The sequence below is a fragment of the Oceanispirochaeta sp. M1 genome, from assembly GCF_003346715.1.
Classification (GTDB): Bacteria; Spirochaetota; Spirochaetia; order DSM-2461; family DSM-2461; genus Oceanispirochaeta.
In genome coordinates this window covers 173,014-230,293 of record NZ_QQPQ01000002.1, presented here as the reverse complement: position 1 = coordinate 230,293, position 57,280 = coordinate 173,014, and the positions used below count along the sequence as shown (strand labels likewise).

General features: G+C 42.2%; 49 protein-coding genes and 1 pseudogene (1 of these 50 cut by a window edge). 30 read left to right on the top strand and 20 right to left on the bottom strand.

The window, feature by feature from the left end; translation table 11 throughout:
• Window positions 1–186 precede the first annotated feature (186 nt).
• The 6 genes from DV872_RS02180 to DV872_RS02155 all read right to left on the bottom strand — a co-directional run bounded on the left by DV872_RS02180 (window position 187) and on the right by DV872_RS02155 (window position 6,001).
• Window positions 187–540, bottom strand: coding sequence for a hypothetical protein (locus DV872_RS02180; protein ID WP_114628198.1), 354 nt, complete (start codon window positions 538–540; stop codon window positions 187–189).
• A 222-nt stretch (window positions 541–762) separates the two neighbouring features.
• Window positions 763–1,416: a TetR/AcrR family transcriptional regulator gene (locus DV872_RS02175; RefSeq protein ID WP_114628197.1), complete on the bottom strand. Its 654-nt coding sequence runs from the start codon at window positions 1,414–1,416 to the stop codon at window positions 763–765.
• A gap of 17 nt (window positions 1,417–1,433) precedes the next feature.
• Window positions 1,434–2,267, bottom strand: coding sequence for an SDR family NAD(P)-dependent oxidoreductase (locus tag DV872_RS02170; RefSeq protein WP_114628196.1), 834 nt, complete (start codon window positions 2,265–2,267; stop codon window positions 1,434–1,436).
• 239 nt (window positions 2,268–2,506) lie between these two features.
• Window positions 2,507–3,817 carry a class II D-tagatose-bisphosphate aldolase, non-catalytic subunit gene (locus DV872_RS02165; protein WP_114628195.1) on the bottom strand — a complete coding sequence of 437 codons (1,311 nt, stop codon included), beginning with the start codon at window positions 3,815–3,817 and terminating at the stop codon, window positions 2,507–2,509.
• 77 nt (window positions 3,818–3,894) lie between these two features.
• Window positions 3,895–5,076: an SIS domain-containing protein gene (locus tag DV872_RS02160; protein ID WP_114628194.1), complete on the bottom strand. Its 1,182-nt coding sequence runs from the start codon at window positions 5,074–5,076 to the stop codon at window positions 3,895–3,897.
• A complete protein-coding gene (locus DV872_RS02155; protein ID WP_158546786.1) occupies window positions 5,063–6,001 on the bottom strand; it encodes a carbohydrate kinase family protein in 939 nt (312 codons plus the stop codon). Before DV872_RS02155 ends, DV872_RS02160 begins: the two co-directional genes overlap by 14 nt.
• 241 nt (window positions 6,002–6,242) lie before the next feature.
• Between DV872_RS02155 and DV872_RS02150 the strand changes: the two genes are divergently transcribed.
• The 11 genes from DV872_RS02150 to DV872_RS02095 all read left to right on the top strand — a co-directional run bounded on the left by DV872_RS02150 (window position 6,243) and on the right by DV872_RS02095 (window position 20,175).
• Window positions 6,243–7,010: a DeoR/GlpR family DNA-binding transcription regulator gene (locus DV872_RS02150; protein ID WP_114628192.1), complete on the top strand. Its 768-nt coding sequence runs from the start codon at window positions 6,243–6,245 to the stop codon at window positions 7,008–7,010.
• A 306-nt stretch (window positions 7,011–7,316) separates the two neighbouring features.
• The gene (locus tag DV872_RS02145; RefSeq protein WP_114628191.1) at window positions 7,317–8,621 is read left to right on the top strand and encodes an ABC transporter substrate-binding protein; all 1,305 of its coding nucleotides are present in this window, start codon (window positions 7,317–7,319) and stop codon (window positions 8,619–8,621) included.
• A 62-nt stretch (window positions 8,622–8,683) separates the two neighbouring features.
• Window positions 8,684–9,589: a carbohydrate ABC transporter permease gene (locus DV872_RS02140; protein WP_114628190.1), complete on the top strand. Its 906-nt coding sequence runs from the start codon at window positions 8,684–8,686 to the stop codon at window positions 9,587–9,589.
• Between the two features lies 1 nt (window position 9,590).
• Window positions 9,591–10,481, top strand: a complete 891-nt coding sequence (locus tag DV872_RS02135) for a carbohydrate ABC transporter permease (RefSeq protein ID WP_114628189.1) — start codon at window positions 9,591–9,593, stop codon at window positions 10,479–10,481.
• Window positions 10,482–10,990: 509 nt separating this feature from the next.
• Window positions 10,991–11,842 (top strand): AraC family transcriptional regulator, encoded by an 852-nt coding sequence (locus DV872_RS02125; protein ID WP_114628187.1) that lies wholly within the window; start codon window positions 10,991–10,993, stop codon window positions 11,840–11,842.
• On the top strand, window positions 11,843–13,966 hold the full coding sequence (locus tag DV872_RS02120) for an ATP-binding protein (RefSeq protein ID WP_114628186.1): 2,124 nt from the start codon (window positions 11,843–11,845) through the stop codon (window positions 13,964–13,966).
• Window positions 13,963–15,375, top strand: coding sequence for a sigma-54 dependent transcriptional regulator (locus tag DV872_RS02115; protein WP_114628185.1), 1,413 nt, complete (start codon window positions 13,963–13,965; stop codon window positions 15,373–15,375). Before DV872_RS02120 ends, DV872_RS02115 begins: the two co-directional genes overlap by 4 nt.
• Window positions 15,376–15,599: 224 nt before the next feature.
• Window positions 15,600–16,568 carry a substrate-binding domain-containing protein gene (locus DV872_RS02110; protein ID WP_114628184.1) on the top strand — a complete coding sequence of 323 codons (969 nt, stop codon included), beginning with the start codon at window positions 15,600–15,602 and terminating at the stop codon, window positions 16,566–16,568.
• A gap of 24 nt (window positions 16,569–16,592) precedes the next feature.
• Complete coding sequence (locus DV872_RS02105) at window positions 16,593–18,089, top strand: sugar ABC transporter ATP-binding protein (protein WP_114628183.1); 1,497 nt, start codon at window positions 16,593–16,595, stop codon at window positions 18,087–18,089.
• 1 nt (window position 18,090) lies between these two features.
• Entirely contained in the window at window positions 18,091–19,116 is a 1,026-nt protein-coding gene (locus DV872_RS02100; protein WP_114628182.1) for an ABC transporter permease, read from the top strand.
• A 177-nt stretch (window positions 19,117–19,293) separates the two neighbouring features.
• Window positions 19,294–20,175, top strand: a complete 882-nt coding sequence (locus DV872_RS02095) for an AraC family transcriptional regulator (protein ID WP_114628181.1) — start codon at window positions 19,294–19,296, stop codon at window positions 20,173–20,175.
• 73 nt (window positions 20,176–20,248) lie between these two features.
• Here DV872_RS02095 and DV872_RS02090 read toward each other — a convergent pair whose 3' ends face one another.
• The gene (locus tag DV872_RS02090) at window positions 20,249–21,295 is read right to left on the bottom strand and encodes a uroporphyrinogen decarboxylase family protein (protein ID WP_114628180.1); all 1,047 of its coding nucleotides are present in this window, start codon (window positions 21,293–21,295) and stop codon (window positions 20,249–20,251) included.
• Window positions 21,296–21,572: 277 nt separating this feature from the next.
• Between DV872_RS02090 and DV872_RS02085 the strand changes: the two genes are divergently transcribed.
• The gene (locus DV872_RS02085) at window positions 21,573–22,553 is read left to right on the top strand and encodes a fatty acid desaturase (RefSeq protein ID WP_158546785.1); all 981 of its coding nucleotides are present in this window, start codon (window positions 21,573–21,575) and stop codon (window positions 22,551–22,553) included.
• 12 nt (window positions 22,554–22,565) lie between these two features.
• The gene (locus DV872_RS02080) at window positions 22,566–23,615 is read left to right on the top strand and encodes a uroporphyrinogen decarboxylase family protein (protein ID WP_114628178.1); all 1,050 of its coding nucleotides are present in this window, start codon (window positions 22,566–22,568) and stop codon (window positions 23,613–23,615) included.
• Between the two features lie 10 nt (window positions 23,616–23,625).
• Here DV872_RS02080 and DV872_RS02075 read toward each other — a convergent pair whose 3' ends face one another.
• Both DV872_RS02075 and DV872_RS02070 read right to left on the bottom strand, forming a co-directional pair.
• A complete protein-coding gene (locus DV872_RS02075; protein ID WP_114628177.1) occupies window positions 23,626–24,315 on the bottom strand; it encodes a glycerophosphodiester phosphodiesterase family protein in 690 nt (229 codons plus the stop codon).
• A 22-nt stretch (window positions 24,316–24,337) separates the two neighbouring features.
• Window positions 24,338–25,342 carry a LacI family DNA-binding transcriptional regulator gene (locus tag DV872_RS02070; protein ID WP_114628176.1) on the bottom strand — a complete coding sequence of 335 codons (1,005 nt, stop codon included), beginning with the start codon at window positions 25,340–25,342 and terminating at the stop codon, window positions 24,338–24,340.
• A 103-nt stretch (window positions 25,343–25,445) separates the two neighbouring features.
• Here DV872_RS02070 and DV872_RS02065 point away from each other — a divergent pair, with 103 nt between their 5' ends.
• The 4 genes from DV872_RS02065 (at window position 25,446) to DV872_RS02050 (ending at window position 29,830) form a co-directional block, all read left to right on the top strand.
• Complete coding sequence (locus DV872_RS02065; protein WP_114628175.1) at window positions 25,446–26,831, top strand: ABC transporter substrate-binding protein; 1,386 nt, start codon at window positions 25,446–25,448, stop codon at window positions 26,829–26,831.
• 116 nt (window positions 26,832–26,947) lie between these two features.
• Window positions 26,948–27,862 carry a carbohydrate ABC transporter permease gene (locus tag DV872_RS02060; protein WP_114628174.1) on the top strand — a complete coding sequence of 305 codons (915 nt, stop codon included), beginning with the start codon at window positions 26,948–26,950 and terminating at the stop codon, window positions 27,860–27,862.
• Between the two features lie 9 nt (window positions 27,863–27,871).
• The gene (locus DV872_RS02055) at window positions 27,872–28,741 is read left to right on the top strand and encodes a carbohydrate ABC transporter permease (RefSeq protein WP_114628173.1); all 870 of its coding nucleotides are present in this window, start codon (window positions 27,872–27,874) and stop codon (window positions 28,739–28,741) included.
• Window positions 28,742–28,753: 12 nt separating this feature from the next.
• Window positions 28,754–29,830, top strand: a complete 1,077-nt coding sequence (locus DV872_RS02050) for an ABC transporter ATP-binding protein (protein WP_114628172.1) — start codon at window positions 28,754–28,756, stop codon at window positions 29,828–29,830.
• Between the two features lie 109 nt (window positions 29,831–29,939).
• On the opposite strand, the gene DV872_RS02045 is transcribed toward DV872_RS02050, so the two are convergent.
• The 3 genes from DV872_RS02045 to DV872_RS02035 form a co-directional block, all read right to left on the bottom strand.
• Window positions 29,940–30,938: an ABC transporter permease gene (locus DV872_RS02045; protein WP_114628171.1), complete on the bottom strand. Its 999-nt coding sequence runs from the start codon at window positions 30,936–30,938 to the stop codon at window positions 29,940–29,942.
• Window positions 30,931–32,430, bottom strand: a complete 1,500-nt coding sequence (locus tag DV872_RS02040) for a sugar ABC transporter ATP-binding protein (protein WP_230391397.1) — start codon at window positions 32,428–32,430, stop codon at window positions 30,931–30,933. The genes DV872_RS02045 and DV872_RS02040 overlap by 8 nt, the downstream gene beginning before the upstream one ends.
• A gap of 113 nt (window positions 32,431–32,543) precedes the next feature.
• Window positions 32,544–33,479: a sugar ABC transporter substrate-binding protein gene (locus DV872_RS02035; RefSeq protein WP_114628169.1), complete on the bottom strand. Its 936-nt coding sequence runs from the start codon at window positions 33,477–33,479 to the stop codon at window positions 32,544–32,546.
• 207 nt (window positions 33,480–33,686) lie between these two features.
• Here DV872_RS02035 and DV872_RS02030 point away from each other — a divergent pair, with 207 nt between their 5' ends.
• From DV872_RS02030 to DV872_RS02020, 3 genes are read left to right on the top strand one after another with little or no spacing between them, the layout of a single operon-like run.
• The gene (locus DV872_RS02030; protein ID WP_114628168.1) at window positions 33,687–34,988 is read left to right on the top strand and encodes a sensor histidine kinase; all 1,302 of its coding nucleotides are present in this window, start codon (window positions 33,687–33,689) and stop codon (window positions 34,986–34,988) included.
• Complete coding sequence (locus DV872_RS02025; protein WP_114628167.1) at window positions 34,985–35,659, top strand: response regulator transcription factor; 675 nt, start codon at window positions 34,985–34,987, stop codon at window positions 35,657–35,659. Before DV872_RS02030 ends, DV872_RS02025 begins: the two co-directional genes overlap by 4 nt.
• Entirely contained in the window at window positions 35,646–36,968 is a 1,323-nt protein-coding gene (locus tag DV872_RS02020; RefSeq protein WP_114628166.1) for an ABC transporter substrate-binding protein, read from the top strand. The genes DV872_RS02025 and DV872_RS02020 overlap by 14 nt, the downstream gene beginning before the upstream one ends.
• Before the next feature lie 29 nt (window positions 36,969–36,997).
• Here DV872_RS02020 and DV872_RS02015 read toward each other — a convergent pair whose 3' ends face one another.
• The 3 genes and pseudogenes from DV872_RS02015 to DV872_RS26900 all read right to left on the bottom strand — a co-directional run.
• Window positions 36,998–38,782, bottom strand: coding sequence for a sensor histidine kinase (locus DV872_RS02015; protein WP_114628165.1), 1,785 nt, complete (start codon window positions 38,780–38,782; stop codon window positions 36,998–37,000).
• Window positions 38,775–39,275, bottom strand: a complete 501-nt coding sequence (locus DV872_RS02010; RefSeq protein ID WP_230391402.1) for a helix-turn-helix transcriptional regulator — start codon at window positions 39,273–39,275, stop codon at window positions 38,775–38,777. Before DV872_RS02010 ends, DV872_RS02015 begins: the two co-directional genes overlap by 8 nt.
• 99 nt (window positions 39,276–39,374) lie before the next feature.
• Window positions 39,375–39,669 (bottom strand): annotated as a pseudogene (locus DV872_RS26900) (response regulator); the annotation flags it as partial.
• 286 nt (window positions 39,670–39,955) lie between these two features.
• On the opposite strand from DV872_RS26900, the gene DV872_RS02000 reads away from it, so the two are divergent.
• From DV872_RS02000 to trxA, 7 genes are all read left to right on the top strand, one after another.
• Entirely contained in the window at window positions 39,956–40,858 is a 903-nt protein-coding gene (locus tag DV872_RS02000; RefSeq protein ID WP_199563411.1) for a sugar ABC transporter permease, read from the top strand.
• A gap of 19 nt (window positions 40,859–40,877) precedes the next feature.
• On the top strand, window positions 40,878–41,768 hold the full coding sequence (locus DV872_RS01995; protein WP_199563410.1) for a carbohydrate ABC transporter permease: 891 nt from the start codon (window positions 40,878–40,880) through the stop codon (window positions 41,766–41,768).
• Window positions 41,769–41,860: 92 nt separating this feature from the next.
• Entirely contained in the window at window positions 41,861–43,342 is a 1,482-nt protein-coding gene (locus DV872_RS01990) for an ABC transporter substrate-binding protein (protein WP_114628161.1), read from the top strand.
• Between the two features lie 124 nt (window positions 43,343–43,466).
• A complete protein-coding gene (locus DV872_RS01985) occupies window positions 43,467–46,598 on the top strand; it encodes a glycoside hydrolase family 2 protein (protein ID WP_114628160.1) in 3,132 nt (1,043 codons plus the stop codon).
• 127 nt (window positions 46,599–46,725) lie between these two features.
• Complete coding sequence (locus tag DV872_RS01980) at window positions 46,726–47,535, top strand: AraC family transcriptional regulator (RefSeq protein WP_158546783.1); 810 nt, start codon at window positions 46,726–46,728, stop codon at window positions 47,533–47,535.
• A 209-nt stretch (window positions 47,536–47,744) separates the two neighbouring features.
• Entirely contained in the window at window positions 47,745–48,503 is a 759-nt protein-coding gene (locus DV872_RS01975) for a hypothetical protein (RefSeq protein ID WP_114628158.1), read from the top strand.
• 104 nt (window positions 48,504–48,607) lie between these two features.
• Window positions 48,608–48,928: a thioredoxin gene (gene trxA, locus DV872_RS01970; protein ID WP_114628157.1), complete on the top strand. Its 321-nt coding sequence runs from the start codon at window positions 48,608–48,610 to the stop codon at window positions 48,926–48,928.
• A 20-nt stretch (window positions 48,929–48,948) separates the two neighbouring features.
• Here the strand turns inward: trxA and DV872_RS01965 are convergent, their stop codons facing one another.
• A complete protein-coding gene (locus tag DV872_RS01965) occupies window positions 48,949–49,989 on the bottom strand; it encodes an Ig-like domain-containing protein (RefSeq protein ID WP_114628156.1) in 1,041 nt (346 codons plus the stop codon).
• Window positions 49,990–50,102: 113 nt separating this feature from the next.
• Between DV872_RS01965 and DV872_RS01960 the strand changes: the two genes are divergently transcribed.
• Entirely contained in the window at window positions 50,103–51,227 is a 1,125-nt protein-coding gene (locus DV872_RS01960; protein WP_114628155.1) for a vWA domain-containing protein, read from the top strand.
• Between the two features lie 9 nt (window positions 51,228–51,236).
• Here the strand turns inward: DV872_RS01960 and DV872_RS01955 are convergent, their stop codons facing one another.
• Both DV872_RS01955 and DV872_RS01950 read right to left on the bottom strand, forming a co-directional pair.
• Complete coding sequence (locus DV872_RS01955) at window positions 51,237–51,701, bottom strand: hypothetical protein (protein WP_114628154.1); 465 nt, start codon at window positions 51,699–51,701, stop codon at window positions 51,237–51,239.
• Between the two features lie 105 nt (window positions 51,702–51,806).
• Window positions 51,807–52,154 carry a hypothetical protein gene (locus DV872_RS01950; RefSeq protein ID WP_230391396.1) on the bottom strand — a complete coding sequence of 116 codons (348 nt, stop codon included), beginning with the start codon at window positions 52,152–52,154 and terminating at the stop codon, window positions 51,807–51,809.
• A 134-nt stretch (window positions 52,155–52,288) separates the two neighbouring features.
• On the opposite strand from DV872_RS01950, the gene DV872_RS01945 reads away from it, so the two are divergent.
• Window positions 52,289–52,993 (top strand): DUF554 domain-containing protein, encoded by a 705-nt coding sequence (locus DV872_RS01945; protein WP_114628153.1) that lies wholly within the window; start codon window positions 52,289–52,291, stop codon window positions 52,991–52,993.
• 29 nt (window positions 52,994–53,022) lie between these two features.
• Here DV872_RS01945 and DV872_RS01940 read toward each other — a convergent pair whose 3' ends face one another.
• Together DV872_RS01940 and DV872_RS01935 are read right to left on the bottom strand one after the other, a co-directional pair.
• Window positions 53,023–55,380, bottom strand: a complete 2,358-nt coding sequence (locus tag DV872_RS01940; protein ID WP_114628152.1) for a glycogen/starch/alpha-glucan phosphorylase — start codon at window positions 55,378–55,380, stop codon at window positions 53,023–53,025.
• 55 nt (window positions 55,381–55,435) lie between these two features.
• Window positions 55,436–56,755, bottom strand: coding sequence for a homoserine dehydrogenase (locus tag DV872_RS01935; RefSeq protein ID WP_114628151.1), 1,320 nt, complete (start codon window positions 56,753–56,755; stop codon window positions 55,436–55,438).
• 246 nt (window positions 56,756–57,001) lie between these two features.
• Here DV872_RS01935 and DV872_RS01930 point away from each other — a divergent pair, with 246 nt between their 5' ends.
• Window positions 57,002–57,280 carry the 5' end (the start) of a penicillin-binding protein activator LpoB gene (locus DV872_RS01930; protein ID WP_114628150.1) on the top strand. Its footprint extends 315 nt past the window's final position, so only the first 279 of its 594 coding nucleotides appear in the window; it begins with the start codon at window positions 57,002–57,004; the stop codon falls past the right edge of the window.

The window sequence follows — 57,280 nt, the reverse complement described above, 5'->3', positions numbered from 1 at the left end:
AATGCAAATATGGATAGCCATGATTTCATTTTTACTTCTAAAATATCTTTCAGATTCATCGTCTTCGGTATGGACTGTAGGCTCATTGATGGCTGTGATTCCAATTCTATTGTTCATGAAAAAAGATATCTGGCTATGGTTGAATAAGCCAAAACCAATGGCAGAATCAATGTTTTTTTCAGATGGTCAAATGGGGCTGTTTTTATGAAGCAATTTTATCTTGGACAGCTGTGAGGCTCCATAATAGAAATTCATTGTCTCGATGAAAGTACGGGGAGCTATAAAGTCTATGAGTAATCTCTTAATCTCCTGGTCTTCTGAAAAACTCCAGTATTTTATATTTTCTGAAAAGTCCTGAATCCCCTTATTTGAGATCGCCATTTTGGAAAAAACAGCTGTTTCATTACAGATAAATTCTATTCGTTGAGAGTACATTTGGGTATTGCTTGTTAGATCTCTTTTTGCTTTCTCGGTGATAAAATTGGTTGTAATTCTGGAGGAGACAACGGTCACACCTATGATTGTAATAACTACCAGCATTGATGTTAATATCCAGAGTTTTGTTCGAATGGAAATATTTTTTATTTGGAAATTCCTCATAGATTACGAGATTGTCGCATGTTGACCACTCCCAGAGATTCGATCACAAACTGAATCAATTTTTCAGCTTCTTTAGATTACTCCCAAATTCTTTAGCTGTCATTCCTTTTAATCTGCAGCTCTTTCAGATAATCATTCAGAGGGTTGAATAGTATAAATCCTTCAGCTCTGCCTATAGCTGTCAATGAAGGAAGATAGGGTTCTGATGTAGAGGTTTTCAACTCTTGATTCATCAATTGGCAGATTTTCCAGCAACATGGCCTCCTTCTGCTTCTCTGTCATATTGAGAAGGGGAAAGAAGCCCATATTGAAGGAGAGAGTCGCTTCCAGGAAATCCTGTACGGCCTGTGATCCCTGGAATACTCCTGTGTGTATGAGAACCCCCCTCAGCTCGGAAATGACCTTGAAGAGACTTCTCTTTATTTTTCTCAGAGCCTCCAGGGATACGTTCTTTTCAAGAGTCGTATATAAGAGATTCAGTATTTCCACCATGGTACGGTAGGTCATGAATTTCTCAAACCAGTATCTTGCAAACTCCAGGGAGTTTTTTATCTCATTCATCTTTCCTGAATTATAATCCTCACAGACACTGGTCGACCAGGATGCAATCTCTCTACTCAGGTATTCCATGAAGATCTCTTCTTTAGTTTCAAAATACTTATAAATATTGGAACGGGCCGAGTTATTTTCTTTGGCAATAAGAGCAAAGGTTATTTTGTCATAATCAATGCTCTTGTATAGATTAAGGGTCGTCTCCAGAATCTCCCGGATTCTGACTTCTTTCTGTTCATCTGTTCGTGCCCGTTCCCAACTCATATTCACCCCTGAACAGATCACTCAGCCGCGGCCTTTCTGTACATTCCCAGCACGAGGCTGTCCATTATTCTATCACTCAGGAGAGTCTTGATTCTCTTGAGTACCTTTGCATCCCGGGTGGTGTCATATGTTGTTTTCGGTTTTTTGACTGTTCCTGCGGTAACCATGGCCCTGACGGTGCTTTCCGGTCCGGGGCTGGTCTCATTGGAATTGACAATATTGTTTCTAAAGCCTTTCATCAGCAGGCGGTAGTCATCGGGGTAATCAATTTTGTCCATTGTCTCAACGGCTATATTGGCAAATTCCGTTTTAACAGCTCCCGGATGGATCATGACCACATCAATTCCCAGGCCCTTCACTTCCTGCCGGAGAGCTGTTCCCATACCGTATAAGGCATGTTTTGTGGATGCATACCAGCCCAGACCCGCCGTGGATAGATGGCTGACCAGAGACGCCGTGAGGATGATCCGGCCATTACGTACTTTCCTCATATGGGGAAGTACTGCCTGAATGATCCGGGCCTGTCCAAATAGATTCACATCATACTGGTACTTGATCTCTTCGAGAGATATATTTTCTATGTTTCCATAAGTACCGTACCCTGCATTGCCATAGACAATATCGATGCGGCCTTCTTCCCTGATAATCTGCTCGACGGCATTCCGTACATCATCATCTTTTGTGACGTCTACCTTGATCAGCCTGGCTCCCAGTTCTTTCAGGTCTGCCATCGGTTCAAGACGCCGGGCCGTGGCGTAAACTTTATAGCCTCTGTGTAATAGTTCTTTTGCCGTATCATGTCCAAAACCGGCTGATGCACCGGTGATAAATACTACTTTTTCTTTGCTCATATAATTAACCTCATCTAATATACTTTAGTTATGCTAATAATATAAGAAACGTCGTGTCTCCAGTCAAGAGACGATGTGTCTTTTAACTGTAAATAATAACCGGATTGTTTGAAGCCTCTCTTCAAAATTCAATTACTAGGAAAATATTACTTTTGTAATCATTATAAAAACAAAGTGAAGGGCAGTACCAGCGCAGAATAATTCATATTCCAAAACATAGAGTAAAAGGGTGTGTTTGATTATTGATACCCACATGCACTGGAGTACATTTTTAGAACATCTCTTATTTTAGAGTGAATAATTTCATCCACTGAGTTCGATATAGCTCCCTTCAGTATTGCCGTGAATTGAGAAGGCATATATTGGCTTAAAATAGATAAAGGAATTCCTTTACTATTCAAATTAACTTTGAGTTTCTCGATAGAGTCATTTATACGGTTATCATTTAAATAATATCTGCTCCTATCACTAAAACTGTAACATCGCTTAAATAGTTGTTCTGTCTCATCACCAGAATAATATTTTTTCCAATACTTTGGCTGTTCTATCATCACTTTTTCAAGAACTTCCTGGAAACATGAGAGTTGATTTTTTTTCGGGTCAATGATTTTTCGTTCTATTTCTTCCAGAGCAAATAAGGCTTCTCTATAGGCAAATGTAAGCCAGGGGCCAACTTTTAAAATACAAAAATGATCTTCCACAAGATGGGTTAGGTTTTCTTTACTTTGATAATCTGTTGAATGGGCTTCAAATATCAAAATACCGAAATCTTGTATGGAGTTACTCAGATCCTTTGCCGCTTCTCTGTTGTATTGAAATATATTCTCATCTCCAAACTCGACACCTGGCTGGACAACCAATGCAACAACTCGCTTCCATGCTTCATTTAGCCCAAGCTTAATAAAGGCTTTCTTTGTAATAGCAAATGTAGACTGTGCATCTAGAGCTTTTGTTGCTGTCACTTCATTTTCTGCTCCGTCTGTTCCTCCGGGAACCGGAACCTCTGTTCCAATGATATAATGCAATTGTGAAGGACCTTCCATGTATTTCTTCCAGGTCTTCTCTGCAACCATGCATAATTCTGAAGCTCTGAGGGCCACTACTTTATCAGATAGAGGATTTTGTCTGTCTCCCTGATCATCCAAGCAGAACATACTTGTATCAAGGTGGATTTTCAGATAACCGGCTTTGACGTAAGCGGAAATGAGGTCTTTGGCATTCATCATTGCCTCTGCTGCTGTAAGGTTCTGCCAGGCATTCGGCCCCAGGTGATCTCCCCCAAATAGTAGCTTATCGGTGGGGAATGCAAGCTCTTCTGCAAGTCCTTTAACATAAGTGATAAACATATCCGGTGTCATACCTGTGTAACCACCAAACTGGTCAACCTGATTCGAGGTCGATTCAATACAAAGTATAGAATTATCATCTGTAGCTTGAATCATTCCGGCTTTAATTACTTCAGGGTGGGAACTGCAGATTGAGTAAATACCGACTTTTTTTCCGGATTTATTTTCTTTTAATATGTGAAGAAATTCTTTAACAGCTGTCACATCAGGTCCTTTGAGTAGATTTTATATTTTCTATTCCTACTCCATTTATGTAAGTGCAGAAGTAGGAACTGATATTATTAGTAGATTGAAACATCCTGGACTACACGATTTATAGTGCCGGAGATGCTGGGAGAGTCTGGTTTATGTCCAATTTGAATACTTTTAAATAAACCATTCAACTGTCCGATTAAAACATAAGGGAGGATATTGAATGCATCGGGAAGGGAGTCTCCTCCTGGAAATACTTCAAGAATCTGACCTTTGAGAGACTGGATTGCTTTGTCTTTTTTATCGCAAACAAAAAGATAATCAGCTCCCTGCTCTTTCTCCTGCATTTCCTTTAGAAGATCTATTTCAAACAAGCGCCTTTTAGGATCAGATGATAAATATGCAATGACAAGTGAAGTTTTATTAGCAAATACCTGCGGACCATGGCGTAAACCCAGATAAGAATTAAAATCTGACAAAATTCTTCCGTCCGTCATTTCCTGAGATTTCAATCTTGACTCCTGGGCACAACCTTTTAGTTCTGCTGTACCTAGGTAGAGAATTCTATCAGTTTCTCGGCATATAAATGTACGTACTGTTTCTGTGTCATTTTCAAGTATCTTTTGAGCAGCCTTTGAAGCCATTTGAGTATACTTCTCAAATTTTGCCACATCATCCAAGAAAGGGAGAGCAAGTAAAGCTAAAGCCATACTGGTATATGAGCTGGTCATAACTAAAGAACTGTCATTGGTTTCTTCTGGGAGGATAATATTTAACGTATTTTCATCTTTCTCTGTTAACCGAAGCATTTCGCTATCTTTATTACAACAAAGGTTGACTTGCATAGCTGAGGGATTATATTCTTTTGTTTTATTGTATGTCGCAACTGATTCAGGAGAATTCCCTGAGCGGCCAATGGACACGACAAGGTTCTTCTTGTTATTCATTAAATAATAGTCGGGTTGGGTAATAAAATCTGTTGTTGGAACAGAAGTAACAGGTCTGTTGAATGCTTTTTGCAGGAAGGGGGCCACCGCATTACCAACAAATTCGGAAGAACCAGCACCTGTCAGATAAATATTCATCTCATTCTCAGAATATACACCACTCTTGCTGAGGAATGCTTTTATCTCCTTTCTATTCTGAATAACAATCTGAGATGTTTTTATCCATATTTCAGGTTGTTGTGCTATTTCATTTGCAGTAAAAATAGTACCCAAGTTTATTTGTTCTTCTTCCGGCAAATTAAGCAACTCTTTAAAACTGTACATTATGACTCTCCAATATATTAATAATATCTGTATATGATGATTTGGCTTCAACACCTCCAGGAAATTGACAACTTCTTGCTGAAGCTGCTGAAGCAAAATGAGCTGATTTAATGAAACTTTTATTTAAGACTTCATGGCTATATATAAATGCTGCAGAGAAAGTATCTCCTGCACCAATAGTATCTATAACTGTCGCCGGATAAATGGGAATAAAATCCTCTCCATTCTCTGTTATTATCAAAGCCCCCTGGGCACCCATTTTAAGAACTGTCATTTTAACCCTGTTTTTGAAAAACAATGTTGCTTCATGAATTGACAGTGAATTAGATATAGAAAGGGCTTCATCTTCATTGATAAACAGGACATCAAGAAGAGGGTAAAGAATCTCCAGATACTCCCACTTCTCTTGAGCATCCCATTGAGTATCCAGTGATATTTTCAAACCCTGTTCCTTCAGGTGCTTGATAACTCTTACAAGATTTGGAAGAAATGAAGTTTGCTGATAAATACCAGTGAAATGGACATGTGAAAATTGACTGTATGAGATACCCAGGTCAGGACCGGTGTATTCTGAGATAGTTCCAGGATAGGTGACCTGAGATCTGCTGCGACCATAATTTAAGTTTACAGTTATTCCAGTTTTCACTGAATCGCTAATTTGGACTAGTCGGGTGTCAATTCCAAATTCTTTCATTTTGGAATCCATAAATAAGCCATTTTCATCATTTCCACGTAAACCTGAGACAACACATTTACCACCTAAAGATGCAAAGGCTGCTGCAGTAATAACTGCAGAGCTACCAACAGTTTTAGAGAATGTCTCAGCTAACACTTCTTTATCATCCTGGACTGGGTGACTGAGATTTCCAAATACAAGGTCAACATTGATGTCACCGCAAAATAAAATGTTATAGTTATTCTTCATAAGCATGTATTATATGATTGAAATCAATATTGGTCAATCATATAATGATTGATATGAGTAAAATATGATTGCCCAAGATAGGGTTTTGTAATTTATATAATAAAAATCTAATTTTCATTTAGTCAAAATCATTTTTAACGCTAAATAAAGTAGATTAGATAATTCAATTGATCAAAATATGCTTGACGTACATATTCACATATTTATATCATAGATGTATAAAACAACACTGAGGTAGATTATGTCCCGAAAAGCATTTATCAGACAGGAAGCTCTTGTTGAATATCTAAATGAACATACAGAACTGAGTGTTGAAGACTTATGTACTTACTTTAAAGTGAGTGAAGCAACAATCAGAAGAGATTTAGCCGAACTTGAAGAGTTGAAAAAAGTTAAACGGATTATCGGTGGAGTACAAGTCTTACCCTCTGCGGCACCCGAACCGCCTATTGAATCAAGAATGGGTGAAGTCTCTTATGAAAAAGAGATCATTGGTGTCGCTGCTGCAAAACTGATACAGGATGGAGATACCGTTTTTATAAGCAGTGGTTCGACGGCCTATCAAACGGCAAGAAATATTACCAAGCATGAACGATTGACTGTTATCACTAATTCTCTTCCTGTAATAGATTTAATAAGCAAATGCCCCAAAATCACTCTGATTGCTTTAGGTGGGATTCTCCGTCAATCAGAGCAGTCCTTTGTCGGCCCCGGAGCAGAACAGGCATTGCAAGGACTACGTGCAGACAAGGCTATATTGGGAGTCCGGGCTATTCATTTAGAACAGGGCCTAACAAATGATGCACTCCCAGAAACGCAGATCGATAGATTGGTTATTAATATTGCCAGTGAAGTAATTGTTGTTTCAGATCATACAAAATTTGATAAGATTGCCCCTCTTTTCCTGGCTCCCTTACAGTCCATTTCTAAAATTGTTACTGATGATATAGAGGACATAAAGGCTCTAGCTTATAAAGAGCAGGGTATCCAGATCATCCGCGCAATATAGTCATTTCATAATTTTATAATTCCTTTCATTTTTCCTGTAGTGTCAATCATTAAATAATCATTAAATGCTTGACAGGTGAGTGATCTGTGATACTATTGATGTATTATTGCAAATATTAGTTGGTCTTTTGACTCTGTTATCTTAATAGGAAATGAAAATGATCGAATTAATCATTTTAAATTCATTTTTTTTGGGTTTTTTGGTTTTTTTGTTCTTGGTCAAATAGAAGCTCTTATTTTTACAATAATTAAGATGGCTGTAAGGGGTCCTATCTCCTTATTCGAGTATTAATAAACGGAGGAATTTATGAAAAAAACTTTTGGGCTTATTGTTCTGTTGTTTACCTTGTTTAGTCTTGTCAGTGCCGGTGCATCAGGAACTCAAGACTCTGCGGATGGTTCTGGTGAGAAGCAGGAAATTAATAATGAGATAACTGTTATATTTCCACAGCATGAAGCTGATAAAATCGGTGCTTATCCTGCATTGGTTAAAGAATTTACAAAAGAAACAGGAATTAAAGTTAACCTGATTCAATTGGGTTGGGATGAGGTCGCTGATAAAGTGCTTCCTGAACTTGCATCTGGTGGTTCTGCTTATGATGTTGTTGAATTTGACAATGGTTGGGTTGCTAAATGGACAAATGCAGGATGGGTTGAGCCTCTTGATAACTATATGCCTGTCGGATATGAAGCTGAAATGATTCCTGGACTTGTTGATCTCTTTAGTGGTAGTGATGATAAATTGTATGGTGTTGTCTGGAATAATGATACAAGATTTTTCTACTATAATAAGTCCATATTAGATGAAGCCGGTATTGCTGCACCTCCCACCACATGGGATGAACTAATTGAACAGAGCAAAATGATGCAGGATAGGGGACTCATAAAATATGGTCTTGCTCCTTTCTGGAAAGCAGAATGGGCTCTTGCTAATGAATTCCATTTCTGGACTTATACTTATGGTGGTCGGATCGTTGATGGGGATGGTAATTTCCTCTGGAATAAAGATTCAAAAACATTGGCCGCAGTTAATGGTATGAAACGATTACTGGATGAAGGTGTTGCAGATCCTGCTTCCTTAACTTATGACCAGGAAACTTCCATGAACCTTTTTCTAAAAGGTGAAACAGCTTTTATGCCTCAGGGACTTTCCGGTTTATTAACATATGCAGATAACCCTGAAATCTCCAGTGTTGTAGGAGAGATCGCTGTTTCTACTGTTCCCGGGGCCTCTGCCGACTTATCCGCTGCATTAACTCTTCCCGAAGCCTATGCCATCCCTAAGGCATCCAAAAATAAAGAGAATGCATGGAAATTTATTGAGTTCATGACCAGCAAGGAATCAAATAAAAAGCTTTCCAATCAGATTGGTACTCTGCCGATCTGGGTAGATGTTTTTTCTGATAGTGATCTACTTGAGAAATATCCACATTGGCTGCAGTTTCAACAGCAGCTTGTTTCTGTTCAGGGATTATCCACCTTAAGTTGGTATGATGATTTTGCAGATAAATGTATTACTGAAATACAAACTTCTCTTTCAGGAAGACAGAGTGCTGAAGAGGCATTGGCCAAGATGGCTGATCTGTTAAAAGAGTTTGACGGCGTTAAATAATCATTAAACAGGTTGTCTTCTGATTAAGACAACCTGTTTTTTCAAAAAGTGGGCTTTATTTCATGAATCAATCTATACAGTATAAATTAGGCAAAGAAGAGAATCTTGGTAAAATCCTGGTTCTGCCATCAATGATCATCGTATTCGGATTTCTTCTATTCCCCTTTCTTTATTCATTTATTCTTAGTTTTTTCTCTAAGGATCTGGCACGACCAGCTACAAATGGTTTTGCCGGGTTATCTAACTATATTAAATTACTTCAAGACCCTTATTTTCTGAATTCTTTGAAAGTAACAGGGATATTTAGTTTTACGTCTGTTTTCTTTGAGCTCCTCATCGGGGTTGCTATTGCTCTTGTTCTCAATATGAAGTTTCGTTTTCGAGGATTTGTGCGAGGGTTGATTATTCTTCCCTGGGCACTGCCCAATATTGTCAATGCATCCATGTGGAGCTGGATATATAATGCCAACTATGGAGTGTTGAATGCTCTCCTTTTAAAATTAGGTTTGATTGAAGAATATCAGGCATGGCTGGGAAATCCAGTAAGCGCTATGATTCTTGTAATCCTTGCTAATGTCTGGAAAGAGACTCCCTTTACAATCATTATGGTTCTGGCTGCTCTTCAAGGTGTTCCAAAAGCGATGTATGAAGCGGCTAAAGTTGATGGAGCAAATGTATTTAAAAGATGGCACTACATTACTCTTCCATTTATTAAAAATATCCTTATGGTCTGTGGTCTGCTGCAATTAATCTGGAGCTTGTTGCACACATTTGAATTGATTTATGTCATCACCAGAGGTGGACCCTTCAATTCGACAGATATACTTCCTCTTAGAATCTACTGGCAGACCTTCAAGTCTCTCAGATTCGGTTATGGGTCAGCTATGTCTTATCTGACGGCTCTTATTATCTTCATACCGACTTTCTTCTATATTAAATCAGCTTATAAAAGCTCTATGGAGTCCTGAAATGAGTGGATTATCAATAACCGAAAAATACCTATTAAAAAAGAGACTTCAGCGATTTGTTTCCAGTTCATTTTTATATATAGCTGTAGCACTGATTGTTTTGTGGGTTCTTGCTCCCTATACCTGGCTTGTTATCTCATCTTTCTCATCTAAAATTGATTTGTTGGAAGTTCCTCTGAAAATTCCTACAAAGTTTACTTTGGATCATTACCACTCTATTTTTTCTGCAGGTACTGCCATTGGAGAGGGGATGTCCTTTTTCACTCAATCTCTTATGAATTCAGTGATCATTACCTTTGGTTCCACCGTTTTATCAATGGTGTTAGGAGTTCTCAGTGCTTATGCTATCAGCAGATTACGGTTTAAGGGACGTAATCAGGCACTATTGATAATGATGATCAGTTATATGCTTCCCCCCATTGCGATTGTTATCCCTGGATATATGATTTTAAAAGCCCTCTCACTATATGACAGCCGTTTTGGACTGATTTTGGTGAACATAAGCTTTATATTGCCTCTGATTGTATGGATCATGAGAGGTTTTTTTATGAGTATCTCCAAAGAGATGGAAGAATCCGCTCGAATAGACGGTTGCTCTTATCTGGGGTCTCTTTTTAGGATCGTGCTTCCCCTTTCTGCTCCAGGAATTGTCAGCGCAGGAATCTTTGCCTTCATAGCGTCCTGGAATGAGTACCTGTATGCCTTTCTCTATACAAGTATGAGAGCTAGAACCCTTCCTGTTCTCCTTGGTGAGTTTACAACTAAAGTTGGAATAGATTATTTAAATATGGCAGCTGCGGGGGTTATAACAAGTCTTCCACCTGTTATCCTGGCACTGGTCTTTCAGAAGTTTTTGATCAGTGGTCTTACCGAAGGTTCGGTGAAGGGGTAAGTACTCTCTACTCAGATCCCAGAGGCTAGAATGAATCGGAAGCAAACCTTGAAGAACCTGGAGGAAGTTCTGATCTGGAAGGATTAATTAAATTTTATTAAATAATTGAATATGGTGAATTATAATGATTTTCTGTATTTCATAAGGAATGCTAACCCCTAGTGCGTAGTAATTGATAGATTATCGATTTAATTGCCCGGGGGTAGTCTTTTATATGTTTTGAGAATTAAATTCAAGAACACAAATTTCTTTAAGGTAGCAGAGAGAGACTTCTTTCCTCGATCTTCTACAACTTGAACTACCTGATAAATAAACCCCTCAAAGCCGTTTACAAATATGAGTCCTTCACTTTTATTAGATTTTTCCTCTAAATGATTCATAAGGGATATTGATTCATTTAATATCTCCTACTGTGAATGTCATTATATTATTCTCATGGAGTGGTATATTTCGATTTATTGCTTATAAATGTTGCCTTATTGTCATTTCGCCTTGATAATTGATGAACTATGGAACATGAGGATAAATACCATCCCTCTGATCAGGTGGTCTTCAGATCATTGCAGGAGGAGGAATATGAACTGACATCGGATCAACTGGTTAATCTCAGGGAGAGGCATTTTCCCAGTGATCATAAGGCTCATCTACACTACCACAATACAATTGAAATCAATGTTAACCGGGGTGTTGAGGGGACGGTCTGGATAGATGGTATTGCCTTCAATCTGAATGACATAGAGGTTCTTGTAGTTCCTCCGGGAGTTATGCATGCCTTTGAATTCAAAGGCGGTTCTGGAAGCTTCGATGTGCTGCATATTTCTTTGACCAGACTCGGGAAGTATTTGAATCTACATAATATTTTCGGAGATGATCTTCAGGGACTGAAAAGTATGTCCTCCATGGATGAGGGCTATAAAAACATCAAATCAATGATCGGCAAGATGAAGGAAGTTGAAGATGAAGATGTATTTACACAGCTTCAGATCATTCTTGAAATCTTTAACAGGATCTTCAAAGAATCGAATCCAATTAGGTCTGAGAGTAAAAATGCATCCCTACTCAAAATGGTTATTGATTATACGGAGACGAACTATAATAAAAAAATAGACCTGAATGAAATTTCATCCTATACCGGTCTTTCCAGATCCTATTTCAGCCGCTTCTTCAAGAAAACAACCGGCACGGGTTACTTTACTTATCTCACTCTGATGCGTCTTGAAAAAGCAAAAGTGAAAATACGTAGGGGTGAATCTGTAACAGAAAGCTGTTATTCCAGCGGTTTTGACAATATCTCATACTTCATTCAGCTATTTAAGAAACATAATAAGGGAATTTCTCCCGGGAAATTCAGGGAGCAATAGATGAAATTAATCACAAGAACAAATCTCTTTTTAGTCTCTCTGGTATTCTTTCAGGCTTTTCTGGCTTACAACTTTCTAACGATTTCTCTGGTCAATTTTTCTCAGAAAGACGGATATAAAACGATTGAAAATGATTTAATAACCATTAGGAATCATTATCGACAGTTTAAAGACCAATTCTGGCGGGATCTCATCCATGTGGACAACAAATGGGCCGAAGGACAAACAAAGATTAATCTGGATAATCCTGATGAAGCTCTGCCCTATCTGATGTCCATGATTCATTCGGATAAATTGGATTACCTGATAATTAAAAATGGTGAAAAGAGAGTCGGAATCAATATCAGGCATCCATTTACAGAGTTTCCCTATGAGGAGATCCCTTTTTTTGAAGCAAAATGGCATCCCACTGTCTTTAATTACAGGAGTGGGCAGTCACTTTTCATGATCGGTACTCTCCAGTTAAGTCCCGGTCTCAGGGTTAATATTATTAAAGAGCTGAATGACCAGTTTTCTAAGGATCTAAGCTATAATATTTCTGCCGGTATAATTCTCTATACAGGAGATTCAGCAATTTCCGGCACTCTTGATCCTGACTATTATTTTGAAAAAATAGTTCAACTGGAATCTCTTACAAAAGCCTCTGTCGTGGATGAACCATTTTATGATATCCCACTCTACGGTAAGAGCTATAATATTTATCTATCCCGCTTTGATACTCTCATTGATAAGGAAACAGAGATAAAACTGGCCCTCTTTTCACCCAATCTTTCAATGAAGCAAAGATTCACATCCATTAAGAATCAATTTCTTCTTATCAGTATCTTCTGTGTTGCCCTGGCAATGTTTATCAGCCTATTCATTTCCAAATCTATTTCAAAGCCGGTTCAGGTATTAGGACAGTCTATGACATCTTTGAAAAATGGATATTTTCCCAAGGTCAAACCGGTCAATAAAGCAACAGAAATCAATATTTTATTTAACGATTTTAACTGTATGGTAGAGAGAATCAAATACAATTCATCCCAACAGATTGCCCTGATACAGGAAATTACTTTTTTGAAAACCTATAATGAACAGATTGTTGAATCTATACAGGAAGGTATTGCCATTGTCGATGCTACAGGACATTTGAACTTAATGAACAGGGCATTTTATGATTTCTGTCCTGCTATCAAAGACATGGAAATCCCTCATGTCAGGGAGATCCCTTTCTGGAATGAGCATCTGGAAGAAAATCTCAATCTCGTAAAAAGAAAAGATATCCAGAACTTTGCCTATATCAGTAGAAATGATGATGGCCAATTAATCGATATCCGTCTGTACCCTTTAAGAAACACCGGGTACGACAGGGCTACTGAAAATTCATGTGTACTGATGTTGGAAGATATTACAGTGAAAGATCAGGTTGAAAGCCAGCTGCTGCAGTTGGAGAAGCTTAATTCTCTTTCCATTCTTACAGCGGGAGTCGCTCATGAAATAAATAATCCCCTGGCCTCTATTATGTCCAATGTGGAGAATCTTCACATTGATGAAAATGATCTGGAAAGTCAAACTTCTGTAACCTGGATAAAAAAAGAGATTCGCCGGATTGCTAATATTATAAAAGGATTATTTGATTTTACAGGATCAAACCAAAAGGGGCAGACTGAGGGACTCCTTACCAGTACATGGCCCTCTAGGGTAAGCCATTACATGAAATATGTTTTAAAAAATAATCCAGATATTCAGTTCAGTATTATTACACCAGAACTTGATACGAATTCTGTCATTCCTGATGATGAAATTCTTCAGATTCTTATAAACATAATAAATAATGCCGTCCAGGCCTTAGAGCATCAGGGTCGAATTGAGCTGATCACAGAAGGACGACAAATTGATGATGAAAGTTTTTTAGTTATCAAAATAGTTGATGACGGACCCGGTATACAGCCGGAAAATATTAAAAGGATATTTGATCCTTTTTTTACGACTAAGCCAGTGGGGAAGGGGACCGGTCTGGGACTCTCAATAGTTTATGGACTTGTAAACAATTATGGCGGTTCAGTCAATGTGGAAAGCTCGCCGGGAAAAGGCTGTACATTTTCTCTGATAATTCCCAGGGAAAGAAGGTGTGAAGGATGAATATTGAAGACAAAATACTTCTTATTGATGATGAAGAGGGTTTACGCTACGGTTTGAAGACTTATCTGAGTAGAAAAGGATTTCAAGTCTTTGATGGAGAAAACAGATCAGATGCGGTAAAGCTGCTCAAAACACATTTATTCAGCATTGCCATTCTGGATATCCGCCTGAAGAACGAAGAAAACGGCCTGGATATAATAGATCTTCTCAGAGATAAAAATCCTGATATCATCATACTGATTGTAACAGGATTTGCTCATCTGGATACAGCAGTAGCCGCTATCAGAAAAGGAGCCAATGACTATCTTGAAAAACCCCTTGAGAATGAAAGAGTATTGGACTCCATCATAAAAAACAGTGAAATTTCTAAACTGAGGAAAGAGAATCATCTATTAAAAAATGAATTGAAAAATACGACTCTGCCGGGAAGGATTATCACAGAAAGTCATAAAATAAAGGAAATCCTCAGAAATGCAGATAAAGTAAAAAACCTTGCACCCAATATCCTTATAACCGGAGAAAGCGGAACGGGTAAGGAGATTCTTGCCAGGTATATCCATTATTCAGGTAATAGAAAAGATAACCTTTTTGTCGGATTAAACAGTGCTGCCTTTTCTGACGGCCTGTTATTGAGTGAATTATTCGGTCATAGGAAAGGGGCTTTCACAGGGGCTATAGATAATAAAACCGGGAAACTGGAGATGGCTCATAAGGGGACGTTTTTTCTGGATGAAGTGGGTGATATGAACCTGGATATTCAGGCTAAATTTCTAAGAGTCCTGGAAGAAAGAACTTTTGAACCTCTCGGTGGGAATAATACAATCAGTGTGGATATTCATATTATCGCTGCAACAAATAAAAATTTGGCGGAAATGATCGCTCAGGGAAAATTCAGAGAAGACTTATTCTATCGACTAAATGTTATCAATTTTCATCTCCCCCCCCTGAGAGAGAGAAAGGAAGATCTCGAGGGACTAAGTTTTAATTTTATTGATTTTTTCAATCGTCAATATCGAAAAAATATTCAACCTCTTTCAGGAAGAGTTCTGCACACACTGAACAGGCATGACTGGCCGGGAAATATCAGGGAGTTGAAGAATGTTATCAATCAGGCCGTCCTGCTCGCGGACAGAGATATTGTTACTGATGAAAGTATCAGGTCTCTTATAGGAAGCAAGGATTTGCCTCTTAATTCAAAATCTTCCGAGGGTGAAGATCTTTTGCCTCAACTCTTAAATGCGGGGACTCTTCAGGAACGACTGGCTCCGCTAACTCAATTCTATGAAAAAAAGCTGCTTCTTGAGTCCATGTCAAAGAATAAAAATAACAAGACAAAAACCGCTGAAGAATTGGGTCTCTCAAGAAAAACAATAGCAAGAAAGCTCCAATACTATGATATCCACTTATAAAATGGAACATTGAGAACCCGTTATTCCGGGACACTGTAGTCCCTATGGGACATCTATGTCCCGGTGAATTCTGTCAAGAAAAATATTAAGTATTTATCAATTAATTATTAAATCATTACAATGGAAAGGAATATTTAATTGATATTCATTTAGCTAGTGTCCTTGGTATGATTCTTGCAATATGAGATATACCTGATTCAGGAAAAAACTAAAGGAGTTTTATTGTGAAAAAACTTATGACGGCTGCATTGGCAGTACTCATCCTCAGTACATCTGTATTTGCTGAGGGACAAAAGGACAAAGGCGAAGACAAGATTGTTATAGCAGGGATTGTATTTCAGGATGATCAGTTTTTCAATGTTATTCAGAAAGGGATGCAGGCGGCTGCAGATGACCTTGGAGTGGAACTGCTTCTAGCCAACAGTAATAATAAGCAGGATAAGGAAATGGAACTGGTCAATACTTATATTGCCAGAGGAGTAGACGCTATTGTTATTTCTCCTTTAAGTGAATCTGCTTCCATTGCACCCTTGAAAAGGGCAGATGACAAGGGGATCAAAGTAATAACTTACAACTCTCCCCTTGGTGCAGATTTCCCCGTTTCCTATGTAAACAGCTCCCAGAGTGAGCTCGGTTCTGGTTCTGGAAAAGTGGCCAGAGGCTATATTGATAGAAATCTTGATGGTGAGATACAGGTGGCAACTCTGGCCTTTAAATCTCTTTTACCCGAAATTTCAGACATGAGGGTGAATGGTTTTCTTAATGAAATCACAGACCTACCCGGTGTTAAAGTTGTATCCCAGCAGGATGCATGGTTGGCTGAGGATGCTCTGGCAAAAGCAGGAGATATACTTACTGCTAACCCTGATCTGGATATCATTTATGCTGCCAATGACGGAGGAACTGTTGGAGCCGTAATGGCTGTCAAGAATGCCGGTAAAGATGTCGTTGTATTTGGAATCGATGCTAGTGAACAGTTGGCAAATTTTCTTAAGGATGAGTCCAATATCCTTCAGGCAACTACTGGTCAGCAGCCTTTTCAGATTGGATACCAGAGTGTTGAGTTTGCAGTGAAGGCCATAAAAGGTGAACCTGTTGAAGAGACTATCATTGTACCTGGTATGGTATTGGATAGAGCAGAACCTGCCGGAATTGAAAAATTTCTTGTAGACCTCAAGGCCATAACAAACTAAAACACAACTGACTGGGGAAGATTTATGGAAAAATTTAAGCTGCAGACAGAATGTCTGCGCAAGGTCTACCCCGGTACGGTTGCGCTGGATGACTTTACCGTCGGATTCGACGGCGGTAAAGTACATGCCATTATTGGAAAAAACGGATCGGGAAAAAGTACTCTGATAAAGATAATTTCAGGTGCAATTAACCCGACCAGCGGAATCCTCCGGGTCGATGGTTTAGAAGTAAAAATGGATACACCACTTGATGCATTTGATAAGGGAATTGCAACCGTATACCAGGAGCTGAGTCTTATCCCGGATTTGACTGTTGCAGAAAATATCCTTCTGGGGAGATTGGTAAAAACAGATGGACTTATTCCCCGTATTGATTGGAAGGCATCATATGCTAAAGCTCAGCGTATTCTGGATGAAATGGAAGTAGATATTTCTGTTGATCAGGCTGTTAAGTATTTAAGTGTCGGGCAGCAGCAGGTAATTGAAATTGCAAAAGCCATGAGTTATAAACCTCTGGTTCTCATGCTGGACGAACCAACTTCTGCTTTGGCTGCTCATGAGGTGAACAGCTTATTTACAGTTATTAGAAAATTAAAAGAGAAGGGAGTAGCTATACTCTATATTTCTCACAGATTACAGGAATTGAATGAAATAGCGGATACAGTGACAGTCATTCGAGATGGTCATTTTATCGGTAAAATAGATATGCAGGATGCCAGTTCCGAACAGATTGTTCATATGATGTTTGGAGATGTTGAACAGAAGCACAGGCCATCGGATCTCAAAATTGAAGATGAAACTGTTCTGGAAGTGAAGGGCCTATCTGATAACAGACATTTTTCTGATATTAGTTTTTCTGTCAAAAAAGGGGAAATCCTTGGAATTGCAGGAATGCTGGGCTCCGGGAGAACAGAGCTGCTCCGTTCCATTTTCGGTGCTGATAAACTTCAGGAAGGTTCCATCATTTTCAATGGAAGAGAAATTACAAATCCTGATCCGGTTCTCATGAAATCTTTGGGTATGGGACTGACTCCGGAAAATCGAAAAGAAGAAGGACTTGTTCAGGTATTAAGTACCAATGAGAATCTCTGTCTTGCCTCTCTGGACAGGATCGGAGGTCGAGGTGGTTACATCAACAGAAAAATGGAGGAGCCTTATATTAAGGGTCCCATTGAAAAACTGCATGCCCTGGTTCCCAGGGCTGATCTTCCTGTTTCCTCCCTGAGTGGTGGGAATCAGCAGAAAATAGTGGTTGGAAACTGGTTGAATACCAATCCCCAACTGATGATCTACGATGAACCCTCCAGAGGGATTGATGTCCAGGCCAAGCAGCAGATTTTTCAGATTATGTGGGATCTGAGTCGGGAGGGAATTTCATCCCTTGTTGTTTCTTCAGAGCTGGAAGAGCTGTTGGAGATCTGCCATAGAATATTAATTATGAGACAGGGACGAATCATCGATCAGGTCAAACCGGAAGATCTTAGAATAGAACAATTGTACGCAATGTGTATGGAGGCATAAAATGCTGGAATGGATATCAAAAAACAACCCCTTTAAGAAACAGATGCTGCTTTCCATATTGGTTATGCTTTGTCTTTTTCTATCTTTTACAGCCCCGGGGTTCTTTACAATCGACAACTTTCTGAATGTACTCAGAAATACTTCAATGCAGGGAATTATCGCTTTTGGTATGACAATGGTTATGATTGCCGGAGAAATTGACCTTAGTGTAGGTTCTACTGTAGCTTTTACCGGTTGCTTAACAGCCTGGATCGTCAAGGCATTATTGGCTTTGGGAGTCGGGGCTCCGCTGGCAGTTTGTTGCGGAATCCTGGGCGCCCTGACTGTGGGCTACCTTTTAGGTGTATTCAGTGCTTCTGTCAGAAATCGCTTTAATGTACCTACATTTATTATCACTCTGGCGTTGATGACAGCCCTGTCAGGATTTGCAAATCTTATTACAGGCGGTTTTCCCATCGTTCCTTTTCCCATGTGGTTTAACTTCATCGGGGGAGGGTATGTTCTTGGAATTCCTGTCCCTGCCATTATGCTGGTAGTTGTTTTCTTTATAGTCAATTTCATTATGACGTCCACAACCTTTGGACGAGCAGTTTATGCAATTGGTGGCAATATGGAAGCGGCCCGCTTGAGTGGAATAAAAGTTGCTAATATCAAAATGGCAGTCATGGGTTTGACTTCAATGTTGATGGCTGTTGCAGGCATCATGGTCTCTTCGCAGATTATGTCAGGTACGGCATCAACGGCCAGAGGGTGGGAGCTTGATGTTATTTCTGCTGTTGTTATTGGTGGAACCAGTATGAACGGAGGAAGCGGTTCGGTTAAAGGAACTTTTATTGGTGTCATTTTCCTCGGTGTTGTCGTTAATGGTATGACTCTGATGAATATTAATGAGTATTGGCAATATGTAGTAAAAGGATTCCTTATATTGGGTGCTGTTCTACTGAATGTGGTTCAGGAGAATAGAAAGCTGAACAGTGTGGCAGATTCCAAAAATGATAATAATATTAAATCAGCTGTCATAGGATAGAACTGGTGTAATAAAATAGGGAAAACCCGGACTGTTCAGACAGTCCGGGTTTTCTGTTTGGGGGACTTGAAGTGGAGTGCAGAATAAAAAATGAAGCGGGAATCAGAGATGCCATTTATATGAGTCATGATAGAAGGTGCATGAAGCTCCATTGTGACTTCTTTAAATTAAAAGAATATGTCTAGGGAACAATTTGAACTGCCCCTGCCTGAAATGCCCAGACTCAGTCATTTTGGATTTTCCGATTCCATGGAGAAATGTAACTTTGGCTCCCATTATCACTTTGGCTATGAATTAATATATGTCAGCAGAGGATCTGCTGATATTGAGTTGTTTAAAGGTAAACCTCCAGTACATCTGGAAGAGGATGATTTATGCATAGTCTCTCCCAGTGCTGTACATGAATTTATTTATGATCATCAAGTTCTATCGTTCTACTGGATGGGATTTCAGACAGGTCTGAAGATTGCTGTTTCTGAGGGGCATATGATCCCGCCATATCAACTCCTGAGAAGAGAAAAAAGTAAGACTGTTCAATTCCAGGAGATATACAACAATGAAATTGATGGTATCGTTGGAGAATTCAATATAGAGGACTTCCATATCTTCAGAAAAGCACCCGGTTTTTTACCACTCTTTGAATCAATTAAGAAAGAGCTGCATTGGATCGACCCCTATTCTTCACAGATCATTTATCAGAAAATCCTTGAGATTTTTATTCGAATTGCCCGATTGCTGCAGTCCGAAGTCAGGTCAGAAAATAAGGGGATTGCTTATGTGCGGAACTACATAGAAGCTCATTGCCGGGAGTCCATTAATTTAGGAGAACTTTCATGTAGAGCCGGATATTCACAGGAGCATTTATCCCGGTATTTCAAGGATACATTTGGAAAAACACCAAAACAATATCATAACGAAAAGCGTTTAAATGCTGCCAGGCAATTTTTGACTGCCAGGGGTTCTGTTCAGGATGCTGCTGTCTATTGCGGTTTCAATTCAAGTTCCTATTTCAGCAGCTGGTTCCGTGGATTAACAGGAACTTCCCCCAAAAATTACTGACAGCCCTTCACTTAGAACTATCTGATTCCGGGTGGCCCTCCTTTTTTCAGAAAAACTACCCTGGAATCATAGATCAGTTGAAGGTTCCGTATTTTTTTGCAGCTTGAACCAGGGCTCTCATATTGGCTTCTGGAGTAAATCGACCCATGGCACAACCGCTTGAAAGAAAAAGATTTCTTCCTCCGGTGGCTTCGATTATTTCCCGAGCTTTTTGATCAACCGATTCAGGGCTGCCATGAACAAGGGGATCACTTGGGTCAATGTTTCCCATGAGTACAGATCTCCCATTCACAATTTCAGAGGCCTTCTTTATATCGACCTGCCAGTCAATTTCCAGTATTCTGGCACCTGTATTGACCATATCCTCAAGAATGTCATTGGTATTCCCGCAAATATGGAGACTCCATGGGATTCCATAGTCTTGAACCTGCTCGCATAATGTCTTTTCATGCTCCCAGGCAAATTGCTTGTACATAGCCGGACTGATGAGATTCGGACCGGCATAGGCATCACCGATGGAAGTCGCATGAGCTCCTGCATCTTTCTGTGCTTTAGAAAAGCGGAAACTGGCTTTTCGACACCAGTCCAGAGCATCCCATATAACCTCGGGATCCTCTGTAATCAATTCCATCATCAGGTTTTCCGTTCCCCTGAGAAGACAGAGAAGATCAAAAGGTCCCTGATCCGATCGTCCCATTACAAACACCCTGTCTCCAATAGCAGTAATGAGTTCATCAGTTGCTTCCAGCCAGGCCGGCAGCCTTCCATCCTTTAAAGGATCAGGAAGTCTCATATCCTTGAACTGCCGGAGATCTGTTACCAGGGGATTGTGCTCATCAATAATAGCCGGCTCATCGGGGTTGTCAAAGATCACCTTTGCTCCGCATGCCTCGGCTAATGAGGCGTCATCCATATCAATAACACAACCGTCATAGCCGTATTTCTCCTGGCTTATTATATGGCTTTCGGCCATCTTTTTTCCGTTATTATTTATATTTCCGATTTTGAATCCGGCTGTTTCTGCAGCAAACATGAATGTTTGCGGAACAACAGGAACTCTATCGGGTATCTGGTGATCCAAAACAGCCCGGCATCTCTCTAAGCTTGTCATTTCTTTCATAATAACCTCCGATTACTCTTTATTTTACATGTGGGAGAACCTTGGGTATATTTACGTTTTTGATATTTCTATATGCATTTTTGATATTTTCAAGGATCTCTATGGCTCATTTGTTACAAACACTTCTTTTTCGGATTGATCCGGTCATACAAAAACAATCAAACAGATGTTTGCTCAACCTTCCTCAGGATATCAAAAAAACATATGAAAATATCAAATAGTATAATTGTTATACTCCTGTACCACTGTAATAATGAATATATATAGGAGCTGTGATATGTCTGATAAGCAAAAAATTGACTGGTATAAAACACCCGTTGAGAAAAAAGTCTTTAAGAACTTAACCAGGAGAAGCAATTTAAGGGGGCTTATTCATACTCTTGGATTTCTCTTTTTTCTCTGTGTTTCAGGTTTCTCCGCTTTCTGGAGTATTCAGAATTTATCGTTGATTCTTATATGTATTGTTTTTATGGTTCACGGTGTTCTTTTTTCATTCATCCTTAACGGATTTCATGAGCTGAGTCATAATACAGTGTTCAAATCAAAGAAGTTGAACAGTTTTTTTTATAGACTGTTTAGTTTTCTCAGTTGGAACAATCATGTCTTTTTCAGCGAAAGCCATAGGAAACATCATTTCTATACTCTCCATAAAGATATTGACCAGGAAGTCTCATTGCCTATTGAATTGTCTGCCAGGGAGTTTATTCTCAGAGGGTTTGTTAATCCTCAGGGGTTTCTCGAAACATTATTCGGAACTCTAATACTTTCATTGGGAATTGTTAAAGGAAAAATGTATACCGGATTGGGATCATTTAGTGCTGAGTGGAAGGAGTCTCTTTTTCCGGGTGACGGTTTTAAGGGGCGTCAGCAATTAATCAACTGGGCGAGGATTACTCTTCTCGGTCATTTGCTTATTCTTGGGGCAAGTTTGTACTTTGGCTATTGGACAATACCTCTCATCGTGTCTCTGGCACCATTCTATGGTTCTGGATTTTTATATCTTCTAAACCCGACTCAGCACAAAGGGATGAAAGGGGATGTCTCTGACTACCGTTTAAACTCCCGGACAATACTATTAAATCCTTTTTTGAGGTTTCTCTATTGGAATATGAATTACCATATTGAGCATCATATGTATGCAGCTGTTCCATTCTATAATCTGGGTAAACTGCACACTCTTATAGAACACGACTTGCCCGAGGCTCCTGAAGGAGTGATTAAAACATGGATACAGATAAAAAAAATCGAAAAGAAATAAGCTGAGGACAAAATGAACAAAATGACAGGTCTTGAGAGATGTCAGGCTGTATTGAACTTTGAAACACCTGATAGAGTTCCCGTGGTTCCACAAACATTTATGTTTGCAGCGGAAACAGCGGGATATAAAATTGGTGACATTAATAACAATGGGAAAAAAATGGCAGAAAGCCATATTGTCAGTCAGAATAAATATGGATATGACGGTTGCGTTATCGATATAGATGATGCTTCTCTGGCTGAAGCCTGCGGGGCCAGAGTTATTTTTGACAATCCTGATGAACCGGCAATTGTTGATGAGCATAATCCACTTGTAAGTGATTTAAGACAGGTTAAAGATCTCAAGCTTCCTAACCCTCTAAAAGATGGACGTCTCCCGGCGTGGTTGGAAGCCACAGAAAGGCTGGTTGATTCAATTGGCGATCATGTCTTTGTTATGGGACGATCTGATCCCGGGCCATTTTCACTGCTCTGTTTTTTAAGGGGAACCCAGAATCTAATGATGGACCTTATGACTGAAGATCCGGAGATTCTCTGGGAAGCAATGGACTGGTGTCGAAAAGCCAGTTTAAGCTTTTCCAAGGCCCAGAAAGATGCAGGAGCTCATGCTACTTCCATCGGTGATGCTTATGCCGGTCCGAATCTCATTAGTCCTGCTATGTATAAGCAATTTGCCTGGGAGCATGAAAAGACATTATGCAGGCAGGTTCAGGACTATGGAATTCCATGGAGTCTTCATATTTGCGGGAATACAAATGGAATACTGGAAGATATGGTGAATACGGGTGCAAAAATCCTAGAACTGGACTGGCAGGTGGATATGAAAGAAGCAAGCAAAATTGCTGCCGGGAAAGCGGTTCTAATGGGAAATCTCGACCCCAGCGAACCCCTTGTACTTGGAACCCCCAATGATGTTGACCTGAAGGTCAAAGAGCTTATTGATGCAACAGGAGGAAAAAATCTCTTCCTTTCCAGCGGTTGTGCCATGGGTCGATTTACTCCGGAAGCCAATATGAGAGCCCTGGTTCATGCGGCAGAGAAATACGGGACATTTGATATTTAAATGAGTATTCCTATTTCAGGGAGAGGACTCTTAACTTATTGTTTGTGAATATTCCGTCTACTCCCAATTCTTCCATTAAAGCCAGTTCTTCGGGCTCATTGATGGTGAATACCAGAACTTTCAGTCCCTTTGAATGGGCATCATCCACAATTTCTTTATTGATAGTCTCTTTATTCAGATTGAGAGACCAGGCACCGATATTCTCTGCAAGAGAAGCAAGGCCCAGGGGCAGACAGCTGATAATGGGTGATATACGTACCTCTGTTCTTAGTTTCTTAAATTCTGCCAGTTCGAAATGATCGAATGAGGATATGAGAAAATCATCCCAGCGGCGGCCTTTTTTTAAAATTTCTATTTCCAGTATCCTGGAGACTTCCTCAGCCGATCCTCTCCCTTTAATCTCAATATTAAGAGGACAGCGGCTGTCAATCAGATCTATCACTTCCTGCAGAGTGGGTACCTCTTCGCCCTTTCCGGCATCAAGAGTTTTGATTTCCCTGAGAGTCTTATCTCTGATAAATCCCTTACCGTCTGTTGTCGCATCGATTCTGTCATCGTGCATGACAATTGCTTCTCCGCTTTTACAGATTGAAACATCAATTTCAATCATATCAACTTCTGATTCCAAAGCCATTCTGATTGACTTCAGTGTATTTTCCGGAGCAATTTCAGAAGCTCCTCTGTGTCCGATTATTAGCATCCTAGTCTCCTGAAAGTGGTACTCATGTAGTTTCTCTGATTACTAAATCTACAGGCATCTTCATCTCTACGGCCGGAGAATCAGGATCGGCCAGTAACTGCAGAATCCGCAGGGCGGCTAATTCTCCCATCTTTTCAATATGAATATGTGTGGTTGTCAGAGGAGGGTAGGTCATAGAGGCCCATGGGATATCATCAAAACCGGCAATTGCCATCATTGAAGGGATTTCAATTCTTTCCTGTCTTGCTCGATTGAGCAGGCCGATGGCCATTGCATCATTAACAGCAAACACAGCAGTTCTCTCTTTGAGCAGATCTATTATGTCATCAAATACTTTTTCTCCGGTTTGTATGGTTGTATCATTTCTTTGCAGAATAATTGTGTCCAACCCGGCTTTGTTCATTGCTTCCGTATACCCTGCTATTCTCTGCTTGTTGTTATACCAGCGTTCAGGGCCTGTTATATGAATGATATTTTTATATTCTCTGTTTATTAAATGTTCGGTTAAGGTGAAAGCTCCTTCCCTGTCATCACAGACTACACAATTCATCCGGTTCTCTGTCAGGTTATTTTCGAGAAGAACAATTGGTTTGCCCAGTGACTGTATCTCCATTATGAACCTGGGGCTGAGGCTCTGACCTCTTAAAATGTAACCATCACAGCTATCCGACTGAAGAGCTCTTAATCCTGAAGGATTCTCCATATCCTCTTCTGAAACAGGAATAACAAGGCTCTGATAACCTTGTTTATGAAGTGTCTCATCAAAGGCAAGAGTAGAATGATGAAAGTAAACAGAATCCAGCTGTCCGACTCTTTGTCTTCCTATTATTCCAATGAACCTGCCATTTGACGGCATTGTTGACTTAATAATAGGTGTAAAATCATCTTTATGCTGTTTCAATTCATTCATAACGAGATCTCTAGTTTTCTGACTGATCCCCGGTTTGTCGTTGAGAACCCTGGATACTGTTGATAATGAGATTCCCAGTTTGTCCGCAATATTTTTAAGTCTAATTGGCTTGTCCATTTTTATACCTTGACATTTCCCAGATGTATTGTAAAGTAATCATATACCTAATGCAAAGGTAATGCAATAAGTTTCTAAAGAGTTGCAAAAAAAGGAGGCTTTTATGAAAAAAGCAATAGTGGTTCTATTATTAGTGCTCATGTCTCTACCGCTTATGGCGACTGGATCTCAGGAGGTAAAGGACGGACCTGAAACAGTAACACTTGCTGTCTGGACAAGAGAAGGCGGAATAAATCATTGGAGAGCAGATCTTGCTGTAGAGGCAGTTGAGGAGTTAAATGCTCAGCTCAAGGCGGAAGGCAGCGATATTACAGTTGAAGTTGAAGCCTATCTGGATGAAGGTGATTGGGGTAATTATAAGAAAAAATATTCTCTGGCCGCCGATGCGGGCGAAGCTCCTGCAATTGTATGTTCCGGTCATGAAGATATTCCTGTCTGGAGCCGTGCCGGTTATATCGTTCCTGTCAGTGATTCAGTACAGGGTGTAAAAGCTCTGGCACCCCAGTTTGATGATATTTTCGACAGTCTCTGGCAGTCCTCGTATTGGCAGAATGAAGTATGGGGTATTCCACAGGATACTGAGGCTCGTCCCATGTACTTCAGTACTACAAAACTGAAGATGCTGGGATGGGATGATGCACGAATTGCTGCTCTTCCCTCAGATATGGCAGAAGGTCGTTTTACTCTTGATGATCTGCTTGTAACTGCAAAAGAAGCAGTGGATAAAGGAATTGTTGAACCTGGTTACGGATACTGGCACAGACCTCGAAAGGGTGGCGACTTTGTCCAGTTCTACAAAGCTTATGGCGGAGAATTTTATGATGCAGATCAGGATAAACTGATCATCGATCGTGATGCTCTTGTAAATTTCTATGATTTTCAGAGAAAAACAGTCACAACAGGTGTAACCCCTGGAAAGTACATAGGTACAGAGTGGAAAATCTGGCATGATGTTGTCGCAAATAACAAGGCTCTGTTCTGGAACGGTGGAACCTGGATGTGGGCGGACTGGGCAAAAAACTATGCAGTCGGCGGAGAAGATACCCTTTGGTCAAACGTTGGCTTTGGTTATGAACCTTCCGGAATCAGAGGTGAAAAAGGGGTAACTCTCTCACATCCTCTGGTCTATCTTGTATCCAGTGAAGATGCTTCTGGAAATAAGCATCAGGATCTGGCAATACGTCTTATTGCTCTGATGTCAACGACCGAAAGGAATACCCGTCATGCCGTAGAAAGCGGTCATCTGGGAATCCTTAAATCTCAGAGTGATTTTGCACCCTACAAAGAGAGCAAATTTCTTGCGGATGTGACATATCTTCTGGATAATAACTTCTATCAGCCCAATCATGTTATGTACGGACTCTGGTTCGATGCATTCTGGGAAGGTATGGTTTCTGCAGAACAGGGAGATAAAACACCCGAGCAGGCAGCAGATGATGCAATTAAGGTAATGAAAATTGAGATTGAAGATCAGCTGATTGTTCGCTGATTAATGTAAAGTTTTGAAATCCCTCCTGTTTCCATTCAACTGGGAATCGGAGGGATTTTTCTTATTATTGATTTTACTCCCCCGGAGTATGAATATTGAAGTAAAGGAGGTCAAAATTGGAAAAAGAAAAACGGAATCTGATAGGCCTGTGGTTTATGATGCCGGCCATCGTACTGGTTATCACTTTTTTCTTTATCCCTGTTATTATGACGATCGGTATTTCTACAACTGATATGAGTTCAGTAACAGGTTTTTCCGCATGGAAGTGGGTGGGCTTTAAAAATTATATTAAAATAGCCCAGCATCCCGATTCAATCACTAATTTCATTGCAACTTTGAAGTATGTCTCAATCACATTGATTTTTTTCAATGTAGGACTGGGGCTTTTAATAGCCATTATTACAAATCATCTGAAAAAAAGTATCGGTGGTTTTTTCAGGGCTGCCTGGCTCTTGCCCCGAATCACACCGCCGGTTGTTTACGTGCTGATGTGGTCCATGCTGGCTGCAGATGCACCATATGGTGTAATCAATCAGCTCTTTAGAATACCCTTCGGTTTGTCCACTTCAAACTGGGTTCCCGAATATGCATTTTTGTTTATCATTCTGATAAACGGCTATATCGGCGCTTCCTTCGGTATGATAATTTTTTCCTCTGCGATTGAAGCAATCCCTCAGGATATTATGGTCTCTTCACTGGTAGACGGGGCATCTTATGTACAGAGGATCAGACATATTATTATTCCTCAGCTTCGTTGGCCTCTGCTCTTTGTTGTCACTTATCAGACTCTGTCTCTGCTGACTTCTTTTGAGTACATCATGATACTGACAGATGGGAATTTCAATACAGAAGTCTGGTCTCTATGGTCCTATCACAAGGCTCTGAATAACTATTGGGGTAATTTCCAATATGGTTTCGGTGCAGCTCTGGCTGCCGTATTGGTTCTGGTCGGTACCCTCTTAGGTGTCGTATACATGAAATACTTTAAATTTGACGCTCTGGTGCAAGAGCCAAAAATTGACGAGCTCTAGGGGAATCTGATGAAATTAAAAAAAGATAATTTTACCTGGCTCTCGGTGCTTACTCTGATAATTTTTACAGCTCCGATCATACTTGGGTATCTGTGGCTCTTCATTTCTACTTTTTCTGAACGTACTTATGGTTTGAAACCGGTAGATATAAATGGCAATTTTGGTGGTTTGACACTGAAAAACTGGGCCTTTTTAGGCGAGCCGGATATCTGGCTTATTACAGCGAATACATTTCTGATGGCCACTTTTCTGACGATGGGAGTATTACTTATCTCATCTCTGGCAGGATATGCTCTCTCCAGGGTTAATTTCAAAGGAAGAAAAACATTTCTTTCCATGACCCTTATATTGCATGCTTTTCCAAGTGTAACCCTTCTGATTGCCATCTATTTTGTTCTCCGATTTATCTCGGGAATACCCTTTCTGGGAATGCTCTTTGGATACAATACGATAGGGGGTGTCGTTTTAGTCAGTATTGCTCTGCAGCTCCCCCTGGGAATATGGCTGATGAAAGGTTTTTTTGATGGTGTCTCCTGGGATCTGGAACGTGCTGCTCTGATAGACGGCTGTTCTCGATGGAGATGCTGGTGGCAGATAATGATACCGCAGATTAAACCGGGACTGGCCGCTCTTTCGATCTTCTCGTTTATGACAGGATGGAGTTCATTTCTGATCCCCTATACTTTTCTGACGAAAGGTAATAAGGCCGTCCTTTCAACCTATCTGAACGCAATGATGAGCAGTGATACTGTTTCGATTCAATATGGCGTATTGGCAGCAATAGGATTGTTTCAGCTGATACCTATTCTGCTTTTTTACTCATTTACACAAAAATATCTTATGAAAATCTTCAGTGGCGGCAGCCATGGCGGCGTTTAAGGAGCAACACTAATGGACGTAACACTTCAGAATCTTACAAAAAAATTCGGCACAGAAACTGCCGTTGATAAAATGAATCTAGATATAAAGGACGGTGAGTTTGTGGCATTTCTGGGGCCATCGGGCTGTGGAAAGACAACAACATTGCTCATGACCGCAGGAATCTATAAGCCCGACGGCGGAGAGATCCTGTTCGGAGACCGCCTGGTTAATAAACTGCAGCCTAAAGATCGTAATATCGGGATGGTATTTCAAAGCTATGCTCTTTATCCCCACATGTCAGTTTTTGAGAATATTGCATTCTCAATGAAACTGCAAAAAAAACCGAAAAAAGAGATGATTCGCGAGGTCGACCGAGTGGCCGGTTTGCTCGGTATAGGTCACTTGCTGAAAAGAAAGCCCGGCCAGCTCTCGGGAGGGCAGCAGCAGAGAGTCGCTCTGGGAAGGGCTTTGATTAAGAAACCGGAGCTTCTTTTGTTTGATGAGCCCCTTTCAAACCTGGATGCCCGGTTGAGGATTACCATGCGCAGCGAAATCAAAAGACTGCAGAGAGACCTGGGTATTACAAGTATCTATGTCACCCATGATCAGGTTGAAGCCATGACAATGGCTGATCGTGTCGCAGTGATGAAAGATGGTAAACTGCAGGCTTTTATGCCTCCCCTTGAGCTGCATGAAAAACCACGTACCAGATTTATTGCCCAGTTTGTGGGCAATCCGCCAATGAATCTATTCAATATGGAACTGCGCTCAGAAGGAGACAGCAGATACGCATTGAATGACCAATTTTCTCTGAATCTGGACTCTTCAAGAACTCCGGGTAAGGGGGGGAAGAATATTGTGCTCGGAATCCGCCCGGAGGATATCAGCTTCAATTCTCAATCGGAAATAAAAGCCGAGATTCTATTAGTAGAGCCAATGGGACGAGATGATCTTTTACAATGCAGAATAGGGGATACGGATATCTCAATACTTGCGGATCCGAAAGAAAATCATCGCAGCGGCAATATTATCGGGATTGATTTCAATAACAAGGCTTTTCAGTTCTTTGATCCGGATACGGATAAGTCTCTTCTCTGGTTTGATTGACAGGATTCCCTCCGGAACTGCTTCGGCTTCGGAGGGAATCTATTGAAGAGGGAGAGTCTTTACTCTCCCTCTGATAATTGTAATAAATCAGCTTTGGGATCGAAAATAACTACTTTGTTTTTTTCTTAAAACAATCCACGTAAACAGCAATCAAAATAACAACACCCTTCACAATGTACTGCCAGAAAGAGTTTATCCCCATCAGATTCAGACCATTGCTGAGCACACCGATAACCAGGGCACCAATGACGGTACCGCCGATTTTTCCGGCTCCTCCACTCATGCTTGTTCCGCCTAATACAACAGCTGCTATTGCATCCATTTCCGCACCCTGTCCAGCTGTCGGCTGCCCGGAAAACATGCGGGATGCCAGAACTATTCCGGCAATGGCGGCCATCAAGCCTGAAAAAGTGTAGGCAAAGAATGTGACTCGTTTTGTTTTTATTCCTGAAAACAGTGCGGCCTGATGGTTTCCACCCACTGCATATATATGACGTCCCAGTTTGGATTTACTCATTATAAAAACTGAAAGAAGCACAATCGCCACCAGGTAAATAATCGGCATGGGGATTTCTCCAAGATAACCGGCACCAATAAAATTGAAGCTATCCGACATAACACGAATAGGCTGACCGCCTGTATAGACATAGGCAGCTCCCCGGGCAATATTCATGGTAGCAAGTGTTACAATAAAGGGAGGAATGGTTGTGGTAGATATAACATAGCCGTTAAACCCTCCCACAAGCAGACCGACAGCCAGACCACATATTACAGCAAAAACCAGAGAGGCTCCGTCAAAGGCCATCATCCCTCCGGTGACTACTCCCGATAAAGCTATTATCGAACCGACAGACAGATCGATGCCGCCTAATATAATGATCATTGTCATAGCACAGGCTATATAAAGGTTTGTTGCAACCTGTCTTAACACATTCAATACGTTATTTTTTGAGAGGAATACAGGCGACTGAAACGCCAGTATCACACATAGCAGGGTCAACCCAATCAGTATCCCCATATTTTCTCGGATAAACTGAACGATACCGCTTCTGGAAATACTGTATTTATTCTGTTTTAAGCTAATGGTTTTAGCATAGCTATTACTCATGGATCTCCTCCTTGTTACTTTTATCTGCCTCATGCAACGTAGCCATATACATTATTTTTTCCTGATCCATTTCATCATGTGTCAGGCTTCCGGTAATTGTTCCGTTGCACATGACAATAACCCGGTCACTCATATTAATAACTTCTGGAAGTTCTGAGGAAATCATGATAATTGCCATACCCTGAAGGGCTAGTTCATTCATAATTCTGTAGATTTCTGCTTTAGCCCCCACATCAACACCTCTGGTAGGTTCATCCAGGATGAGAATCCGGGGATTTGTTGCCAGCCAACGGGCTATAACTACTTTCTGCTGATTGCCTCCGGAGAGGTTCTCAATTATCTGTCGGGAAGAAGGGGTCTTTATAGACATTTTTTGAATATAGGTCTCAGCTATCTCCTCTTCCTTGCTTTCATTTACAAAAATTCCCTTAATAAAATCCTTTAGAACTTTAATGGATGTATTGAATTTGACACTTTGTGCCATAAACAATGCTTCTTCTTTCCGGCTCTCCGGAACCAGAGCAAATCCGTAATTCATAGCGTCTCCGGGATTACGAATCTGGATTGTATTACCATCCAGGAGAATTTCACCCTCCGTAAATGTATCCAGTCCAAAAAGGCACTTCATCACTTCGCTTCTACCCGCACCGACTAATCCTGCAAACCCGAGAATTTCACCTTTATGAAGATCAAAACTGATATCTTTCAGCAGGGTCCCGGCACTCAAATTTCGAACTTCCAGGATTTTTTCTTTTTCTTCCATAAAAGTTCTTGTGTAATAATTTGTTAATTGACGACCCACCATCATGGATATGAGTGCATCATTATTAGTTTCTTTTGTAACAACTGTGCCGATATACTCTCCATCCCGCATGACAGTTACTCTGTCGCTGATTTCCTTGAGCTCAGACATTCGGTGGGAGATATAAATGATCCCTACGCCCTGTTTCTTCAATTTCCGGATAGTTTCAAAAAGAAAAGAAACTTCTTTATCCGAAAGGGATGATGTGGGCTCATCCATTACGAGTATCTGAGAATTAAAGGAGAGGGCTTTCGTAATCTCCACCATCTGCTGCTGGGCAATTGTCAGTTCTTCTATCAGGGAATCCGGAGAGATCTCCAGATCAAAATCCTGCAGTAATTCTGCTGTGTGACTATTCATTTTCTGTTTATGAACAACACCGTTTTTCATCGGTTCCCGTCCAAGGAAAATGTTTTCTGCCACAGTCATTTGGGGAACCAGAACCAGTTCCTGATGGATAACACTGACACCGCAGGTCTGGGAGTCATGAACATTTGCAATATGGGCTTTTTTGCCCTGAATAAGAATTTCTCCCTCTTCGGGGATATAAATTCCCCCTAGTACTTTTATAAGAGTAGATTTTCCGGCCCCGTTTTCACCCAATAGAGCATGGACTTCCCCGGACCGGACATCAAGACATACGTCATTGAGAGCCAGCACTCCGGGAAACTGTTTCCGAATATTTTTCATTTCGAGTAGTGTTTGCGTGCTCAAACTTCCTGCCTCTTTTCATTTATGAATTAATAAAGAACCCTGCCCGTCGGGGCAGGATTAAAACAATTACGATTTTATCAGGACTGAGCTTACTGCCAGCCGTCAGTTCCGTACTCGCCAACATTCTCTTCATTGATCAGGAATGTTTTAACAGGAACACGAGTTTCATATGACTCACCTTTAAGGATCTGGTAAGACAGTTTTACAGATTCCAAACCGATGGAAATAGGAGATTGAGCTCCGGAACCTACAAACTGACTGCCCGAAGCAATTTCAGATTTGGCTTCGGGTGAACCATCAACTCCATATATAAGTATGTCAGTTCTATTGGCAGACTTACAGGCAGCCAGAGCACCCAGTGCGGTAGGATCATTTCCTCCCATGATGGCAATGATGTCGCTGTGAGCCTGGAGAATATCATCCATGATTTCCATAGATGTGGGGAGATCTCCCTTACCATCCTGCTGTGCAACGATATTAAATCCTTTTCCATCAATGGCGTTCATAAATCCGGAAATACGGTCATTGATAGAGTTCATTGTAGGAGAATCGAGAACGACGATATTACCACCGTCGGGGAATCTTGCAACAAGATCCTGTCCACAGACAAATCCGGCATTATTATTGTCAGATCCTGCATAGGAGGTAACATATTTTATGTCTTTCACTTCTGCATCAAAGTTAATAATAGGAATCCCTGCTTTTTCCAGGGCAACCAGAGCTGGTCTTACACCTTCCCAGTCAACGGGATTCAGGTAGATAGCATCAATTCCCTGTACAATCAGGTCATCAATCTGGTTAATCTGTTTTGCAACATCCATGGCAGGATCCATTGTAATCAGACGGTCTCCGTTAGCTTCAACGGTTTCTCGGATTGACCCTTCAAGAGCAATAAAAAATGGATTGTTCATCGTCATACAGGTATAACCGAATGTGTATCCAGATTTTTCTTCTGTCTGTCCGTTTGCCATAACAGCAGAGACAGCAATAATTAAAATAAGACAAGATGCCAGTAATTTTTTCATTCTTTTTCCTTTTCCAGTTGAAAGTAATAGTGCATTGAGTTCGAGTGGTACCAATCTCTAAACTCTTAGTCAGGATAAGAGGCTTTTAATAAACGAGCAATGAATAATATGTCATAAAATAAGTGACAAATGTCATTTTTGAGATGACATAAATCCAATCGTTTCTATTATTAAAAATTATTAGAATCAGGCTATAATACAGTCGAAATGAAAAATCAGGTTAAGAAAATATATATAGCCTTATATGGGCTTAATTTTATCATCATTACTTTTATATCTCTTACTATCTGTATGACTATCTATAAAATTTGTAATGACTACCAGGCCAGGGACTTTTTGGAAATGGCCCGTTACCTACCTCATATAGCCTGGAAAGTCCCCACAATCAGTATTGTCCTTTGTATATTATTGGGGTTTTCAAATTTTTTAAAAAGCACTGTATTCAGTCAGCAGCAGTCAAAGATAGTTCTTTTATACATACTGGATCTCCTGATATTCAGTCTTATCACTTATACTCTTAATTTCAGCTATAAGGGTTATTTCCTTTATATCTGTGCAGGTTTATTCCTTCAAATACAGGGTCTGTCGATCCGGCTGATCATGCTTGTCATAACTCTGGGTTGCTTCACCTTTTTTGATTATGATTTATTGACCGTTCAGGTGAATATGCTCCCTTTTCAGGAATACATTAACTACTACAATCTAACGAATCAGTTTTATCTCTATGGGATAAAGAGTCTTTTAGAATCGGCAAATCTAATTTTGGTTATGATCTTTTTTTATATGCTGATTAACAGTAAAATCCGTGAGAATAAAGAGTTTATTCAGTTAAATAACAAATTGAAAGTGAATATAAAAGAGCTGAATATTGCCAATGAAAAGCTTGAAGAAGCAGGACGGATGAAGGAACGAAACAGACTGGCTCATGAAATCCATGACATTCTTGGTCACTCATTAACCTGTATCTCTACCGGATTGGAAGCCTGTATGGAAGTCGCAGGCAAGAGCAATCCCGGATTAACAAAGCACATCTACAAAATAAAGAAAGTTTCGGATAAGGGACTGCTGGATATAAGACGCTCTGTGAGAGAGCTTAAATCCGATGTGATTGATGAAGCCTCTCTAATTAAATCCGTGAAGGAATTGATAGAAGGAATCAATTCCCTGGGCAAACAGATTGCCACCCTTAATATTGAGGGTGAGATCATAACTATGCAGCATGACGAAGAACTGACTGTGTACCGTCTGGTTCAGGAGAGCACAACAAATTCGATTCGCCATGGTAAAGCTTCAAGGATTCATATAGATATGACTTTTGAGAAAATGAATCTTATGATCCGGATTACTGACGATGGAAAAGGTTGTTCCTTTATTGTTAAAAATTTTGGGATTTCACATATGGAGGAACAAGTCAGTATGCTCGGAGGTTCCATCCGCTTTATTTCTGATCAGGGTTCCGGTTTTATAACCATAGCCCATCTACCTTTAAGGAGTGAAACTTTAAAATGATAAGAGTATTAATTGCCGATGACCAGGAGATCATGCGTGATAGCCTGGAGCTGCTTATTAACTCGGATGATCGATTTGAGGTGGTAGGGCTGGCAGAAAACGGTAGAGTGACAGTTCATAAAGCACTTGAATTAAAGCCTGACATCATTCTTATGGATATACGAATGCCAGAACTTAACGGTATTGAATGTGTGAATATTATAAAAGAGAAAAATGATTTTATCAAAATCATTATGCTTACAACATTTGATAGTGAAGAGTACATCTACAACTCCCTGAAAAGCGGTGCGGACGGCTTTCTACTGAAAGGGATTTCCAAAGTCGATTTAATAAACAGTATTGAAACAGTCTACAAAGGCGGAGCCTCGATTGAACCGGAAACAGCTCAAAAGGTCTTCAGTATTTTCGGGGAAATGGCAAAGTCTTTCTTTGTTGATGATAAGCAGGATGAAATTGATAATCTGACGGAGACAGAGTTAAGAATAATTCAGTTGATCGGGAGAGGATACTCCAATAAGGAGATCGTAAATGAGATCCATTTTTCTGAGGGAACAATTCGAAATAATATCAGTATCATATTAAAAAAGTTGAATTTGCGTGATCGTACCCAAATCGCAATTTTCGCCATCCAATCCGGTATCATGCTGAAGAGTTTTCATGGGAAAAAATAGACTCCGGATTATTAAAACCGCGGCAGCCATACTGATTCTGTCCATCTTTATACTGATCTACCAATACATTGCGGGCCCGGTTGTAATTGAAATGGCCATCTACTCCGGGAACAGTTGGGGAATCCCCCAGAATTTTGCTTATGCGATCTATGATAAGGCTGCAGAAATGTATTTGGCAGATCCAGCTCATAAAAATATCCGTATCAAATATAAAACAGGAACAATGTACAATCATTACTCGGAGTGGCTGGCACAACTGGTCCTCAAAGGAAAAGAACCTGATGTTTTTCTTCTAGTTGAAGAAGACTTCAATACTTATGCATCTATCGATCTGCTGCAGAATCTGAATCACTATATTGAGAAAGATCCGGATTTTAATGAAGAGGCTTACTACCCGCGGGCTCTGGAAGCGGGGGTTTTTAACGGAAATCAATACTCTCTCCCCATCTCTCTAGTACCCTCCTTTATGATCGTGAATAAGACTCTCCTATCCCGTAATAACATTGAAATAGACCGGGAACACTGGAATTGGGATCAGTTCTATGAAATATGCCGCCTCCTTACAAAAGATACGGACAATGACAGCATCCCCGATACTTTCGGAATTTATGGATATGACTGGCATCATGCCTTTTATACCAATGACCGTTACCTCTTTTATCCTGATGCTCCCAGAATCGGATTTGATAATGACAGGATGTCAGAGACTCTGAATTTCCTGAAAAAGATGAATAAGCTGAATCAGGGGCGAATTATCAGTGATAACGATTTTGAAGATGGGAATGCAGGCTTTAAAATTTTCAATTTCTCAGAATATAAAGTTTATGGTACCTATCCTTACAGAATACTGAAATATGAGAACTTCACCTGGGAAGCCATTCCACTTCCTGAAGGTCCTCACGGTAGGAATTCATCTAAACTCTATACCCTGCAGGTAGGAATGAGTTCCCGCACCCGGCATAAAGATGAAGCCTTCGAGTTCATTAAATTCCTTACAAATAATGAACTCTTCCAGAAAGAAGTATGGAACGGGACCAATACCCTGCCGGCTAACAGGCATGTAGTGAATGATATATACAGTCAGAATCAAGCGGAACTGGAAGAGATGAAAATCCTCAGTTATCCGCTCCTGAATTCAATTATACAGAGCAGCTATGTTGATCCCGATTTCAAGTGGTATGCATCGATGGATAAGTTTATCGGTCAGAGGATGTTCCAGATTATTGTTCAGGAATTGAATACCAAGCAGGGAGTGAAAGAGCTGAGAAAAGATATTGAGAAGAATCTGAAGGAATACAGGGAACTCTAATAGTGTTTTCTTCAGATGATTCCGGGATCTCATCCCTCCTTTCGTCGGGGAAAGGATAGCTCTACTTCGGTGCCGCCACCGGGATGGTGTTTTAGCGAAAGTCCATAATCCGAGCCGAATACCAGCTTGATCCGCTGATTGACGTTTTTCAATCCGATATGCTGATCATTAAGATCCAGGTCCTCGGATATTATCCGGTTCAATCGTTCAAGTTCTTCAGGGATCAGTCCCTGCCCGTTATCTTCCACTGTAATTAAAACTCGTTCCTTCAGTAGACGGCCCTTTATGGTTATTCGACCAGGGCGACGGGTTGGTTTGATTCCATGGATCCAGGCATTTTCAATTATAGGCTGGAGGGACAGCTTCAGTACAAGGTAACAGTTCAGTTCCGGATCGATATCCCAGATGATTTCAAATTTGTCTGGATAACGGTGATTTAACAGGCGGAGAAACAGCGCCGCATGTTCCGCCTCGTCACGGAAAGCCACCGTATTACCGCTGGTTTCCAGGCTAAGACGGAATAGCCTGGCCAGGGCAGCCAGCATCCGTCCCACTTCATTTTCCCCTCCTGTCAGTTCCATGGCTTCCCAGCGAATGGTGTCCAGAGTATTGTAAAGAAAGTGAGGATTTATCTGGGCCTGCAGGGCGGATATTCTTGTCTTCTCCACCAGAGAAAGCTGCTCCATCAACTCTTCCTTAAGGTTCTCATTCAGATGAACTGTAGTCAGGATGCTGGCAGCAATCTCCTTGATCTCCTCTGATTTAAATAGGGTTTCCCCCGCTTTCTGCGGGTTATCCACAAACTCCAGTAATCGGTCAATAGGTCTGTAATTGTTCAGAGCCAGAATCAGAGAGGCTGTGAGGGATATGAGAAATGAGACTAGGAGCAGAATAAAAAACATAACCCATGCGTCATGGAATTTCGCTTCGTAATGTTCCAGCGGAATCTTCATCATATATGTCATTTCCCCCATTGAGGAGGGGGTGGTTACCAAAAGCAATCCCCCCTTCTTGAGGTAGCGGACTGTCTCCCCGGCGGCAAGCATCTGGGAGAATCCACTTTCCTGAGACAAAGACTCCAGAGGGTATCCAATCTGACTGAAATTTTCACTGAAAAGTATCCTATTGTTATTATCAAGAATAGACAGCTCTTCATTTCTTCCATCAGAAACAATGGTTCCTGTCAGGTTGTCCAGGGATAGGTTGATGATCACAGCTCCCTGGAGTTCTCCTCCAGGTTGGTTTCTTATCGGCTTGATAACGGAGATGACCGGAAGGTAGTCATCAAAGAGAACTCGGTTCATCCGGTAGGGGAGGGTATCATGACTGTTTCGGTAGGATTCCATCCAGTTGTTATCTCTGAAGTCATCCAGTATGAAAACACCACTCAAGGTTATGATTCGGTTTTGCTTCTCCGAGAAGATGTAGATAGAATCGATATGGGGATCAGCCAGAACAAAGGGTTTCAGATTGTCCAGTACCTCCTGGGCGACAAGTCGGTTATTCTCAGAATCTTCCGAGGGGTTCGTAAAAAGAAATACTTCTGACATCAGGGCAAAGGTAGCACTGACATAATCGGCCTTCTTTAAGAGGGCGTCGAAGAGATCACGGTTTCTGATTAAAGTGTTGCGGCTCAATTCACTGATTTCATTTTTAACGATACGTGTGCTGTTCCAGTGAAGAATCCCGGAGATGAGAATAAGAGGAACGGCGATGAATGCTATATTGGTGATGATGTTGCGGACGAAAATACTTTTGAATTTATATCTGGATATATTCCCCCAAACCCGTCTCTGTCTTGCTGCTCTAATCATCCAGAAGCTCTCGGTGGATGTAGTCTGAAGGGGTCACGCCGCAGTGCTTCTTGAAAACTCTTGTGAAGTACTTGGTATTATTATAACCAACCAGCTGTCCGACTTCCCCTATTTTGTACTGATTTGTAACAAGCAGTTCCTTGGCCTTTTCCATACGATGATTTGTCAGGTAGGTAAGAAAATTCAAACCCGTCAATTCTTTGAAGAGGCGGCAGAAGTAGACGGGACTCAGAAAGACAGTTTCTGCAATTTCCGAGAGGGTTAGATCCCGCTGGTAATTTTCTTCAACGTAGCGCTGCACTCTATGAATTATGGAATATGTGTACTTTGTTTTCTCTTTTTCCCCCCCCGCCAGGAAAGCTGTTTCTTCCGCTGTTAATCTACTGTTCTGGGGAAGTTCCTGAAGGGCTGAATCAATACCAGAGTCGTTGTCTCGGAGTCTTTTTCGGAAAAGGGTTTCGATATCGGGAATCAGGCCTTTCAAGTGTCGCATCTCCTGCTGTTCTTGTATCCGTTTTCCCAACTTTTCAAATGTCTCAGCCAGTTGGGTGATCTCGATAGGTTTAAGAAGATAGTCAAAGGCCTCATACCGGAGAGCCTGTTGTGCATAGTCAAAATCCCTGTATCCGCTCATGATTACCAGATGGGTCTCGGGGTAATGGGCTGCAATCTGCTCCGCCAGTTCCAGACCTGACACTTCAGACATCCGTGAGGACTGCATCGACTTTTTCTCTTTCAAGATGTTCCAGGGCTTCTTTCCCATCCTCATATACTGCCGCAATCTTGAATCCTAAGGCTTCCCAGTTTCCGAAGCGGGAAAGACCATTGCGAATCTTTTCCTCATCATCCACGATAATAAGGCTGTAGTATTTCTCTTCGTCCCCCATGTAGGGGACAATAGCATGGATTGGTTCTGGAGTCTATTTATTATTTTCTCCCCCTTCAGCGGGGGGGGCGAAAAGATAATAATGAGCTCCCAAAGTAAATAAAGTACCCCTCAGACAGTTATATCAGTTAAGAACTGTGTCCTTATCCTAATTATTTCCTGTTTCGTCAGAGTACTGTCAGGGGGTATAGTTTTAACAATTAATTACAAATAATCACAATTGAATACAAGGAATCGAAATGACCGAACAATTACCAGTCCGGAGGCCTGCGACCTTCAGGAGGGATTTGAACAAGCGGAACTGGGGGCTTTTATGGCTCTGTATGCCTGCCCTTCTCATTATTTTTATTTTTAACTATCTGCCTATGGGCGGTTTGATACTGGCCTTTAAGAATTACAAACCTATGATGGGTTTTATCGGAAGTCCCTGGTCCGGGCTTGATAATTTTGAATTCTTTGTCCGTTCCCCTCTGATCTGGAAGGTTACAAGAAACACACTTCTTTATAATGGCGCATTTATTTTCCTGACACCGGTGATAGCAGTAACTCTGGCCATCATTCTAAACGAGATCGGAAAGCGGTTTTTTATAAAATTTTATCAGACTGTTTTCTTTCTTCCTTATTTCCTCTCCTGGGTTGTAGTCTCTATTATGCTCTACACCTTCTTGAACTCCGAGAATGGACTGATGAATCAGCTCCTGGTAAAAGTCATGGGGAAAGAGGCTGTCTCCTGGTATACCAGTCCCGAGTATTGGCCCTTCATACTTGTATTTATGGGACTCTGGAAGCAGGTGGGATATAACACTGTCATCTACTATGCCGGGTTGATGGGTATTGATGGGGCGATGTACGAAGCAGCATCCATCGACGGTGCAGGACGGATTCAACAGGTTTTCAGGATAACCATACCTATGCTTGCGCCCATCATTGTGGTGATGATGATTCTGGGATTGGGACGCATCTTTTTTGCCGATTTCGGGCTTCATTTTCAGCTTCCCCTTCAGAGCGGCCCTCTACTCCCTACAACAGATGTGATCAATTATTTCACATACCGGGCACTGATAGAGGTTCGAGACATAGGTATGGGTACCGCCATCGGACTGTATCAGTCGGTGATGGGCCTGTTTCTGGTTCTGGGATCTAACTGGGCAGCCAGGCGGATCGGCGACGGCGAGAACAGCCTGTTTTAATAATACTAAGGAGAACGTTTTGAGTAGATATCAATCCAGCGGACTACGCTGGAAAATTATACACCATTTAATTCTGGGGACTGTGGCCCTTCTATGTCTGATTCCCATGATTGTAACACTTTCTGTCTCCTTCTCTGATGAGATGGATCTTGTCCGTAATGGATACAGTGTCATTCCCCGCATATTCAGCACCGCTGCCTATGATTTCATTTTCAAGGCACCAAAGGCTATTCTCTCTGCCTACTGGGTAACAATTCAGATTACTGCCATTGGAACCTTCATGGGTACCATGGTCATGGCAATGGTTGCCTATCCTCTCTCCCGGCCAGATTTTAAATGGAGGAGGATCATTACCTTCTATATTTTCTTTACCATGCTTTTTAACGGGGGGCTTGTACCAACATATATTCTAATAAGCCGGTATCTCCATCTGAGGAACACCCTTTTTGCGATGATACTGCCTGTGATTATCACAGCCTGGAATATTTTCCTGCTTATGACCTTTATGAAGAGTATTCCCCTCTCTCTCGTGGAGTCTGCAAAGATTGACGGTGCTTCGGAATTCCTTATCTTCAGCCGTATCATCGTTCCTCTGTCAAAACCAGCCCTGGCAACCATCGCCCTCCTGCTTGCCCTGCGGCTGTGGAATGAATGGTTCACCGCCATGCTCTATATCACTGACCAGCAGCTTGTACCTCTTCAGTTCTGGATGCAGCGTGTGATGCGGAATATGCAGTTCCTCCTGTCCAATCAGGATATGGTCGGGGGTGGAGTCAGTATGGCAGATCTGCCTACCGAATCGGTGAGGATGGCTATGGCAGTTCTGGCAGCCGGTCCCATGGTGCTGGTTTTCCCATTTTTTCAAAAGTATTTTGCAAAAGGGTTGAAGGTCGGGGCCGTAAAAGGGTGATCAGTATTGAATATCACAGTTTGTATTCTTGAAATCAAGTGAGTTGTAAGAAACAGGTTTACCTGTTCTATATATGAAAAAGGAGTTACGAAATGAAAAGAATGGCTAGTGCATTGATTTGTCTTATCTTTCTAGTTGCAGCCTTGCCTGTAATGGCGGGAGGACAGGGAGAGGATGGAGCTGCTGCTGAAGCGGTGGAGCTCGTCTGGTATGTTCCCGGTGGTTCCGGATTTCCCTACGGACCGGATGATGAGAAGGAAGTCTATGCTCAACTCAACAATATGATTCAGAGAGACCTTGGATTCAGTGTAGATATCCGTGCAACCGGTGGTTTCGGAGAGTACCGGGAAACCATGCCATTAGCAATGGCAGCGGGTGAGGACTTTGATCTTGTATGGACTTCCAGCTGGTGTAATAATTTTATGGATGCCGCCAGTGATGGTTACTATGCCGGACTTGATGAGCTGCTTCCGGAATATGCTCCTACTATCTGGAAGGATACAAGGGATGCCCTGGAGTCCACCAGAATGAACGGTGAGATTCGTGGTGTCTGGAGCCAGCAGATTGCTGCTAAGACCTCCAACGTTTTCCTCCGAGAGAGCATGATTGAGAAATATGGCTGGGACCTGGATTCCATCAAGGAAGTAGAAGATCTGGAACCCCTTCTGACTCAGATCAAGAGAGAAGACCCGGACCTGATTCCCCTTTCTATGAGAAAACCCCTTCCTGAATGGATGATCTATGATCTTGGATATGGAGACCTGGGTGTATTAGTTGACTTGTTGGCTATCCGTCTGGATGACAAAAGCTGTCAGGTATTCTCATTAATTGAAGATCCCGGATACAAGAATAAGATTGAACTAGCCCGGGACTGGTATGCCAAAGGTTTTATACCTAAAGATGGTCTGACTTACAACATGGACCAGTGGAACCAGATGGTCAACGCCGGCAAGGTGGGTATGAAACTGCATAACACATGGATTCCCGGAAAGGATAGGGTAACCACTGCTTTTGATGATACCTGGGTTCAGATTCCTTTTGATGGTCCCAGCGTAATGCAGGGTGGAAATATTGTTTCGACCCTTAATGCCGTAAGTGCCAGATCTGAGCATCAGGTTGAGGCTGTTCGTCTTCTGGAGTACCTCTGGACCAATGAGGAAGCTTTCAATCTGCTGGCCTGGGGAATTGAAGGAACCCATTATAACCTTAAGGGCGACTTTATTGAGCCTCTACAGGATGGTGGTTACTACGCTAATATCCCCTGGGTATTCGGGAACACTTTTATCTCCTACCTGCGTGAGGGTGAGAATCCCGAAGCTAACGAAATGATTTATAAGCTGAATCAGGATGCAGTAAAATCCCCCCTCATGGGCTTCTCCCTGGATATGGATTCAATAAAGACCCTGGTGGCTACTGTCAGTTCTGTTCATGAACAGTATTACAAGGCAGTATGCGGCGGATATGTTGGCGATGATGTGTACGAGGAGTATGTTGCTGCTCTGAAGCAAGCCGGTATTGATGAACTGATTGAAGGCATTCAGGATCAGATTGATTCCTGGACTGCCTCAAAGTAGATAATTTGTAAGAAACTTACCAAAGCAATTCTAGTGACGAGATTCCGGGCCAGGTGAGAAGAATGCTTCCCCTGGCCCAATTTATGTTCTTTTATTGAAGAGAACTTTTTCTAAAGGATGATAGATGAGTAACAAGAAAAATGATCAATTTGCCGATATTGCCCTGACCGTATCTCCCCTGTCCAATCCGGAGCTTGAGGTCCCTTCTCCACCCGATCTTGTGGAGACCATCCTTCCCCTGGAGGATTCAGCCCGGGCTGAATTTACTCCCTTGAAGAAAATCTCAACACCCGATGAACTTCGGGGAGAGCTGGATCGGTGGAAAGCCCGGTATTCCCCTTTTTTAATGGATCTGGCTCCACAACCCGAATCCACAAGACACTTCCAGGATCTCTCTGGATTCGACTGGCGGATTGAAGATGAGGAGGACCGCAGCGATTTCAACCGTGTATTATCCGGTGGAGGAGCCTGGGAGAAGGTCGTTCTACCTCATTACGGCGCACCTCTGGGAAAGGCTGTAACCTATTATCGAAGCTCTTTCATCCTGGATGATGATCCCCGGGAAGGGGAGTCCTGCTATATCTGCTTCAAAGGAGCCGATTACCGGGCCCATATATTCATAAATGGAGCCTATGTGGGCTCCCATGAGGGTTTTTTCGCCCCTTTCGAGTTTGATGTAAGCCCACAGGTTCATCAGGGTGAGAATGTTCTGACTGTTAAGCTGGAGAATGACTATATCTTCGGGGGAAATGTCAATGCCGGAAGTCATGGAGAACGGTATGAGGGAGATAAAATTTATGCAGCAACAGGACCCGGATACGATGATCCTGAGATGGGGTGGCATCACTGTCCCCCCGGGATGGGCCTCTATCAGGAAGTCTTTCTGGAGCTTCGTCGATCGGTTCATGTTCACGATCTTTTTATACGCCCCCTTCCTGATGAACAGATGGCAGAAGCCTGGGTGGAGGTTACCAATACCGCTGTGGAGCCTCGTGAAGTAAAACTTCTCCTCTCTCTTTATGGACAGAATTTTGAGGAAGTCCTTTATCAAGACAGGGAGTACATCCCCAGCACAGGCCGGGAAGTAGGCCTGGGAGATAGTTTTACTGAACAGAAACTGCGGGCAGAAGGTCTTTTGGATAAGCCCATAAAGTTGATGATGGAGAAGGGTGTTAATCTGGTGAAGATCCCCCTGTCCATCAAGAATCCCCGGATTTGGGAACCCGAATCTCCTTGGCTCTATCAGTTTCAGGTTAAGCTTCTTGATGTTGATATTGATACTGATGAAAATCTGTTGGATACAAGAACACAGCAGTTCGGGATGCGTTCCTTTTCTCTGGATGTGGAGAGCTCTCCCAAAGGGATGTTCATGCTCAACGGTAAACCGATTCGATTGAGGGGAGCCAACACCATGGGACACGAACAGCAGTGTGTCATGAAGAAGGATTGGAATCAGCTTGTTGAGGATCTGCTGCTGGCCCGAATCTGTAATATGAACTTCCTCCGTCTGACACAGCGACCAGTTCAGTCCGAGGTTTATGATTTCTGTGATCGACTGGGGCTGATGACTCAGACCGACCTGCCCCTTTTTGGAGTGTTGAAACGAGATCGATTCTGTGAAGTGCTCAGACAGACAGAGGAGATGGAACGGCTGGTTCGCTCTCATCCCTGTAATATCGTTAACAGCTATATCAACGAGCCCTTTCCCAATGCGGGCAATAAGCCTCACCGTCACCTGACGAGGATGGAGTTGGAACAATTTTTTAAATGTGCTGATTCGGTGGTTCATCTGAATAATCCAGATCGGGTTATCAAACATGTGGATGGTGACTATGATCCTCCTTCTGAAACCCTTCCGGATAACCACTGTTATACTCACTGGTACAACGGACATGGTCTGGACGCCGGGGCACTCCATCGCGGAAGCTGGATGCCTGTGCGCCGGGGCTGGAACTATGGATGCGGTGAATTCGGTGTTGAGGGGCTGGAATCCCTTGAACTTATGAAACGCCGCTATCCATCCAAATGGCTTCCTGCGAGGGGTGATGATGAATCACTATGGTCGCCGGGTCAGATCATAGGAGCTCAGACAGGCAACTTCCACTACCTTTTTTTCCCTACTCCCAGGACTCTTGAACAATGGGTCGCCCGCAGCCAACGCTGGCAGGCACAGGGGGTTACCATGATGACCGAAGCTTTTCGGAGAGATAACAGAATGGTAACCTTTGCGATTCATCTCTTTATAGATGCTTTTCCCGCCGGATGGATGAAGACCATCATGGACTGTGAACGAAACCCGAAGCCTGCCTATTTTGCTTATAGGGAGGCACTGACCCCCCTGATGGTAAACCTCCGCACAGATCGGTTTCGCTGTTATGGCGGAGAGTCCGCCGGTATGGAGCTGTGGGTGTGCAATGATACGGGTGATATTCCTGAGGACGCCCAGCTGGTATATATGGTGAAGCAGTCGGATCGTGTCCTGGCTTCAGGTGAGGTTAAGGCAAGTGTCGAGTGTTGTGCCAGTACATTTCAAGGCTTTATACGTCAGGATCTCCCTGAGGTTGAAAAAGTGGAAAAGGTTCTTTTTTCAGCGGCTCTGATTGACTCCACCGGAAAGGTTCTGCATGACAGGTCTGCGGAAATGAAGATTTTCCCCAGGCCAAATAAAAACATCACCCTGAGGACCTGGAGTGATGGATCTCCTGGAGCCAGGGAGCTGACAGACGCTCTGAATCTGGAGTGCTCTGAAATTTGTGCAGGGTCGGAGCTGATTATCCTGGGAGCTTGGGAGGACCAGTCACGGGAGTGCAGTGAGTATCTTACCCTTGTTGAGAAGGGTGCAACCCTATTACTGCTCAACCTGCCCGAAGGTTCCTATTCTATTGGAGGAGAACTGGTTGAAGTTAAACAATGCGGTATGATGCCCATTCACTTTGCCGCAGTTGCTGAGGATTATATTCTACCCGAAGGGGTTGATGATGAGGATTTCAGGTTCTGGTATAACAGCTCTCTGGATCGGATTGCCCCGATTTCTGAAACAACTTTTATGGCTCCAGGATTCCACCCGATTCTACTCAGCGGGAATACCAATACTGAGGGAGAGTGGGGGACTGCTCTGGTAGCAGGGGAACTGAATTATGGAAAGGGGCATATTGCCCTGTCTCAGGTTCTACCGGGACATCTTCTGGAAGATAATCCCCCGGCCCGACTCCTTATAGACCGTTTTCTGTCATCTGGCAGACAGGATGATTATTAGTCAGAACTCTGACAGCATATTTAATTTTCGAAGGGATTTCACTGTTTAAGAGATGATCCCTTCGATCATATGGAGGCTGATCATTCTGATGACGATTTACTGTCTTATTCCTGGAGGGGTTATTATTTTGAAACAGAAGGAAACATGCTATTTCAATGGGCTTCACTTTCTGCACTGGGTTTCCCGGGATAATTATATCCACAGAGGTGACCGCTCATACATGGACTACTATACTCTCCAGTATCTGAAGGCAGGGCGTATTTGGTTACAGATCGATGACCATCCCCGGGAAGTTCTTACTGCCCCGGCGGCCTGGATGACTTTCCCCGGGCCGCGTTTCCGTTATGGAAATCTCCCGGATACTGTCTGGTCTCATTCATATGTAGCATTTGCGGGGCCTAGAGCAGAGAAATTTGTAGATAGTGGTCTTTTTCCATCGATTCATGCTCTTCCTGTTATACCCTTAAGTGATGATACGGAATATTGCCATCTCTTTGAGTCTCTCCTCATAGCTTTGAATCAGGAGCAATGGAAGAGGGGGACTCATCTGCTGGAGGGGCTTTTGTTGGAAATGCAGGAACCTTCAGTGGCGGAGGAACCGGAGAATTCTCTGGATAGAAAGATTCTGGTTAAAGCCCATGAGATTACCAGGAAACCGGAAGCCGAATATGATTTTCACAGGATCAGTGCCGCCTGGGGGATCTCTTATGACTATTTCCGTCACCGGTTTAAACTTGTGTGTCATAAAGCCCCGGGTGATTTTTTATTGGGGGAGCGCTTGAAAAAGGGGAGTTCTCTACTACGCACCACAGGATTACCAGTTAAAATGGTGGCGGCCCAATCGGGTATTGATGACATCTACTATTTTACTAAACTCTTCAAGCGCTGTTATCAGCTTCCTCCAGGGCGTTACAGAAAAGAGTTCCGGGAGGAATAATGGTAGTTTTCTGTATTGATGATAAGCCATATAATAATATACTACTTTTTATTTTATGCTCTTTCATAATACTACAATAATTTTATTTGTGAAGCTGTATGATTATTAATATTAAACATAATGGTTTTACTCTGAAACCCACAGCTAAAGTAGTCTTTGATCCCGACTCTTAATTGACCAGAACTGTAAAAAGACTGATACTGTAATTGATGTTTAAACGCAAAAAAAGCGACAAGCTGAGTGACAAGGAAATTCAGGACGCTCTTGTCAGAATTCGAAAAACCTATGATGACTACATTATAAGTTATATGACCCCCATTGATGAAAAAACCGGATTTGAGGACAGGTATATAACTGCTCTTCATGCCCGGGTTAATCTTACCCGTTTTATTAAAGATGAAATCGAACATCTGCAGGCTCTTATCAAAGGCAGAAAAGATGAAGCAAGCCGTAAGAAAGTCAGTGCCGCTAAACCGGCTTCAACCAATAAAAAAGGCTTTGCCGATCAGATAATGGAAGAACTTGAAAGGAAGATAGAGTCCTATCCTGAGATTGAAATAAATGATGATGCTTCGGTGGAAGTAAAGAAACTTTACGGAGCTCTTAATGAGCTGGATAAGAATCACTGGAGAACCCTTTCCAAGTTTATCCGAAAGGTACATTCCTCAACTGTCAGCTATAATCTTGAAAATCGGCTTCTGCGAATGACCACAGTGGGTGGGGATCATGTACCTCCGGAGCTGGATCGTTATCTCTTTCTGTTACAGCAGAAGGGTAAGTATTCGTCAGAACTCTTCCGTGAGGCTCAGGAATGCATCAAAAGAGCCTCTTTTTTCCTTCATGAACTCAGACATATACTACTTGAGTGCCAGGATCGCGGATTAATGGACGAAAGTGTTGAAATTGCGTTCAATTATGTTGAAAATATAATAAGTGATTTCAGACTGAAAGACTTGAAGAGATTCTGAGTAAAATCAAAATACGAATCAAAGTCTCAGATACAATATTATGGAATCATAACTATTTAAAAATACTTCGAGCTGAAAAGGCCAGGTATTAAGGAGATAATTATATGTCAGAAGTAATCCTTACGGATGAAACATTTGAGCAGGAAGTATTGAAGTCTGATGTTCCCGTCCTGATCGACTTTTGGGCCGAGTGGTGTGTACCTTGTAAAATGCTAGGTCCCCTAATCGCCGAAGTTGCTGAAGAATATGCCGGTAAAATCAAGGTGTGCAAAGCAAATGTAGATGATGCCCCTGAATCGTCCGGTAGATATAATATTCAGAGTATTCCCACTCTTATGGTTTTTAATAAGGGTGAAGTTGTAAAACAGAATGTCGGTGTAATCCCCCGGGATGCCATCGAAGAGATGTTCAAGGATCTGGTCTGATTCAAATTCTCGTCCTGTTCTCAGGGCGGGATTACATATATCTCATCTGAGTTGGCTGATCCGAAGCTCTTCCCGCCCGTAGGGACTGTATGCCAGTCTTCCTTCCTGTCAGAATCTACAGAATTACTACTCCTGCATAATGATCTTGTTCCCGTTGTATAGTGAGAGGCTATGGCTTCTTCGGGAGGAATCAGTTCAGAACTGAATATCCAGAACCCCCCTTCATAAAGATCAGCCGCAGCATCAAATGTCCTGCTGGTCCACCCAAGAGTATCATCTTCAAGATCCGAGCTTCTCTCAGAATAGATAACTCCGTCCTGTAGTATCCCCTCGGGAGCATTATAGATGCTGATAATCCCGTTGGCCCCTGAGAGTCCCGAGTCTTCGGGAAGCCAGATATCCCATGCCTCATCTGAACTAAGTTTTCCTGTGGACAGAGTCTTGTCATCTTTTTCAGAGATTTCATCGGCAGTGTACTCCCGGCGGCAGTGGATGATGAGATATTCACCGGTCTCCAGCTTGAGGGAAGGAAGGATATAGCGGTACTCATAATGTTGTTTTGTTCCGTAGTATAAACACATACCGGCGGTGTCTCCGGATTTGGTTGTATAAAGTTCAATACAGTCAGGATTGTTCCCTGAACCCTCAGGATTAAATTCATTTATCAACAGATCCGGGATATTCGGATTCCATCCCCAGAAGGGAAGAACAAAACGGCAGCTGTTTCCGCTGCTGTCTTCCACCGTCAGTGCCGCCCTGTACTGCTTTCCCGGAATTAGAGCCTTTTCCGGAAGAAGTACAATTGTATTTTCTTCAACTGTGCTGAGACCGGCCATGTCTCCTGTATCAAGGGTTATATTTTCATTTTCCGGATAAACAGCCTCATCAAATAGAATCCTGATTTCCGGACTTTCTGTGGGGCTGATTTCCAGAAGTCTCGGAGGAGAAAGGTCGGGTTCAGTCAGAATATCATCACTGTATTGAAGAGAGCAGCCTGCGAGAGAAATACAGATCAGAGGCACAGTGAGTTTCAGAACTTTTTTATATGGAATATTGAGCATATGGGGAGCCTCCTGCTGTCAATACTCTGAAAATTGAACTCCTGCTTCAAAATCTATAAAAACTCCTGAGAAAATCTCATCATGAAGGGCGAAAAAGGGCCGATAAATATAACATGAGAAAAGGTATAGCCATTTTTTTATTTATTACAACATGCATCCTCGTTCCGCTGAGTTCTCAGGAACTTTTAATTGAACCGGGAGATGTATATCTCGATATGGTGGAAGATGAGGGGTTTCATCTCTGGATAAAGCAGCGGGAGGGGATGAACTCTGTTCTTGTTACTGAATCCACTGCCGACCCTGAAAAGCAGAGAGACTCTTTTGCTCTGCGGCCTTATGAGTATAACGAGATTAACGGAGATGAACCCCGCATGCTTAACGGTGAGATTCTCCCCAATGACAGCGGTTATTACTACCTTATAGATTCTTCTCCCGTATATAACGAGATTCTGGGAGCCATGGCTTTTCAGATTTTTGTTCCTCTTCATCTCACATATGGTTATTCATGGAGCAGGGAAGGGCAGTTTGAACTGCGTCAGGGAACATGGCTGAATATAAGATCCTTCGAGATGCCCTATGCTGACTATTCTGGAGCCTATCAGGATAATCCCTTTGTTCTGTCCTCAAAGATAAAAGAGCTGCCTCCTCCTGTTATTGTGGCGGAAGTGGAAAAGGAACTTGAAGATATTATGGAAGAAGCTGCCATCATGACTGGCGGTGAATTTATCCGTGCTGAAGACGGTGATGAGGCTGTAGATAAAATCGGCAGGATAATCACCTCTGTAGAGGGCGGAACTATTAATGTGGTACTGGTTGTGGATACTACAGTCAGTATGAAAAACGATATCAACTTCATTCAGAAGAAGCTTGTTCCTCTGGTAAAAAGTCATATAGAAGGATTTGATTCCTTCAGAATCGGTATTGTTATGTACAGGGATTATAAAGAAGCATATCTGACTAAGGAGATACCTTTCCTTGAAGATCTTGATCAGGTGCAGTGGCAGCTTAACCGTATTACGGTTTCAGGGGGGCGAGATATCCCCGAAGCTGTCTATGAAGGTATATTCAGTGGGATTTCCAACTATGAATGGACTGGAGATCACCGGATTATTATCCAGATCGGAGACGCTCCTCCCCATGAGATTCCCATGGGAAGCATCACCAAGGAGATGGTATACTCTGCGGCAGCAGATCTTGGAATTTCAATTTATCCAATACTGCTCCCGTCAGAATACTGACTGAAGTACTTATCTGGAGCCTGGTCCGCTGCCCTGATCGGCGCTCGGTTTGCGGGCCGGGTATTTTTCCGGATCAATAGCCTCTTCAGGACGTCCTTCCAGACCTGCCAGAACCTTCTCTGCCAGCACTTTATAGCGGGGCGGGTAGAGAATTACGTAACTGCTGGTTTCATAACTGTCCAGAACCTTCCTCAGTCCCTGAATAGCCAGATCTTCGGCACCCAGCTTCTTATGAAGAATAGCTCTCTCATATTCAGCAGCAATCACTTTGGCATGGTTTTCCGGAAAACGGATTAGAAATACTTCGTAATAAAACAGGGCAGTACTGAGCTGCCCATCATCGATGGACTGCTGTGCCTGTTTGAAGAACATCTCTTCTGACCAGCCCTGGTTAACAGCTCTAGGTACGGACTGACAGGAAAGAGATAAGACCGTCATAATAAGAATAATTGTATAGATGGTATATTTTCGCATTAGATCCCTCATCAAAATATGGGGATCATAATACTCTACAGGAAGTGCATTTTCAAGTTCACAGCCATTTTCAGAGAAAGGTTTCTCGGAATCAGGCCTGTGATATCATGAATGGATATAAATTTCGTCTTTAATCGGCAGGGTTTTCTTGAGTTCTTTCAGAAAGGCTTTAGTATCTCCCATGGGTTCATAGAGGTCACAATCTTCAGTACTTCTGCGGGCTACGGTAAAGTATTTATAGAATTTTTCTTCCCCCAGCTTTTTTCTCCATTTCCCTGCATCGCAGCGTACACGCAATTGGTACTGATCGTTGTTTCCTGTACTGGATCTAATCAGTTTACAGTGCTTGCAGTTGGCGCAATAGATCTTATCTGCAGTATTTTCTCCTGCATGTTCGCTTACCGGTATTTCCGGATTGCTATGAGTTGGGCTGATGCTAGTATCTTTGTACATGAGATGTACACCTCCTGTTGTGCGCTGGTAATCGTTTATGCTGTTCTCTTTGATTGTCGGCTCAATTGGCCTTAAGTTTAAGAAAGAACTCATATTAGCTTTTCATTCTTTATTTGACGGGGTAGAATCACTCCATGATTGCAGCAGTAGTTAACGCCCTAGCCATATTAATCGGTGCTCTTATAGGCCTCCTTCTAAAAGGCAAAATCCATGATAAATATGAAAATGTTGTCTTTACAGCCCTGGGAGTTTTTACACTCCTTCTGGGTTTCACTATGGCACAGGAAAACTGTAATGCACTCTATATGGTTTTCTCCCTCGTTGTCGGCGGGCTTCTGGGAACCTGGATGGGGCTTGAAGATCTTGTTCTGAAGATGGGAGAGTGGCTTAAGAATAGACTCCCGGGAAAGATGGGGGAGGGGCAGTTTGCACTTGGCTTTCTGGATGCCACGGTTCTTTTCTGTGTAGGTGCCATGACAATTGTCGGTTCTTTCAAGGCCGGTATTGAAAAGGACTATTCTCTTATATTTCTTAAATCTGTCATGGACGGCTCTGTATCTGTTCTTCTGGCTGCTGTTATGGGATGGGGTGTGGCCTTCTCGGCTGTTTCTGTCCTGATTGTTCAGGGAGCTTTGACTATTCTTTCAACATGGGTGGCTCCTTATGTTGATGAATCCATGATTCATGCGGTTTCCGCCGTGGGTGGTTGTCTGATAATGATGATCGGAATCAACCTGCTCAAATTGAAAAAAATAAAGACGGCAAACTTTATACCTGCCATAGTGCTGATTATTCTGTTTCAGCTTGCAGATCCCTATATCGCCCAGTTCACTTCTTAAGAGAGCAGATCTTCAGGAATAATAGTTTTTTAGCGTGGTGTGAGCCGCCAGATCTCAGCAGCATATTCAGCGATGGTTCTATCGGATGAAAAAATTCCCGAAGCGGCTATATTCTGAAGACTCTTTCTATTCCATATCTTTTTATCGTCATACTGAAGTTCCGCATTACGGACAGCCCGGCTGTGCGATTCAATTTCGGGCAGTACCAAATAGGGGTCATGATTAAGCAGATTATCCAGAATAATTCTGAATGCTGAAGGGTCTCCCAGGATACCCTGATTCAGGGCATTTATGATTCTCTGTACAAATTCATTCCTTTCAAGGTAACTGCCGGGGTTGTATGTTTCTCTGCAGCTGACGGCTTCTTCAGTTTTCATGCCGAAGGGGAAGTTGTTCTCCTCTCCTGCCGCCCGAAATATCTCAATATTGGCACCGTCATGGGTTCCCAGGGTGAGAGCCCCATTCATCATGAATTTCATATTTCCTGTGCCCGAGGCTTCTTTTCCGGCTGTGGATATCTGCTGTGAAAGCTCGGAAGCCGGAAAGATCTTTTCTGCCATACTGACGGTGTATCCCGGAAGAAAATGGAGTGAAAGTCTGTCCCTGCAGAGGGGATCATTGTTTATAGTTTCAGAAAGACGTCCGCAGAAGTAGATAATTTCCTTGGCCATCACATAGCCCGGAGCCGCCTTGCCTCCCAGAAAGAACGTATGGGGAGTGCTCCCTGTAGGAATCCCGGCCTTTATATCTATATAGAGGGACAGTACTGTGAAAAGATTGAGAAGCTGTCTTTTATATTCGTGAATTCTTTTAACCTGGAAGTCAAAAAGAGAATCCGGCTGAACAATAAGACCCTTCTCTATTTTCAGCCATCGGGTAAAATCAGCCTTATTGGCGCTTTTTATCTCTGAAAGTCTCTGGAGAACCGAATCATCATCAAAACCCCTGAGTTTGGATAATTTTGAAGGATCTTTATGCCAGTCTGTGCCTATGAGTTCATTGATCAATGTGCTGAGTCTGGGATTGCACTGCATCAGCCATCGTCTGTGGGTTATTCCATTTGTCTTATTATTGAAGCGTTCGGGGTAGAGGGTGTACCAGTCTTTCAGGACGGTCTGTTTCAAGAGATCAGAATGGAGTACAGCTACTCCGTTTATAGAAAAGCTGCCGTGGGCTGCCAGTGCCGCCATGTGTACAGTATCGTTATTGATTATCCGAGGTGCATGAGGGGTCTCTTCCAGACGTCTTTGAATTTCTTCAAGAATCAGCATAATCCGCGGGAACAGATCTCTGATATATTTAACAGGCCATTTTTCAAGAGCCTCTTCCAGAACTGTATGATTGGTGTAGGCAAAGATCCTCTGGCAGATATTCCACGCTTCATCCCATGTTAGTCCCTCTCCATCCAGAAGCAGACGCATCAGTTCGGGGATGGCAAGTACGGGGTGGGTATCATTGAGCTGGATCACTGCTGTGTCTGGAAAATCATTCCATGAGTTTCCATGATTCTTTCGGTATGAAGCCATCATATCCTGTAATGATGCGGATACAAAAAAGTACTGCTGTTTTAATCGGAGTTTTTTCCCGCGTTCTCCCTGATCTCCCGGGTAGAGTACAGCTGTCAGGGAGGCAGCTTCATTGATTGAAGCCCATGCCTCAGAATGAAATTCCTTATTGAATCTGTCCAGATGGAATCCTTCCGGAGATTCCGCTTTCCATAGACGGAGGGGGTGTACACGGTCACTGTTTGTTGAGCTTACCGGATAATCAACGGGTATGGCTATGAATTCTCTTGCCGGTTTCAGGTGGAACTTCAGCTCTCCCCTATCTGTGCAGCTGATATCAACTGATCCCCCCAGGGGGATGGTGTAGCGGGTATTTCGGTCTTCTGTTCCCCAATGGTCATCGTTCTGCCAGTCATCGGCAAGTTCTATCTGTCTGTGATCTTTTATTTCCTGTCTGAAGAGACCGAAGCGATAGCATATTCCATATCCTGTCGCCGGCAGATCCAGATGTACAAGTGAATCCATAAAGCAGGAGGCAAGACGTCCGAGTCCACCATTACCAAGACCCGGGTCCGCTTCCTCTTCAAGTATCTGTGTCAGATCCAGATTGTGATCGGCAGCCATTCGGACTACTTCCTCCCTGATACCCAGGGCCAGAATATTCTGATTCAGAAGGCGGCCGGTCAGATACTCGGCAGAAAAATAATAGAGCCTTCTGACCTTGTCTTTATTATCCTGAAGAAGTGTTTTTTCTCTTCTGAGGTCCATCTCTTTTGAAATGAAAGGAGACAGTATCCGGAGAAATTCACGGGGAGTAAGATTCTTCCCGTGGAAATTGAGTAAATGTTCCAGCTGTTTTATCAGGACTTCAGGACCGGTCATCCTTGTTCTCCAATTATTATTTTGCTTCCAGAACTCATCAGTCCTGAGAGGGGGGCTAGATTACTTTCTCAGGGTGTTCTTCTACAATGCGGATCATATAAGGTGATTCTATGACCTCTTCCAGAGTCTCAATGGCCGCAAGCGCCTTGATTACGGCGCCTTCACCTGCTTCATGAGTTGTCATAACAACAGGGATAATTGCAGATGTTTCCTCTTTTTGCTGAAGAGCCGTGATGCTTATGCCATATTCACTGAGAATAGCGCTTATCCGGGCAACTGTTCCAGGTCTGTCCTGTACCATAAAGCGCAGGTAGTAGCGGCTTATGATATCTGCTGGAGGAAGCTGAACCGCCGGTTTTGTTCTGTCGGGCCAGAAGGTCAGTGTTTCGAATGCTTTAGGAGTAATCCCGAGAGCAGTTGCGATAATATCGGAAACTACGGCAGAAGCTGTGGGTGAGCTTCCGGCTCCTCTACCCATATACATGGTATGTCCTACGGCATGACCGTAGACACTGACTGCATTAAAGGCTCCGGAGACCCGGGCCAGGGGATGGGATGTGTGTAGAAGACAGGGAGAAACACTGAGTGCCAGACCCTTATCTGTCCTCCTGGCAACCGCCAGGAGCTTCATTATATATCCCAGATCTCTGGCAGTTTTTATATCGTAGAGATCCAGAGTGTCTATTCCCTGTACGGGGATTGAATCAAGGTTTACTCTCTCTCCGAAGGCCAGAGAACCCATTATGGTCAGCTTGTGAGCCGAATCCATACCGGTTACATCCAGTGTGGGGTCCGCTTCCGCCAGGCCTGCTTTCTGGGCCGACTGAAGGGCGCTCTTGTAGCTTTGTCCCTTCTCTGTCATCTCCGTGAGTATATGGTTGCAGGTACCGTTGACGATACCGAACATGGCTTCAATACGGTTTGCAAGCAGACCGTCTGTAAGGGCTTTTATAATGGGGATACCGCCGCCGCAGCTGGCTTCAAACCCGATGCTGACCTTCTCTTTTCTGGCCAGGGCAAAAAGCTCCGGTCCGTAATGGGCTAAAAGAGCCTTGTTGGCGGTAACAACATGTTTTCCCGCTTCAAGAGCCTTGGTCATTATCTTTTTGGCAACAGTAAGACCGCCGATGAGTTCCACAACCAGGAATACATCAGGATCGGCAATCACCTTATTAAAATCTTCTTCATACAGGTTCTCAGGAACAGCAATGGAACGTGCATTATCAAAATTTTTGTCCACCACATATTTAAGATAAAAGGGAATCCCTGTCCTTTCCTGAAGGTACTCGATATCTTCGGTAAGTACTCTGGCAGTTCCGCCGCCGACAATGCCGCATCCTACTAGTGCTACTCCGAATTTTCCCTCATTAACCATCTTTCAAACTCCTGAAAATTTTTAATTAAACCTTATTGAGGATTATCAAATATGAGAGCTTTTTATTCAAGAGCGTTTTTCTCAGGAATAATGTTCCTAGAATTCATGAAAGGGGATGGATTATGAAAAGAAATGAATTACAATATATTCATGGACAATCTTAAACTACAGATTGTGCGATCTCTCAACTCAGGAACCCTGTGAGGTTACCGTGATGTTTGAGCTTTTTTAATAGGAGAATTAGTAATGAAAAGACTGTTAGTCCTGATACTGGCAATAGTATCTTTAGCCGGATGTGCATCCACCAAAGTAACAAGAACCTCTTCTGATGAAGTAATCGATTTAAGCGGACGCTGGAACGATACAGATTCCAGACTGACCGCAGAGGAGATCGTCTCTGATTGTCTGTCCAGACCCTGGATAGATGATTATCTTGCAGAGAACGGGGAAAAACCTGTTGTTATTGTGGGATCAGTTCGAAACAAGAGCTCCGAGCATATTGAAGTCCTGACCTTTATCAAAGAT

What these genes read in the sequence shown, in the direction of transcription:
- DV872_RS01960 (WP_114628155.1), top strand. Translation starts at nt 50,103, where the DNA reads ATGAGAAAAGGTATAGCCATTTTTTTATTTATTACAACATGCATCCTC.
- DV872_RS02080 (WP_114628178.1), top strand. Translation starts at nt 22,566, where the DNA reads ATGAACAAAATGACAGGTCTTGAGAGATGTCAGGCTGTATTGAACTTT.
- DV872_RS02055 (WP_114628173.1), top strand. Translation starts at nt 27,872, where the DNA reads ATGAAATTAAAAAAAGATAATTTTACCTGGCTCTCGGTGCTTACTCTG.
- DV872_RS02115 (WP_114628185.1), top strand. Translation starts at nt 13,963, where the DNA reads ATGAATATTGAAGACAAAATACTTCTTATTGATGATGAAGAGGGTTTA.
- DV872_RS02075 (WP_114628177.1), bottom strand. Translation starts at nt 24,315, where the DNA reads ATGCTAATAATCGGACACAGAGGAGCTTCTGAAATTGCTCCGGAAAAT.
- DV872_RS02015 (WP_114628165.1), bottom strand. Translation starts at nt 38,782, where the DNA reads ATGATTAGAGCAGCAAGACAGAGACGGGTTTGGGGGAATATATCCAGA.
- DV872_RS02155 (WP_158546786.1), bottom strand. Translation starts at nt 6,001, where the DNA reads ATGAAGAATAACTATAACATTTTATTTTGCGGTGACATCAATGTTGAC.
- DV872_RS01945 (WP_114628153.1), top strand. Translation starts at nt 52,289, where the DNA reads ATGATTGCAGCAGTAGTTAACGCCCTAGCCATATTAATCGGTGCTCTT.
- DV872_RS02145 (WP_114628191.1), top strand. Translation starts at nt 7,317, where the DNA reads ATGAAAAAAACTTTTGGGCTTATTGTTCTGTTGTTTACCTTGTTTAGT.
- DV872_RS02085 (WP_158546785.1), top strand. Translation starts at nt 21,573, where the DNA reads ATGTCTGATAAGCAAAAAATTGACTGGTATAAAACACCCGTTGAGAAA.
- DV872_RS02135 (WP_114628189.1), top strand. Translation starts at nt 9,591, where the DNA reads ATGAGTGGATTATCAATAACCGAAAAATACCTATTAAAAAAGAGACTT.
- DV872_RS02105 (WP_114628183.1), top strand. Translation starts at nt 16,593, where the DNA reads ATGGAAAAATTTAAGCTGCAGACAGAATGTCTGCGCAAGGTCTACCCC.
- DV872_RS01940 (WP_114628152.1), bottom strand. Translation starts at nt 55,380, where the DNA reads ATGACCGGTCCTGAAGTCCTGATAAAACAGCTGGAACATTTACTCAAT.
- DV872_RS02090 (WP_114628180.1), bottom strand. Translation starts at nt 21,295, where the DNA reads ATGAAAGAAATGACAAGCTTAGAGAGATGCCGGGCTGTTTTGGATCAC.
- DV872_RS01990 (WP_114628161.1), top strand. Translation starts at nt 41,861, where the DNA reads ATGAAAAGAATGGCTAGTGCATTGATTTGTCTTATCTTTCTAGTTGCA.
- DV872_RS01965 (WP_114628156.1), bottom strand. Translation starts at nt 49,989, where the DNA reads ATGCTCAATATTCCATATAAAAAAGTTCTGAAACTCACTGTGCCTCTG.
- DV872_RS02095 (WP_114628181.1), top strand. Translation starts at nt 19,294, where the DNA reads ATGTCTAGGGAACAATTTGAACTGCCCCTGCCTGAAATGCCCAGACTC.
- DV872_RS02035 (WP_114628169.1), bottom strand. Translation starts at nt 33,479, where the DNA reads ATGAAAAAATTACTGGCATCTTGTCTTATTTTAATTATTGCTGTCTCT.
- DV872_RS02050 (WP_114628172.1), top strand. Translation starts at nt 28,754, where the DNA reads ATGGACGTAACACTTCAGAATCTTACAAAAAAATTCGGCACAGAAACT.
- DV872_RS02140 (WP_114628190.1), top strand. Translation starts at nt 8,684, where the DNA reads ATGAATCAATCTATACAGTATAAATTAGGCAAAGAAGAGAATCTTGGT.
- DV872_RS02025 (WP_114628167.1), top strand. Translation starts at nt 34,985, where the DNA reads ATGATAAGAGTATTAATTGCCGATGACCAGGAGATCATGCGTGATAGC.
- DV872_RS02030 (WP_114628168.1), top strand. Translation starts at nt 33,687, where the DNA reads ATGAAAAATCAGGTTAAGAAAATATATATAGCCTTATATGGGCTTAAT.
- DV872_RS02070 (WP_114628176.1), bottom strand. Translation starts at nt 25,342, where the DNA reads ATGGACAAGCCAATTAGACTTAAAAATATTGCGGACAAACTGGGAATC.
- DV872_RS02160 (WP_114628194.1), bottom strand. Translation starts at nt 5,076, where the DNA reads ATGTACAGTTTTAAAGAGTTGCTTAATTTGCCGGAAGAAGAACAAATA.
- DV872_RS01950 (WP_230391396.1), bottom strand. Translation starts at nt 52,154, where the DNA reads ATGTACAAAGATACTAGCATCAGCCCAACTCATAGCAATCCGGAAATA.
- DV872_RS01985 (WP_114628160.1), top strand. Translation starts at nt 43,467, where the DNA reads ATGAGTAACAAGAAAAATGATCAATTTGCCGATATTGCCCTGACCGTA.
- DV872_RS02065 (WP_114628175.1), top strand. Translation starts at nt 25,446, where the DNA reads ATGAAAAAAGCAATAGTGGTTCTATTATTAGTGCTCATGTCTCTACCG.
- DV872_RS02150 (WP_114628192.1), top strand. Translation starts at nt 6,243, where the DNA reads ATGTCCCGAAAAGCATTTATCAGACAGGAAGCTCTTGTTGAATATCTA.
- DV872_RS02120 (WP_114628186.1), top strand. Translation starts at nt 11,843, where the DNA reads ATGAAATTAATCACAAGAACAAATCTCTTTTTAGTCTCTCTGGTATTC.
- DV872_RS02020 (WP_114628166.1), top strand. Translation starts at nt 35,646, where the DNA reads ATGGGAAAAAATAGACTCCGGATTATTAAAACCGCGGCAGCCATACTG.
- DV872_RS02010 (WP_230391402.1), bottom strand. Translation starts at nt 39,275, where the DNA reads ATGCGACACTTGAAAGGCCTGATTCCCGATATCGAAACCCTTTTCCGA.
- DV872_RS02100 (WP_114628182.1), top strand. Translation starts at nt 18,091, where the DNA reads ATGCTGGAATGGATATCAAAAAACAACCCCTTTAAGAAACAGATGCTG.
- DV872_RS01935 (WP_114628151.1), bottom strand. Translation starts at nt 56,755, where the DNA reads ATGGTTAATGAGGGAAAATTCGGAGTAGCACTAGTAGGATGCGGCATT.
- DV872_RS02175 (WP_114628197.1), bottom strand. Translation starts at nt 1,416, where the DNA reads ATGAGTTGGGAACGGGCACGAACAGATGAACAGAAAGAAGTCAGAATC.
- DV872_RS01975 (WP_114628158.1), top strand. Translation starts at nt 47,745, where the DNA reads ATGTTTAAACGCAAAAAAAGCGACAAGCTGAGTGACAAGGAAATTCAG.
- DV872_RS02040 (WP_230391397.1), bottom strand. Translation starts at nt 32,430, where the DNA reads ATGAAAAATATTCGGAAACAGTTTCCCGGAGTGCTGGCTCTCAATGAC.
- trxA (WP_114628157.1), top strand. Translation starts at nt 48,608, where the DNA reads ATGTCAGAAGTAATCCTTACGGATGAAACATTTGAGCAGGAAGTATTG.
- DV872_RS02170 (WP_114628196.1), bottom strand. Translation starts at nt 2,267, where the DNA reads ATGAGCAAAGAAAAAGTAGTATTTATCACCGGTGCATCAGCCGGTTTT.
- DV872_RS02045 (WP_114628171.1), bottom strand. Translation starts at nt 30,938, where the DNA reads ATGAGTAATAGCTATGCTAAAACCATTAGCTTAAAACAGAATAAATAC.
- DV872_RS01955 (WP_114628154.1), bottom strand. Translation starts at nt 51,701, where the DNA reads ATGCGAAAATATACCATCTATACAATTATTCTTATTATGACGGTCTTA.
- DV872_RS02125 (WP_114628187.1), top strand. Translation starts at nt 10,991, where the DNA reads ATGGAACATGAGGATAAATACCATCCCTCTGATCAGGTGGTCTTCAGA.
- DV872_RS02180 (WP_114628198.1), bottom strand. Translation starts at nt 540, where the DNA reads ATGCTGGTAGTTATTACAATCATAGGTGTGACCGTTGTCTCCTCCAGA.